Source organism: Pseudomonas sp. AD21 (assembly GCF_002878485.1).
Lineage (GTDB): Bacteria > Pseudomonadota > Gammaproteobacteria > Pseudomonadales > Pseudomonadaceae > Aquipseudomonas.
Genome location: NZ_NQYG01000037.1, coordinates 1 through 54153, shown reverse-complemented (window position 1 = coordinate 54153; position 54153 = coordinate 1). Strand labels below are relative to the sequence as shown.

The following is a 54153-nucleotide window of genomic DNA, read 5'->3' as shown; positions in this document are numbered from 1 at the left end:
GCCGCGCTTCGATCAAGTGTTCGGTCTGCGGAGCGCCGATGGCCGCAACGGATGCCTGAACTGCATTCAGGTCATATAACACTGCCATGGCTGCGGCCGGCACGCCGCTGAAGGCGTCGGGTACGGGCAGCACAGCGGGGGCCTGCGGCTCGACTTTCGGTGCCGCGATTTTGATGAAGGTGCCATCCCATTGTGCATCGACCCGGCGAATGCGCTCACTCAAGTCCGGGTGGGAAGCCATCAGGTCGAAACTTGAGGTGCCCGAACCGAAATACAGATGACTGTATTCTTCGGCGTGGGCGGCGTTGAGGGTGGCGCCCAACTCATAGCCGCCGATTTTCTTCAGGGCTCCGGCAATGCTCTGTGGGTTGCGGGTGTATTGCACCGCTGTGGCATCAGCCAGAAACTCCCGTTGCCGGCCGATCGCGGCCTTGATCAAGTTGCCGAAATACGTCCCTGCAAAACCTGCAATGCACAGAACAAAACCGATCAGTACCGTCACACCGACAAGCTGGTTGCGACTTGCCGGGGTTTTACGGACACCTTCGGTGCCGCGCAAGATCACGCTGCCCGTCAGCCCGAGTACCAGAATCCCGTGGACGATGGCCACCAGTCGGGTATTCAGGCGCATGTCACCGTTATAGATGTGGCTGAACTCATGAGCTATCACCCCTTGCAACTCTTCACGGGTCAGCAGATTGATTGCACCCTGGGTTACGCCGATGACGGCGTCCTGGGGTGTAAGTCCGGCAGCGAAGGCGTTGATGCCCAAGTCCGGCAGCAAATACACCGAGGGGACGGCGGTGCCTGAGGCGATGGCCATTTCTTCCACCACGTTAAGCAGTCGCTGTTCTTCCAGCGTCTGCGCGCTGTGATTGATCAGGCGACCGTCGAGGCGTCGTGCGATCACTTTCCCGCCGTCGGACAGCTCTGCATATTTCGACAGACTGCCCAGCAGTACGATGCTGACGATCACTCCCGAAACGGTTGCGACCAACAGCCAGTCCAGTTCCAGATCCATCAGGACTTTGCCGTCGCCATCCTCGACTGGAATTGTCATCAGCACGCAAGAGACCGCGATCAGACTGACTACGGCAAAGATCATCAAAAAGATAAGCAGCACGGTGCGGCGCTTCGCTTGGCGCTGTTGTTCAAAAAAATTCATGTCGCCATCCGTTGGCAGGGAGTCAGAACGAAACCTTTGGTGCTTCCTGAATGGCCGCACTATCCGCAAACGTCAGCGGGGATGCGTCAGCGCCGTGGCCGAACAAAGGCGCGAACAACGCTGCCGGGAAACTCTGCTTGAGGGTGTTGTAGGCCATCACCGCATCGTTGTAGGCCTGGCGAGAGAAACTGACTTTGTTCTCGGTGCTGCTCAGTTCTTCACTCAGCTGCTGCATGTTTTGCGAGGCCTTGAGATCCGGATAGGCCTCGACAGTGACATTCAGTCTGCCCATTGCACTGCTCAAAGCGCTGTCAGCCTGACCGAGTTGGGCAATGTTCTGCGCATTGCCCGGCTGCGCCTGGGCCGCCTGAAGCCCCGCCACTGCACTGTTGCGTGCGGCAATCACGGCTTCCAGGGTTTCCCGCTCATGGGCCATGTAACCTTTGGCGGTGCTCACCAGATTGGGAATCAGGTCGTAGCGACGTTTGAGTTGTACTTCGAGTTGCGCGAAGGCATTTTTGATCTGGTTGCGTCGAGCGACGAGGGCATTGAAGAGCTTGATGGCATAGAGGGCGAGAAGCCCGACAACGACCAAAACGATAACGAGGGTGCTGTTCACGGTGATGTCCTTGTTCACACGGTGGAATGAGGCGCGGCATCTTAGCGCAAAAGCACACGGTTGAGCCCGGATCCTGTGGGAGCGAGCCTGCTTGCGAAGGCGGCCTGTCTGCCCACTACAATCCCCCGGCCAGCCCAGGCAAAAAACAAGGAATGATTCCGCGACTCCGCAGTCGGAGTTCAGGTATCACATCTCTGAAGGAGGTTCACCGATGAACAGCAAAACCCTAATCGCCAGCCTGGCCCTCGTTGCCGGCATTGCCGGGATCAGCCCACTTGTTCAAGCGGCGCAAACCTCAAGCGAACCTGCCGTCCAGTCCCCGACCAGCGACCGCGAATTGAAGGTCAACGACCGTGCTCCAGACATTTATCAGCGCAGCGAAAAAGCCTTGAAAAACTGGAAACAGAAAGGCTTGAAGGCACCGGTCGAACAGGCGCAGTGGGTGCAAATCAACGACAAGTACGTGATGGTCATGATCACCAACGGCACCATCGTCGAGATGCAACCTGTCGAGCGTTAATCCCCGAACTCAAAGGCCCTGCGCATGCAGCCGTGCAGGGCTCTCACCCCCCAACCGATACTGATTATTCCCACTGCGCTTGGCCTCATACATCGCCAGATCGGCAATGTGCAGTAGCCGATCCATGGTCGGTGCATGATCGGGAAACACCGCCACCCCAAGGCTGGTGCCGATGTGGCGCAGATCGTTGCCGATGCTGATGGGCGGGGACAGTTCGATGAAGATTTTCTGGCAAATGCTGCGGGCTTCGTCCTGCAGGTTGAGGCTCGGTGCCAGGCCTTGCAGGATCACCACGAACTCATCGCCGCCGATGCGCGCGACGGTGTCGGTGGCGCGCAGGATGCGTTTGAGGCGGGTGGCGGTGGTGATCAGCACACGATCGCCGGTGGCGTGGCCGTAGTGGTCGTTGATGTTTTTGAAGCCGTTGAGGTCGACGAACACCAGCGCCACTCGGGTATTGGTTTGTCGCGCCTGATCCAGTGCTTCGGACAAGCGTTCTTCCAGCACCAGGCGATTGGGTAAACCGGTCAGCGGGTCGTAGTGGGCGAGGTGTTGGAGATAACTGGCCGAGGCTTTTTCTTCGGTGATGTCGCGCACTACCCCCATCATTTTGATGACTGCGTCGTGGTCGTTGCGCACCACGTTGCCGGTCTCGCGCAGCCAGCGAATCGTGCCGTCGGGCCAGACCACGCGGTATTCCTCATCATGGTTTTCGCCGGTCTCCAGGCAACGCAGTTCACCTTCGCGCACACGTAGGCGGTCGTCTGGATGCACGCAGGAACAGAACAGCGCATAGGACGGCGTGATCTCGCCGATCTTGAACCCGAACATGCCGTAGATCGCGTCTGACCAGTACAGCCGATCGGTGTCGACTTCCCAATCCCAGGTGCCAATCCGCGCAAAGTACTGACTGCGTTTGAAACGCTCGGCGTCGTTGTCCTGATGGATGCTTCTGCCTTCAGTGGCGCGGGTCAGCAGTTCTCGGAATTCAGCCAACTGACGGCGCAAATCGCGTTCGCGCAAAACCAGTACGACAATCACGGCAAGCATGACAATGCCAATGGCAAGGCTGACCCAGAGTTGAATCATTGGGGCTTTGCCAGCATGACGAGAGGATCCGTGAAGTAATGGCGGTTGGCTATGTTAATGCTTCGTCACTCACTTCGGATACAGCGTTGATCTGCGTTTGCGGGTTGCCAATCATCGCCAATTCTGGGAAAACGGCCGCCAGCTGAACAATAGAGTGAATGTCATGAATGATGAACTGCAGGTAATCGATCTCCAGGTGGGCGAGGGCAAGGCCGCCGTCAAAGGCGCGCTGATCACCACCCATTACACCGGTTGGCTGGAAGACGGCAGCGAGTTCGATTCTTCCCACAGCCGTGGCAAACCCTTTCAGTGCGTGATTGGCACCGGCCGGGTGATCAAGGGCTGGGATCAGGGACTCATGGGCATGCAGGTGGGCGGCAAGCGCAAGCTGCTGGTGCCGGCGCATCTGGGTTATGGCGAGCGGACAATGGGCAAGATCCCGCCGAATTCGAATCTGCTGTTCGAGATCGAGTTGCTGGAGGTTTTGACGCGGGAGGATTGAGGATCACGCCTTCGCCTCTTGGCCGGTGAACGTGTCGCGCCAGGCCAGCCAGCGGCGCTCCAGCAGCGCAAGCAATCCGTCGCTGAGTTTGCCGAGCAGGGCGAGCACGATGATTGCCGCCAGCACGATGTCCGGCCGCGAAGTTTCACGTCCGTCGCTGAGCAGATAACCCAGGCCCTTGGTCGCAGCGATCAGCTCGGCGGCCACCAGAAACATCCATGCCAGGCTCATGCCGCTGCGCAACCCGGTGAACAGGCCGGGGAGGGCGGCGGGCAACAGAATCCGCCGAACCAATTGCCAGCGGCTGAAGCCATAGATGTGCCCGACCTCCACCAGTTTGCGATCGATGTTGCGAATTGCCGCGACCACGTTGACGTACACCGGAAAGAACGCACCGATGGCGATCAGCACGATTTTCGACGTTTCATCGATGCCCAGCCACAGCAGCAACAGCGGCACCCAGGCCAGACTCGGAATCGAGCGCAGGGCGGCGAACGTCGGTTCCAGATACGCCTCGGCCTCGCGGCTCAGGCCGACCCAGGCGGCAAACACCAGCGCCAGGCTGGCGCCAATCGCAAACCCGAGCAATACGCGAATCAGGCTGGCGCCGATGTGTTTCCACAAGGCCCCTTCGGCGAGGTCGGTGAGGGTCAGGGCGATCTCGCTGGGGGCGGGCATCTGGTAGGACGGCAGCCAGCCGATGCGCACGATGAACTCGAGTGCGACCACGATCAGCAGCGGCAGGGCCAGACCTTTCAAGCGCCGTCGCCACGTTGGGTTGAAGGGGATAGGGCGCGGCCTCGACAAGCTCCGAGGCGCGGGCAGTTCGTTACTGCGAGTGGTCATACGTGGGCTCCGCTCACCGCGAATCCGCGTCGGGCACGGCGTCGCGGGAAGTCTGTTCGATTACTGGCGGGCGACGGCTTGCTGCACGCCACTGTCGAGCAACTGATCGATGACTTGATCGACATTCACTCCACGCCGTACCAATTCCTCGGAGACCAGAATCGGCGCCGCCGCCTTGGATGCCTGCACGTCGTTGGCGGTCAGCTGCGGGTTGCTCAGGTCAGTGCGCGACAGCTGCAGTTTGGCCACGTCCAGCGGCAGGCCGGACTCTTTGGCGAGCAGGGCGGCGAACTCGTCGGGGTTTTTCAACGCCCATTCCCGCGCCTGCTCGTAGGCTTTGATCACGGTGTCGATGGTCTGCGGATGTTCCTTGGCGTACTGCTCGGTGACGCTGACCACGCCATAACTGTTGAACGCCGGGTTGCGGTACAGCAGGCGCGAACCGGCCTGCACCTGGCTGGCGGCCATGTGCGGGTCAAGGCCGGCCCATGCATCGACGTCACCCTTTTCCAGCGCGGTGCGGCCGTCCGGGTGTTGCAGGTGGACCAGTTCCACGTCGTCTTTTTTCAGCCCGGCCTGTTGCAGGCTGCGCAGGGTGAACAGATAAGGATCGGTGCCTTTGGTGGCGGCGATTTTCTTGCCCTTGAGGTCGGCGACACTCTGGTACGGCGAATCCTTGCGCACCACCAATGCGGTCCATTCGGCGCGGCTGTAGACATAGACCGATTTGATCGGGCTGCCGTTGGCGCGGCTCAGCACGGCGGCGAGGCTGGCGCTGGAGGCGAAATCGACGCCGCCGCTGTTCAAATATTCCAGCGAACGGTTACTGCCCTGGCTGAGCACCCAACTGACTGTGGTCTGCGGCAGGGCTTTTTCGAGGAAGCCGAAATGCTTGAGCACCAGGCTCACGGGTGAGTAGTAGGCGTAATCCAGATGAACCTCGGCGGGCGCGGTTTCTGCAGCGTGGGCCAGCGGTTGCAGGCTCAGTGCCATGGCGCTGGCGACCAGCAGCGTTTTGAGTCGGGAAAGCGGTAAGAACGATGTCATGGGGCGCTCCGGCAAAGGCACTGTTTTTATGTCAAAAAAGATATTTTTATCGAATGCTTCCTGCATGAATGGAATATTGCAGGCTCTGTGCCATGTGCGCCGAAGCCCGTGTTTACGGGAGTTGGAGCAGATTTCACGGTGTGAAACTGTTGCCGGAACAACAGTGTGCCAAGGCACTGTTGCGCAGCGAACAGTGAGTATTCAGGGTGCTGAGCTTATGCATTAATCGAATTTAAAAGTGCTCAATCAAGAGCGTTATGGTCTATGCAAAATCCCATTGCAGGACCCGCCATGAAGCGCTTCCGATTCCTCCGCACCACATTGATTGCTGGACTGTTCGCCGCACCATTTTCCTACGCCGCTGAGCCCTTGGTTCTGCACGTCGGTGATCAGAACTACTACAACATCCGCGCCTCGATAGAAGCCTCCGGTGTATTGAAAGACGCGCCTTACCGCGTCGACTGGAAGCATTTCCAGGCTGCGGCACCATTGGCCGAGGCGTTGCAGACCGGGTCGCTGGATCTGGGCTTTCTCGGGGATTCCGGTTTCCTGTTTCTCGCCGCCAAACAGGCACCGGTGAAATTGATCGGTGTGTCGCGGCAGAACCCGGACACCATCGCGCTGCTGGTGCCGAAAGATTCACCGGTGAAAACCATCGCCGATCTGAAGGACAAGAAGGTCGCTTACTGGCCCGGGGCCTGGAGCCAACAATTGACCTTGCGGGCGCTGGAGCAGGGCGGTCTGCCGGAAAATTACGTCGACTTCGTCAAGTTGATGCCGATCGATGCGGCGGCTGCGTTGCCACAGGGCAGCATCGACGCGTTCCCGGTGTGGGAACCGTACATCTCCCAACAAATCGTATTTTCTGGCGCGCGGTCGATCCTCACCGCGAAAAACCTGATGCCGGGCCTCAGCGCCATTGCGGCGTCGGCGCCGTCAATCGACAGCAAACGCGAAGCAATCGCCGATTTTCTCCGGCGTTTGAAGCAGGCTCGGGTCTGGGTCGACAGCCATACCGACGAGTACGCTGACGTGTGGGCGAAGAAGGCCAACCTCGATCAGCAGGTGTCGCGGCACTGGTTGCGTCAGGCGCACATGACGATCGGCCCGGTGGATCAACAGGCCGCAGCCGACCTGCAAAGCACTGCGGATTTCCTGTTCAAGGTCAAGGCATTGCCGTCGCCGCTGGCCACTGCCGGGATCATCGATACCTCGTTTCAACAGGCACTGGCTGACTGAGCGAGCGCCGGAACCAAACCCTGTGTACCCTATCCAAACCTGGCTCGCGAAGTCGGGCGCAGGGATGGATCAGGGCGAGGGAGTTTTGCCAGACGACAACAGGACCGCAATGGTCAGGTGCAAGGCAAAACATGAAATACGCGTTCAACCTTCTCTGTGCAGCGGCCATCGCGCTTGGGCTGGCCGGCTGCATTGCGGCGCCCATCGAGATGACTGCGCAAACCGCAACCCGCCTCAAGGCCCAGGCCCCGGTGCGGTTTCTGCTGACGTTTGATGACGGCCCGAGCGCTTCGAGCTTCTGGAACCCGTCGGCGACGGTGCTCGACAGCCTCAAGACCAACCCGGTGCAACCGGACATCAAGGCGGTGTTCTTCGTCCAGACCCGTGCGCCCCGGGCCGGCAACAGTGAGATCGGGCGCGGCATCATGCGTCGCGAGCACGCCGAAGGACACATCCTGGGGTTCCACACCGCCACCCATTGGCACACCAATCATCGCTTGCTCGACCCACAGGAATTGGAGCAGTCATTGACCAACGGCACGGCGGATATCGCCGCGATCACCGGGGCTGCACCGGTCCTGCTGCGGCCGCCGTTCTGGAATTACGACAAACGCACGTTCGCCGCCTATCAGCAGCACGGTCTGCACGTGTTATTGACCGATCTGAGCGCCAACGACGGCAAGATCTGGGGCTTCAACGCCAGCCCCAGGCGGCGGGCGAACATGCTGCGGCAGCTATCGGAAGTCCGCGAACGGATTGCCCTCGGCGAATTTCCCACCGTGGACGGGGTGATTCCGGTGGTGGTGACCTTTCATGACCTCAACCGCTATACCGCGCGACATACCCGCGAATACCTGCAAATCCTCCTCGACAGTGCCGCAGCCACTGGCGTGAGGCTGGCGGACAAACCGTTTTACGATGATCACGCGGCGCTGGAGAAGGCAGCGCTGGCACGCACGGTTCAGCAAAGTTCGGAGCCGGTGCAGCTACCGGGAATGTGGAACTGGGTCTGGGACCATGACGCGCACTGAGACTGCGTCAGAAGTGTGATCGGGTTGGCAGTTGCCGGGACAGCAGGTCAGCGCAGGCTCATCTATGCTCAACGGGTCGACCGACTCATCGCCTGCGAGGCGTGCGCCCATGCTAGCCATTGCCGACATTTGCCGGATAGTCGAATCCGGCTTTCCGCCACTTGAGTGCGAATGCACCCAAGTGGAGCAGGGACTGTTGCGGATCAAGGTTTACGAACCAGACTCCGGACGGGTCGAGTTGTTGCTCAATGGTGTGTCGCCGGAACACCTGGTGACGATCCGCGATATTTCCAACTTCATCGGCGAATTGCGCACGGAAATGAGCGCCGGACGCCGAGCGTTCGCCGGTTGAAACCTCACAAACGCCGCTGAAATGCCTGCACGATGCGCAGCGTTGCGTCGCTGGTGGGCAGATTCTGCACGGCATCCAGCGGATGCCAGATGCATTCGGTGATCTCGTTTTGCGGGCGCAATTGCTCAAGGTCCGGCACCGAGGCCTCGTAGACATGATGCTGGGTGCTGCCGCTCTGCAACTCCATCAAGTACAACATCTGCTCGGCAGCCAGTGCGGTTTCTTCCTGCAGCTCGCGCGTTGCCGCCCCGACTTTGGTTTCTCCGGGCTCGACCTTGCCGCCGGGCAATGTCCAGCGGCATCTGGGTTTTCGCACCAGGAGAACGTGTCGATCCTGCTCGCAAATGACGGTGGCGCGTACTTTCATCTGTTACCTTTTTGCGGCATGTCACAAAAATGAAATAAAACTGCAATATTCGAGCCGGCCCACGGATTAAAGGTTCCGTCGGGGTTTTGAGCGTCGGATCGAACAGAAAGTGCCAGCACCTTGGCGCATCGCTCTCGCGACACCCGGTCGGCACACCGCTGGCAGCAGGGTGTAAGGTAAAAAGGTAAGGCTGAATCCATCGCTGGCAGAAAAGGAGGTGCCCATGAGCATTCCTGTACTGAACAAGATGCACATGAACGGCTACGACGTACTCAGCGTAAACAATGGCCCATGGCGGGTTTGTACCCAGGGCGACCGGCTTGCGTCGTTTGGTAGCAGAGAAGAGGCGCTGGCTTACGCCGCCGCGTTGCCGGGTTACAAACAACGCTCGGCGCGGGCGCGAAGTCACACCGCAAGTTGAAGTCAATGTAACGAAAGAGCCCCGGTGATTGCCGGGGCTTTTGTTGAGGGGCGGGTGTTGTCAGTGAACTTTGGTTCGGCTGATGGAGCGCGTCTTCACTTCTTTGGCATATAGCTGCAGCCGCTCTTCATCGCTTTGCAGCACCTCGCAGGACCTGAGCACGGCTTGGGCATCCGCTTCATTGCCGCTCTTGCGCAGTTGTTCGGCAATGCGTTTGAGGTCGACCGCTGACCATCTCAGATCCGATGCAACAGCCTGCAGGTCGCGCTGAAGTTCGTGTTCGTATTCATTGAGCCGCATGATCACCTCCGGAACATTCTCGGTAGAAAAGAGTAGCCGCATTTTGGGTCGATGATGCACAGCTCGTCTGCCACTGGGCTGAATGGATGTAAATATTTGTCCAAATGCCCCGTTGACGCGGTGCCACGATGGATGTGCACCCAGTTACACGGTACATTCGCTTTTTTTCAGATCAGGGAAACACCATGCGGATATGGATCGGGAGTTTGGCGTTGGCATTGCTGGCAGGTTGCTCATTGCCGGCGTCGCTGGTACCGGGTGAACCGAATCTCAGCAAGACCAGCACCAAGGCGCCTAAAGACTATGCCGCGTGCTTGTTGCCGTTGTGGCAGCAGGACATTCCGAAGACCACGCAGACTTCGATTTCCAACGGCTATCGCATCACTGCACCGAGCATCGTCACTGCTGACGAGATTCTCGACGTCATCAAATACAAGGACGGCAGCCGTGTCTCCCTGTATCAGGGACCGCCGTGGGCCAAGTCCGGGTCGTTGCGCAAATCGGTGCGTGACTGCCTGTAACGCACGGCTTCAGTGACCAAAGCCAGCTACAAAAAGGCAGAAACCGGAGCAACGGTTTCTGCTTTTTTTTGCGTTTTGCGGGGGTTGCTCAGTCTGTAGCCCCCGTCATCTGGATGCTGCCATGCGGCGGTGCTGATGGTGGCGGACAAGGGCGCGGATGCCGCCCAGCGTCAGACGCCTCTTTTATGGCCCGGACGGCAAACTGCTAGCCAAGCCCCTCGTTAAAGGGCCGAGTGCGCCGCCTCCGCTAAAGCGCCAGTACAGGGATTGACTGAACGCCGCTCATCGAGCGGCGTTTCGTTATGTTTTGCATGTGCGGGGGCACCGATCACAGCGTGTCTACCAACCAATCCCGAAACGCCTTCAGCGACGGCAACGCCTCATTACGCGGCGGATACACCAGGTAATAGCTGCGCCGACTGGTGATCGGTTTCCCCAGTTGCAGCAGCTCGCCGTTTAGCAATTCATCCTCCACCAGAATCCGCGGTACCAGCCCCACGCCGATATTGGCCCGAACCGCCTGAATCAAGTGCGAGGTCATTTCAAAGCTCGGCCCGATGCGCATGCTGCGGTGCGGCAGGCCGTGATGAGTGAACCATTCAGCCCAGGCCTGGGCATTGCTGCTGACATTGAGCAGCAGTTGTCCGGCAATCTGCTGTTCAGCGTCCAGACGTTCGGCTGCCGACAACTGCGCACTGGCGATCACCACCAGTTCTTCGGTGTGCAGCGGCAGGGCGCTCAGCCCCGGCCATTCACCACCACCCACACAGATCGCCGCGTCGATCTCGCTGGTGTCGAAGTCGATCGCTTCGATCCGCGAATGCAAGTGCACGGTCATTCCCGGGTGTGCGGTGTAGAAATCCTTGAGCCGTGGCAGTAGCCATTTCGAGCCAAACGTTGGCAGCGTCGCCAGGCGCAGGCTGTGAATGCCCGAACCAAACGCCATGGCCTGCAAGGTCGCGCTGCGGATCTGCCCGAGGGCTTCGGCCAGTTCGCGCTGATACATGCGCCCGACATCGGTCAGCACCACTTGCCGGCCTTCGCGGCTGAACAGGCGCATGCCGAGCATCTTTTCCAGAATCTGCACCTGACGGCTGACCGCGCTTTGCGTCAGCGACAGTTCGTGGGCGGCACGGGTGTAGCTTTCATGGCGTGCGGCGGCCTCGAAGGCCAGCAACAACGACATGGAAGGGGTGAGGGTTCGCGGATTCATTCGTTTTAGTCATGGATTGTGGGTCGATTTTACGCTTGTCCCGACGGCGTCAAGCAATGAACATAAGCACCATGAGATGGCGGGAGCGTGACGCAATCATTCGTTGCGCACAACTGTTCACCGCCACACGGCCCGATTTTGACCGAGATTTCCTGACCGATGATTGCCCAGCTGTCGCCCGCCACCGCATTGACCGCCGATTACCAGCAGTTCCTCAACGCCCTGAAAGCCAGCGGTTTTCGCGGTGAAATCAGTGCCGATTACGCCAGCCGCGTGGTACTCGCCACGGATAACTCGATCTACCAGCGCCTGCCGCAAGCGGCGGTGTTTCCGATGGACGCCGAGGATGTGGCGCGGGTCGCTCGACTGATCGCCGAGCCGGCTTACCAGAAAGTGGTGATCACCCCGCGTGGCGGCGGCACCGGCACCAACGGCCAGTCGCTGACCGATGGCATCGTTGTCGACCTGTCGCGGCACATGAACCGTATTCTGGAAATCAACGTCGAGCAGCGCTGGGTGCGAGTGCAGGCCGGGGTGGTCAAGGATCAGCTCAACGCCGCGCTGAAGTCCGCCGGGCTGTTCTTCGCTCCGGAGCTGTCGACCTCCAACCGTGCCACCGTCGGCGGCATGATCAACACCGACGCCAGCGGTCAGGGCAGTTGCACCTACGGCAAGACCCGTGACCACGTGCTGGAACTCGACATGATCCTGCGCGGCGGCGAGCGCCTGCACGGTGCCGCACTGGCAGAAGATGATCTGGCAGCGCTGTGCGCCCGCGAAGACCGGGTCGGCGAAGTCTACCGTTGCGCGCGGCAGATCATCGATGAGCAGGGCGAACTGATCAAACAACGCTTTCCGGATCTCAACCGCTGCCTGACCGGCTACGACCTGGCGCACCTGCGCGAGGCCGACAATCGCTTCAACCTCAACAGCGTGCTGTGCGGCGCCGAAGGCTCGCTGGGGTTTGTGGTCGAGGCCAGGCTCAACGTACTGCCGATCCCCAAACACACCATGCTGGTGAACATCCGCTACGCCGGGTTCATGGACGCATTGCGTGATGCCCGGGCGCTGATGGCGCTCAAGCCGCTGTCGATTGAAACCGTCGACTCGAAAGTATTGTTGCTGGCGATGCAGGACATCGTCTGGCACGGCGTCGCCGAATACTTCCCGCAAAGCGCTGAACGGCCGACGCTGGGGATCAACCTGGTGGAGTTCTGCGGTGATGATCCTGACGATCTGCAGCGCCGGGTCCTAGCCTTCCTCGAACACTTGAGCAGCGACGCCACGGTTGAACGCCTGGGCCATACGCTGGCGGTCGGGCAGGCGGCGGTGAACAAGGTGTATGGCATGCGCAAACGGGCGGTGGGCCTGCTCGGCAATGTCGCCGGTGAAGCGCGGCCGCAGCCGTTTGTCGAAGACACGGCGGTGCCGCCGCAGCACCTGGCCGAGTACATCGCCGAGCTGCGCGAGCTGCTCGACAGCCACGGTTTGCAGTACGGCATGTTCGGCCATGTCGATGCCGGCGTGTTGCACGTACGGCCGATTCTCGACATGAAAGACCCGCAGCAAGCGGCGCTGGTGCGCCCGGTGTCCGATGGCGTGGCAGCGCTGACCCAGCGCTACGGCGGCCTGTTGTGGGGCGAGCACGGCAAAGGCTTGCGTTCGGAATACGCGCCGGCGTTTTTCGGCGAGCTGTACCCGGCGCTGCAAGCATTGAAAGCCGCGTTCGACCCGTTCAACCAGTTCAACCCGGGCAAGATCGCCACCCCGGCCAACAGCGGCGCGACGCTGTTGAAGATCGACGAGGTGACCCTGCGTGGCGAACTGGATCGGCAGATCGACGAGAAAGTCTGGCAAAGCTACGGCGCGGCCCTGCATTGCAACGGCAACGGCGCCTGCTACAACTTCGATCCTGATGACGCCATGTGCCCGTCGTGGAAGGCCACTCGCGAGCGTGCGCAATCGCCCAAGGGCCGCGCATCGCTGATCCGCGAATGGCTACGATTGCAGGGCGAGGCGGGCGTGGATGTGCTGTCCGATGCGATCCGTCGTCCGGGTTTTTTCAGCAACTTGTGGATGCGCTGGCGCAACAGTCGCAGCCAGGGCGCTGACTTTTCCCATGAGGTCTACGACGCCATGGCCGGTTGCCTGGCGTGCAAATCCTGCGCGGGCCAGTGCCCGGTCAAGGTCAATGTGCCGGAGTTCCGTTCGCGCTTTCTCGAGCTGTATCACACTCGTTATCTGCGCCCGGCGCGGGATTATCTGATCGCGTCGTTGGAGTACAGCATCCCGTACATGGCGCGGATTCCGGCGCTGTACAACGGTTTGATGGGCGCCTCGGTTGTCCGCAAGTTGCTGGAGCGCCTCGGCGGCATGGTCGATGTGCCGCTGCTCAGTCGCTTTGATTTCCACGCGGCGTTGCGGCGCTGGAATGTGCAGCCGGCGACGGTTGCCAAACTGTCGGCGCTGACCCCGGCGCAACGCGAGCGCAGTGTGGTGCTGGTGCAGGACGCGTTCACCCGTTACTTCGAGGCGCCGCTGCTGGCGGATCTGCTGGAGCTGATTTCGCGGCTGGGCTATCAGGTGCATCTGGCGCCGTTCAGTGCCAATGGCAAGCCGCTGCATGTGCAGGGCTTCCTATCGGCGTTCAACCGCGCGGCGTTGCGCAATGCGCAGCAACTGCGTGAGCTGGCGGATGTCGGCGTGCCGTTGGTGGGGCTGGACCCGGCGATGACCCTGGTCTATCGCCAGGAATACCTGAAAGTACCCGGCCTGCAGGAATGCCCGGAAGTCGCGCTGGTTCAGGAATGGCTGCTCAAGGTGATGCCAGAGCAGACCGGTACCGACGCGGCCCAGCCATTCCGCCTGCTGGCGCACTGCACCGAAAAAACCAACGCACCGGCCGCCACGCGGCAGTGGGAACAGGTGTTCGAACGGGTCGGGTTGAAACTGGCGACGCAGGCCACCGGTTGCTGTGGCATGTCCGGCACTTATGGCCACGAGGCGCGCAATCGCGAAACCTCGGCGGTGATCTACGAGCAATCCTGGGCCAGGCAGGTTGAGGCGCCGGCCGAACGTGGTGAGGCGCTGGCCACCGGTTATTCGTGCCGCAGTCAGGTCAAGCGCCAGTCGGATCGGGCGTTGCGCCATCCGTTGCAGGTGTTGCTTGAGGTGGTACGTCGCTGAGCGGTTCATCGTCCGGAGCGTTGTCCCAGATCAACCGTGGATCGAAACTCATCGCCGAGAGCATGGTGAACACCACGACCAGGCCGAAGAACAGAATGCCCGGTCGTGGTTCGATATCGCCCAGCGCCTGGAACTTCACCAGCGCCGCGACCAGCGCGACCACCAGCACGTCGAGCATCGACCAATAGCCGATCAGCTCGACGAAACGGAACAGCTTCGAGCGCTCACGGCGCGCCCAGCCACTGTTGCGCTGCACGGTGATCAGCAGCAGCGTCAGGGCGACGAACTTGATCCCCGGCACCGCAATACTGGCGATAAAGATGATCAGGGCGATGTCCCACGCACCACCTTCCCAGAACTCCAGCACGCCGCTCATGATCGTGCTGTCGGCGCCATTGCCGAGCATCACGGTGTTCATCACCGGCAGCAGATTGGCTGGCACGTAAAACGCCAGTGCAGCGAACATGTAGGCCCAGGTGCGGGTCAGGGAGTTGGTCTTGCGCCGATGCAACGGCGCCTCGCAGCGCGGGCATTCGTGCGGCTCGTCGGTCATGTCGCAGGCCAGTCCGCAGCTGTGGCACAGGCACAGGTTGAGTTCGCTGGCGGTCGGTGGTCGCTTCATAGAATGTCCCACAAATCACGAACGTCGCGGCCGGCGATGCGGATCATCATCAGGCTCAACACGGCCAGGGCGAACAGGCCGATGCCCGGCAGCACATCGAGCAGCCCGGCCAGTTTGAACACTGCCACCATCGCCCCCAGCAGACACACTTCAAGCATGCTCCACGGACGCAGGGTTTCCAGCCAGCGCATGCACAACCTGAACCCCGGCGCGCGCCGCGAGGACAGGGCGAAACTCAGGACCCAGATCAACAGCACCAGCTGAAACGCCGGGGCGATGATGATTGAAATCGCCGCGACCATCGCCATGAACGTGATCGGCCCCTGACTCAACGCCAGCACCGAGTCCCACAGCGTCGCGCTGTTCTTCAGGCCCTTCATGCTGATGCTCATCACCGGGTAGAAGTTGGCGAACAGCCACAGCATGGCTGCGGTGAAGCTCAGGGCCAGGCGCTGCTCGATGGTCAGGCCGTTATAGCGCTGCAGCACGCCACCGCAACGCACGCAGGAGGTTTTCTGGTGTTTGCCGAGCACGACTTTTTCGTACACGCAATCGCAGTGCTCGCAGATGATCAGGTGTTCGGTCTGGGTCATGGACAACGCTCGACAGCAGGCGCAAAGGGCGGAGGGCGCTTGATCACTATAGAAGCCTGACGTGATTGGGCAAATGACGGCGCAAGCTTCATTTTTGAGAACCAGTAGCGTTTGGCTTGGGCTTCGATCGATAATGTTATAGAGTAACGCGAATTTTTCCGGGTGGCGTGCAGTTGCACCCACTCCAGCTCATCCTTTCGATGGCGAAATGTCCATGACGATTGCGTTTGCTCGCACCCCCCCGGCGCCGACCGGTCGCCTGCTGTCCATTGATGCGTCAAGAGGTCTGGTGATCCTGTTCATGCTGCTGGACCATGTGCGTGAGACGTTTCTCCTGCACCGTCAGGTCGGCGACCCGATGGACATTGCCAACACCGAGCCGGCGTTGTTTTTCAGCCGGACGCTGGCGCATCTGTGCGCGCCGGTGTTCGTGTTTCTGACCGGGCTGTCCGCGTGGCTGTTTGGCGAGAAGTACGCGGGCAAGACCGACGTGAGTGCCTTTCTATTCAAGCGCGGGCTGTTTCTGGTGGTGCTGGAATTCACCTTGGTGAACTTCGCGTGGACGTTTCAGTTGCCGCCGAGCGCGATCTATCTGCAGGTAATCTGGGCGATTGGCCTGAGCATGATCGCGTTGTCGCTGCTGGTCTGGCTGCCGCGCTGGCTATTGCTGACGCTGAGCCTGGCGATCATTGCCGGGCATAACCTGCTCGATGGGCTACATTTTGCGCCGGAGTCGGCACTGCATGTGCCGTGGGCGATCCTGCATGACCGCGGCTGGATCGAGGCCGGTGACAGCTTGCGCTTACGCACCTCGTATCCGCTGTTACCGTGGATCGGTGTGATCGGCTTGGGTTATGCGCTGGGCCCGTGGTTCGCCCGCGTGGCCGATGCGGGGATTCGTCAGCAGTGTCTGTTGCTGGGGGGTGTCGGCGGTCTGCTGGGTTTTGTGGGGCTGCGGCTGCTCAACGGTTACGGCGATAAGCCTTGGGCGTTGCACGACACGACCGTGCAAACGCTGATGTCCTTTTTCAACATCACCAAGTACCCACCATCGCTGCTGTTCATCACCCTGACGTTGAGTGTGGGACTGCTGCTGTTGCGGGTGTTTGAGCGGGTGCAGGCACGTCGCTGGATTCGCTGGCTGTGCGTTTTCGGTTCGGCGCCGATGTTTTTCTATCTGCTGCACCTGTATGTGCTGAAGGTGCTGTATCTGATCATCGTGGGGCTGTTCGGCCTTAACCACGGTAGCTATTTCGGCTTCGATTCAGTAGCGGCGATATGGCTGGTATCGGTGCTGTTGGCGCTGGCGCTGTACCCGGCGGTGCGCTGGTTTTCCGCGCTGAAATCGCGGCGTCGCGACATCGCCTGGCTGAAATATCTGTAAGCCCTAGTGGCCACTGCGCTCGCGCGCGAAGTCGATAAAAGCCTTGAGCGGTGCCGGTACATGGCGCCGGCTCGGGTAGTACAGATGCAGCCCCGGATAGTAAGGGCACCAGTCGGCCAAAACCTGAATCAGACGCCCCGACGCCAAGTGTTCGCTGACCATGTCATCGAACACATACGCCAATCCCAGGCCTTGCAGCGCGGGGCCGACCATCAGGCTGACGTCGCCCAGGGTCAGTGGTCCGCTGACCTCGATTTCCCGGGCAATGCCGTCACGTTCGAACTCCCAGCGATACAGCGTGCCACTGGGGTAGCGGTGGCGAAGGCACGGCAAGTCGTGCAGATCCTCGGGTTTTTGCGGCGCAGGATGGCGTTCAAGGAATGCCGGCGAAGCGACCACCACCGAACGCATTGCCCGGCCAATCGGCAGCGAGACCATGTCGGCCTCCAGTCGATCGCCAAAGCGCACACCCGCATCAAATCCGCCGGCGACGATATCCAGCAATGCCTCGCTTTCGACCACTTCCATTCGAATGTCCGGATACGCCTGCAAGAACTCGCTGGCAATCGGCAGTAATACCAGTTCGCACGCCTGGCGTCCGCAGGTGATGCGCAGGTTGCCCGTGGGTTTGTCGCGAAAATGATTGAGGTCTTCCAGTGCGTCGTCGATGTCGCGGAACGCCGGTTTCAACCGCGTGTACAGGCGCTCGCCGGCCTCGGTCAACGCCACGCTGCGGGTGGTGCGATTGAACAGGCGCACCCCGAGGCGATTCTCCAGTGCCTTTACCGAATGGCTCAGGGCTGAGGGTGTGAGGCCAAGTTCGACGGCGGCTTTGCTGAAATTCAAGTGTTGTGCCGTACAGAGGAATACGGAGAGGTCTGCTGCTGAGGGTGATTTCATCTGTGAATACCTTTCACAAAGTCATGAAAAATTGTTGGGATTATCACATCAGTAGCACGGCCTTAAAGTCGCAGCCTGGCAATTTTTTATAAAGGATGAGTTCATGACAACTGTCGCTCAATCGCAAGGAGCGCGTAACAAGCTGCTGATTCTCGCGGCCGTCTGCCTGTCGGCACTGGTACTTCCCTTGAGTTTCACCGGTGGCGCGGTGGCGACGCCCGCCATTGGCCGTGATCTGGGCGGCAGCCCCGTTGCCCTGACCTGGATCACCAATGCGTTTATGTTGTCGTTCGGCAGTCTGCTGATGGCGGCGGGGGCACTGGCCGATGTCTATGGGCGTAAACGCCTGTTCACCTTCGGCATGTTGCTGTTCACCGCAGCATCGATTGCCCAGAGCCTGGCACCCTCGGTGTACTGGCTGGATGGGCTGCGTGCGGTGCAGGGCGTGGCCGGTGCTGCGGCGTTGGCCAGCGGTTCAGCGTCGTTGGCGCAGGAGTTCGAAGGCCATGCGCGGACCCGTGCGTACAGCGTGCTCGGCACCACATTCGGCATCGGCCTGGCATTCGGGCCGTTGGTGGCGGGCGCGTTGATCGAGGCGCTCAACTGGCGGGCGATTTTCCTCTTCACCGCGCTGATCGGCGTGATCGCCATGGTCTTCGGCCTGCCACGCATGCGCGAAAGCCGCAACCCGGATGCCATGGGGCTGGATTGGCCGGGCACGATCACCTTCAGCGCGATGCTGGCGTTGTTCACCTTCGGCGTGATTCAGGCCCCGGAAAGCGGTTGGGGCAGTCCGCTGGTGGTCGGTCTGCTGAGTGCTTCGGCATTGTTGCTGGCGTTGTTCGTGACGATCGAAATGCGCGTCAAACACCCGATGCTCGATCTGACCCTGTTTCGTTTTCCGCGCTTCATTGGCGTACAGATGCTGCCGATCGGCACCTGCTTTTGCTACATCGTGCTGGTGGTGATGTTGCCATTGCGCTTTATCGGCGTGGAAGGCTTGAGCGAAATCGACGCCGGCCTGTTGTTGCTGGCGCTGTCGGCGCCAATGCTGGTGGTACCGATGCTGGCGGCGTCGATGACCCGTTTTGTCTCGGCGGGGATCTTGTCGGGGATTGGTTTTCTGATCGCTGCATTGGGGTTGCACGGGGTGAGCCTGTACGACGTCGGCGAGCCGAAATTGGCCTTGGTCATTGCGATGGTGTTGGTCGGGATTGGCACCGGTTTGCCTTGGGGGTTGATGGATGGTCTGTCGGTCAGCGTCGTACCGAAAGAGCGCGCGGGGATGGCGGCGGGGATCTTCAATACCGTGCGAGTGGCGGGTGAGGGCATTGCGCTGGCGGTTGTGGCCGCAGTGCTGACTTCGCTGCTGAATACCGATCTGAGGGGGGCAGTGGCAGGCAGTGTCGATGCGGCGCTGATTGCCGAGACCGCGCACCGGGTCACCACGGGGGACATGGCGCATGCGATCAACACGCTTGCGGGGCTGGCCAATGAGCGTCTGGTGCAGGGTTATGCTTCGGCGTTTCAGTACCTGCTGCACATCCTCACCGTGATCACCCTGGTCTCGGCGGCGGTGGTGCTCGCGCTGTTGAGCAAGAACCGAACGGTCACAGAGTCGCAACAGGCAACGGCTTGACGCCAGACCACAGTGGGAGCGGGCTTGCTCGCGAAGAGGGAAGGTCTATCACTGCAAAAGTGACTGATCCACCGCATTCGCGAGCAAGCTCGCTCCCACAGATTTCGGTGTCGCTCGCAAGGTCGTTGTCAGGCTCCCAACCTGTAGGCGCTGCGGAAGCTGATGTCCCGGGTTATTTGCGATCCAGCCACACCGTCTGCGCGTTGCAGAACTCGCGTACGCCGAAGTGCGACAGTTCACGGCCGAAACCGCTTTTCTTCACGCCGCCGAAGGTCACGCGCGGGTCGCTGGCGGAGTAGCCGTTGATGAACACGCCGCCGGTTTCCAGTTCGCTGGTCAGTTGCTGGGCCAGTTGCACGTTGGCGGTGTAGATCGTCGCGGTCAGGCCGAAGTCGCTGTCGTTGGCCAGGGCGATGGCGTGGGCGCAATCGCGGGCGGTGATGATCGACGCCACCGGGCCGAACAGTTCCTGTTTGAACGAGGTCATGCGGTCGGTAACGTCGGCCAGCACGGTCGGCTCATAGTAGTTACCCGGGCCTTGGGCCTTGCCGCCGCCGAGCAGCAGGGTGGCGCCTTCTTCGAGGGTGTCGCGCACTTGCTGATCGAGTTCGTCACGCAGATCGAAACGCGCCATCGGGCCGATGTAGGTGTCAGCGGACAGTGGATCGCCGACCTTCAGCTTGCGCGTGGCCTCGACGAATTTGCGGGTGAATTCCTCGACCACACCTTCTTCGATGATCAGGCGCTTGGCGGCGGCGCACACCTGGCCGGAGTTCTGGTAACGACCGATAACGGCGGCTTGAACGGCTTCATCGAGGTCAGCGTCGTTGAGCACAATGAACGGGTCGGAACCACCCAGTTCCAGTACACATTTCTTCAGCGCAGCACCCGCTTGGGCGCCGATGGCCATGCCGGCGCGGACGCTGCCAGTCAGGGTCACGGCGGCGATGCGCGGGTCAGCGATGGCGGTCGAAACGCCTTGCGGGGTGACGTTGATCACTTCAAATACGCCATCGGCGAAACCGGCGTGCTTGAAGGCATCACGCAGCAGGTAGGCGCTGCCCATCACGTTCGGCGCATGCTTGAGCACGTAGGTGTTGCCGGCAATCAGCGCCGGCACTGCACCGCGCAGCACTTGCCAGATCGGAAAGTTCCACGGCATCACCGCGAGGATCGGGCCAAGCGGACGGTACTCGATGCGTGCTTTGCCGCCTTCAACCTGGGTCGGCTCGGCGTCGAGCATGGCCGGACCATTTTCGGCGTACCACTCGCAGAGCTTGGCGCATTTTTCGATTTCACCACGGGCCTGGGCGATCGGTTTGCCCATTTCCAGAGTAATCATGGTCGCCATGGCTTCGGCGCTGTCACGCAGCGCACCGGCCAGTGCAGTCAGGGCGCGGGAGCGGTCTTGCAGCGGCTTGCGTTTCCACTTCGAGAAACCGAACGCGGCGCGGGTCAGCGCGGCGTCGAGAGCGTCAGCGGATTCAAAGGCGTAGTGACCGATCTGCTCGCCGGTGGCGGGGTTGATCGAGATGGCGTGGGTCTGGCTGGAAATCGGGCTCATGGCTGGCTCCTGCGAGTTCAGTGGATGGGCCTAGAGTAGGGTGGTGTTTGTTTTCTGGAAACTGAATAATAAAGATCGTTTCTTTCACGATTGGAGAATGACTGTGGATCTGGTGCAGCTGGAAATCTTCAAGGCCGTTGCCGAGCACGGCAGCATCAGCGCCGCCGCGGCGCAGATCCATCGCGTGCCGTCGAACCTGACCACGCGGATCAAACAGCTGGAGCAGGATCTGGGCGTCGATTTGTTCATCCGCGAGAAAAGCCGTCTGCGCTTGTCGCCGGCCGGCTGGAGCTTTCTTGAATACGCCCGGCGCATTCTCGACCTGGTGCAGGAAGCCCGGGCCACCGTGGCGGGGGAAGAGCCGCAGGGCGCATTCCCTCTGGGATCGCTGGAAAGCACGGCGGCGGTGCGTATTCCCGAACTGCTGGCGGCGTACAACCAGTTGCACCCCAAAGTCGACCTGGACCTGTCGACCGGCCCGTCCGGGACGATGATCGACGGCGTGCTCTCCGGGCGCTTGGCAGCGGCGTTCGTCGATGGCCCGGTGCTGCACCCGGCCCTCGAAGGCGTGCCGGCGTTCGAGGAAGAAATGGTCATCATCGCGCCGCTCAATCACGCCCCGGTGCAGCGCGCGGCAGATGTGAATGGCGAAAACATTTATGCGTTCCGCTCCAACTGTTCCTACCGTCACCACTTCGAAAAATGGTTCAGCACCGACGCTGCCGTGCCGGGCAAGATCTTCGAGATGGAGTCGTATCACGGCATGCTCGCTTGCGTCAGTGCCGGGGCCGGGCTGGCGCTGATGCCACGCAAGATGCTGCAGAGCATGCCCGGCAGCGCTACGGTCAGTGTCTGGCCACTGGCGGCGGATTTTCGTTATCTGACGACGTGGCTGGTGTGGCGACGGGGCACGGTGTCGCGTAGCTTGAGCATGTTTGTGCGCTTGCTGGAAGAACGTGGGGTGGTGCGCGCAGAAGAGTAATTGACACGTTGTGTCATGGTTGTATCTTTATCCGCGTTTCGCAATATAAAAAACTATACAGCGTAGCCATGAGGAACAAGGAAATGAGTGCAGCCCTAAGCGGTAAAGAAGCCGTCGGCGAGCGGTTTGTGCTGGAAACGATGCGTCACGCGCAACACCTGACCTGGCAAGCCGTCGACGCCATCGCCAAGGTGATCAAGCCCGGCATGCGTGAATCCGAAGCGCAGGAGCAGGGCAAGCAGATCCTCGCTGAACTGGGCATGGACCGCATCTGGCATCCGCTGCTGATCCGTTTTGGCGCCAACACCCTGAAGACCTTCAAGCAACGCTCCGATGGCGATCCGGTGCTGGGTGAAAACGACATTTTCCTGATCGACATGGGCGTGGTCTGGAAAGGGCACGAGGGTGATGCCGGCGCGACGTTCACCACCGGTTCCGACCCGGAAATGATCGCGTGTGCCGCAGCGGCCAAAGAGCTGTTTGAGCGGGTCGAGGCGTTCTGGCGTCAAGGCGTGTCCGGGGTCGAGCTGTACCGCTATGCCACCGATCAGGCCAGTGCCATGGGCTGGGTGCTGCATCTCGACATCAAGGGCCACCGGGTCAGCGATTTTCCTCACGCGATATACAAGGGCGGCAATCTCGGCGATTTCGACCAGGCGCCGCATGCCGGTGTGTGGATTCTGGAAATCCAGATCGCCCACCCGCAACGGCCGTTCGGTGCGTTTTATGAAGATCTGCTGATCTGATCTATGGTTGTTCGGCAGCTCTCAAGCGTGACAACAAAGCGCAGCGCTATAGTTGTTTCTACATAGCGCTTACTCCGATGATGCAGGCCGTTTTTCCTAACTCTAAAGTCAAAAAAAGGAAGCCCGTCATGAAAGTCAGCGCACGCAACGTATTCAAAGGTCAAGTCAGTCAGGTTCAAGCCGGTGCGGTCAACGCCGAAGTGGTTCTGACTCTGGCCGGGGGCGAGCAACTGGTTGCCGTCGTGACCATGGAAAGCATCAAGAATCTCGGCATTGCCGTTGGCAAAGAAGCCGTAGCGCTGGTCAAAGCGCCGTGGGTGATGCTGATGACTGAATCCAGCGACATTCGCCTGTCGGCACGCAACTGCCTGGAAGGCAAAGTGCTGAGCGTGACTGACGGCGCGGTCAATGCTGAAGTGGTGATCGAGCTGGCCGGCGGTTCGAAGGTCTATTCGATCGTCACCCGTGATGCCGTTGCCGAGCTCGGTCTGGCCAAGGGTGTCAGCGCCACGGCGGTGATCAAGGCGTCGCATATCATTCTGGGCGTGCCTGCCTGATCTGCTGTTCAGGTCGATAAAAACCTCTGATTCCACAAGCGGGAAATCAGAGGTTTTTTTTCGTCACGGCGTACCGTTTCTGCCGTAGAGCCGGAAGCCTTCGCGTCGACTCAGTCGCTCGTAGTACGTCCTGACAGCGGGATAGTCCGGATGCGCGAGCGGCGTTTCATACCAGCGATTCACCGACAGTCCGATGGGAATGTCGGCGAGAGAGAGCTGCTCGCCGCTGACATAGGCACCGGTCTTCTGCAACTGCCGGTCGAGGATTGCCATGGTGTTTGACCATTGCGCGATGCCGTTAGCCAAAGCAGCGCTGTCCTGATGATCCGGTGATTGGCGCACCAGTGAGACAAACGCATACGACCACGAGCGGTTCAGCTCCGACGCCTGCCAGTCGATCCACTGATCGACCCGCGCCCGGGCTCGCGGCTCGGCGGGGTAGAGGTCTGCGCCGCCATAGGCGCCCGCCAGATAACGAATGATCGTGTTCGATTCCCACAAGGTGAAATCGCCATCCTGAATCACCGGCACCATGGCGCAAGGGTTGAGGGCGAGAAACTCGGGCGTGTCGGTGGGTTTGAAGCCCGAGCCCCAATCCTCACGTGCGAACGGAATCTGCAGTTCGGCGCAGGTCCACAGCACTTTGCGCACGTTGATCGATGACGCCTTGCCCAGTATTCGCAGCATGGGATTCCCTGTCTCGTGGATGCCTGTCGGACCTCAACAAATACCACACTGCAATGCAGAAGGCCCGCGCACGGCGGGCCTTCTTTTGTCATCGGGACACTGTCACAGACTGCCCAGCAGTTTCCCGCCAGTCATCCGCCGACGATAGGCGCTGTCACGATTGGCCAGCCAGAAGTACAGCGGCGAGGTCACCAGCAGGCCCACCAGCCACGACAGATCCGCACCGTCGATGTGTGCCGAGATCGGGCCGACATACAGCGGCGTGTTCATGAACGGGATCTGCACCGCGATGCCGATCGCGTAGGCCAGCAGCGCCTGCGGGTTGTAGCGGCCATAGATGCCGCCGTCGACCTGGAAGATCGACTGGATGTCGTACTGGCCTTTGTGAATGGCGTAGAAGTCGATCAGGTTGATCGCGGTCCACGGCACCAGCACTACCAGCAGCACCAGCACCATGTCGACGAAGTGGCCGATGAAGTCCTTCGAAGCACCGACGGCGGCAAAGCAGCAGGCCAGCAGGACGATGATCGAGATCACCGCGCGGCTTTTGGCGGTGGGGATCCAGCGGTAGGCGAAGGTCTGCACCAGGGTGATCAGCGACAGCACCGCGCCGTACAGATTGAGGGCGTTGTGGCTGATCACGCTGAGCAGGAACAGCACCAGCATCAGTGGACCGATCGAGCCGGTGGCCATTTTTACCGCGTCCATGGTGTCCATGCCCACGGGTGTCGCCAGCACGGCGACGGCACCGAAGATGAACGCCAGACTCGAGCCCAGCGCCGAACCCAGATACGTCGTCCAGAACGTCGACGAGACTTTGACGTCGGCCGGCAAATAACGCGAATAGTCGGACACGTAAGGCGCAAACGCGATCTGCCACAGCGCGGCCAGCGACACGGTGGCGAGCCAGCCGGAGAGGTTGAAGTTGCCCCGGGTGAGGAAATCATCGGTTTGAACATGGGTGAAGATGTAACCGAAACCGACGACGATGCCGATCCCCAGCACCCAGGTGCCGATGCGGTTGAGCACGTGGATGAAGCGGTAGCCGATGATGCCGATGATCCCTGATCCAAGCGCACCGACGACGATGCCGACCGGCACCGGCACGCTATCGACCACGCCATGCAGCGACTTGCCGGCCAGCACGATGTTGGAGGCGAAGAAGCCGATGTACATGACGCCGGCAATCAGCACCACCAGCAGGGCGCCGAGCGAGCCGAACTGCGCGCGGCTCTGGATCATCTGCGGAATACCCATCTGCGGGCCTTGCGCCGAGTGCAGCGCCATCAGCACGCCGCCGACCAGGTGGCCGACCAGAATGGCGACGATGCCCCAGACCAGATTCAAGTGGAACAACTGCACGCCCAGCGCGCCGGTGACGATGGGCAACGGCGCAATGTTGCCGCCGAACCACAGCGTGAACAGATCCCTGACCTTTCCGTGGCGATCTTCGGGGGGCACGTATCCTATCGTGTGTTTTTCAATGAGCGGGGCGGACGTTGTTGCAGAGGTGGACATGACGAACTCCAAGGCAAGGATGAGTACGTGGACGTACTTCGGTAAGCGCCGACACGGACGGCGCATTTCTTGTTGAAGCGATCATGTGCAAAGGCCGGGGATAGATAAATTAGTAAGTTTGTTGTTTCAGACCTTAAAAAATATATGCCCAGGGTGACGCGTAGCTCCGGTATGTTCAGGCTTCACTCTTTTCTGGATTTACATAGTCCTGTGGTGAGGGGATTCATCCCCGATGGACCGCGAAGCGGCCCCTCTGTTGACGTTAAAAACAGGGGCTGCTGCGCACCCCATCGGGAATGAATCCCCTCGCCACAGATAAGTCCCCTCGCCACAAAAGCGTTGTCTTACTTGCAGAGGTTTTATATGGCTGCCTACAACCTGCGCCAGCTCAAATACTTCGTCACCACCGCCGATTGCGGCAGCGTCGCCGAAGCCTCGCGCAAGCTCTATATCGCCCAGCCGTCGGTGTCGACCGCGATCAAGCATCTGGAGGAAAGCTTCGGTGTGCAGCTGTTCATCCGCCATCACGCCCAGGGCGTTTCACTGACGCCCAGCGGTTCGCGTTTCTATCGCAAGGCGCTGGAGTTGCTGCGGGTGGCGCATGAGTTCGAGCAGAACGCGCTGGCCGACAACGACGTGGTCTCGGGGCAGATCGATATCGGCTGTTTCGAAACGGTGGCGCCGCTGTACCTGCCGCGCCTGATCGCCGGTTTCAAGGAGCGCTGGCCGGGGGTGGAGATCCGTATTCGCGATGGCGAACAACAGGAACTGGTGCAGGCACTGACTGCCGGCAGCATCGATGTGGCAATGCTCTTTGAACACGACCTCGACACCACCATCGACACCACGCCGCTGATGCCACCGCAGCAGCCTTACGCCTTGCTGCCAGCCGACCATCGTTTTGCGCAACAGGCGAAAGTCTCGCTGCACGATCTGGTGCTGGAACCGATGATCCTGCTCGACGTGGTGCCGAGCCGCACCTACTTCGTGAGCATCTTCGAGGAGCGCGGACTGACCCCGCACATCGTCTTCAGCTCGCCGTCGATCGAGATGGTGCGCGGCATGGTCGGGCGCGGTTTCGGCTTTTCGATTCTGGTGACCCGACCGTTCGGCGAGTACACCTACGACGGGCAGAAAGTGGTGTGTGTGCCGCTGGCGGAAACCGTGACCGGCTCGGGATTGTCGGCGGCGTGGCTGCGCCGGGTGCAACTGACCAAACCGGTGCAGTTGTTTGTTGATCATTGCCGGGAAGAGTTGGCCCGACTGCACGCATGAGTGCAGTCGAACCAGGTTTCAACAGCGGATGAACGCGAGCATCCGTTGCAGCATTTCATCACACGCCTGCAGTTGGTCAAGGCTGACGAACTCATCGGGTTTGTGGCCTTGATCCATGCTGCCGGGCCCGCAGACCACCGTGGGAATGCCCACGGCATCAAACAGGCCGCCTTCCGTGCCGAACGCCACCGTGCCGAATTCCTGTGAAGCGCAGAACGCCGCAATCAGCTCAGCCGCTTGACTCTGCGCATCGGTGGCCAGCCCCGGATACGCCGACAGGGCGCTGAAACGGATATCACTTTGGTCACTCACCGCACGCATGCGCGGCAGCACTTCGCGTTCAGCGTAGGCTTTCAACGCCTCGGCGACGAGAACCGGATCCTGCGAGGGCAGGGCGCGGATTTCGAAGTCGAAGCGGCAGTCGGCGGGGACGATGTTCAGCGCCTTGCCGCCGCTGATGACCCCGGTCTGCACCGTGCTGTAGGGCGGGTCGAAACGACGGTCGTGATGTTCGGGCGCTTTCAGTTGCTGGCCGATGCGCCCCAGCTCGCCGATCAGTTCGGCGGCGTACTCGATGGCGTTGACCCCCAGTGGCGCGTAAGCGGAATGACACGGATGACCGTGCACGTCGCAGCGCATCGCCAGTTTGCCTTTATGGCCGAGCACCGGTTTCAGTTCGGTGGGTTCACCGATGATGCACAGCAGCGGTTTGACCGGGCGCAGCTCCAGTTCGGCGAGCAGCGAGCGCACACCGAGGCAGCCGACCTCTTCGTCGTAGGACAGCGCGATGTGCACCGGCATGCGCAGCGCCGTGGCGACCAGCGCTGGCACCAAGGCCAACACGCAGGCGATGTAGCCCTTCATGTCCGCCGTGCCGCGCCCGAACAGCTTGCCGTCGTGCTCGCTGAGCTGGAACGGAGGGACGGTCCACGGCTGGCCGTCGACCGGCACCACATCGGTGTGCCCGGACAGCACAATGCCCGGCTGATCGGCCGGGCCTATAGTTGCGAACAGATTGGCCTTGCTGCGCTCGTCGTTGTAGATCAGCGCGCACGGCACGTCGAATCCGGCGAGGTAATCACCCACGAACTCGATCAACTGCAAGTTGGACTCACGGCTGGTGGTGTCGAACCCCACCAGTGTCTTGAGTAGCTCGACGCTGTTCATCGATCATCACCGGCAACGCCATAGCCCGGCGCCTTGGCAGGGTCGAGGGCGCGGTCGATGTAATCCTGCAGCTGTGGCTGATAGGCGTCCCAGAGTTTTTGCAGTTGGCCGATCGGGTCTTCGTCCGCCCAGTCGACGCGCAAATTTACGATTGGCCAGGTTTGCTCGCCAACCACCACCACGGCTGCCGAATGCACCGGACCCGCTTCGCCACCCAGAGCTTGCGCGGCGTGCAACGCCTTGAGCAAGCGGTCGGCCAGTTGGCCTTCGCCGTCTTCAAAGGCACTGACCATCGCCTCGATCACCGAGCGTCCGGCGAGCATGTTACCGGCAGCCACGCATTGTTCGCCGCTGACCGCGTTGTGCACGCCGAGGGTTTGTGCGCCGCTGAAATGTGCGGTCTGGCCGAGGTGGTTGATCGCGGTGATCTGCCGGTACTGGCTGTAGCCGTTGCGGGTCAGGACTTTGTCCAGCGCGGCGTCGGGCGCCAGGCCCTGTTCCATCAGTGCGAGGACTTCCGGGCCGAGGGACGGCAGGGTGATGTTCTGGCTCGACACCGCACCGACACCCGGCAGCAGCCACGGGCAGCGCGCGCCGACGGCGATGCTGGAGGAACTGATGGCGACACCGAACTGGCCGGTTTCGGGGCAACGGGCTGCGATTGAAAAGGTCATGGTTTGACTCCGTTCCAGGAATTTGTTGTCCTTGCGGGCCTCTTCGCGAGCAAGCCCGCTCCCACAATTGGAATGCATTCCCCTGTAGGAGTGAGCCTGCTCGCGATAGCCGCGGCTCGGTCTGTCGACTTACTCGGGAATCACCGCCACCACATCAATTTCCATCAGCCACTGCGGTTGTCCCAGTGCCGACACCACCAACCCGGTGGAAATCGGGAACACGCCTTTGAGCCACTTGCCGACTTCCTGGTACACCGGTTCGCGGTAGCGCGGGTCAATCAGGTAGGTAGTGGTCTTGACGATGTGGCTCATGTCGCTGCCGGCCTCTTCCAGCAACTGCTTGACGTTGCGCATGGCCTGTTCGGCCTGTGCACGCGGATCACCGAGGCCCACCAGGTTGCCGTCGAAATCGGTACCGACCTGACCACGGACATACACGGTGTTGCCGGCGCGCACGGCCTGGCACAGGTCGTTGTCCAGGGTCTGGTCAGGGTAGGTGTCCTTGGTGTTGAACATACGGATGCGGGTGTGGGTTGGCTTGCTCATGTACAGCTCCAGACAAGGTGTTCAGCGGCGCACCGGGCACCGCTGCGAAAGAGGAAAATCAGGCGTCGACGGTGTCGGCGGCTTTCGTGTTGTTAGTCGAATGCAGGGCGGCTTCACGCTGCTCGGCATCCTTGTAGTCGAGGTATTTGCGCTGGGTGGCGATGTGGTCGGCCACGTGTTTGGCGTCGTGCCACACGCCCCAGATGAACGATGAGCCGCGCCGCGACTGCCATGGCAGCCCGAGGAAATACACCCCCGGCTCGCTGGACACACCGCGCTGGTGCGCCGGTTTGCCCTTGTCATCAAACGCTGCGACCTGCAGCCAGGAATAATCCACGGCGAATCCGGTGGCCCAAATGATCGAGGTGATACCGGCTTCGGCCAGATCCAGATCAAGCAGCGGATTTTTCACGCACTCGGGATCCGGATAGGTCTCGCGCGCTTCAGGTTCTTGCGGCAGGTCGAGGCCGTTGCGCTCGATGTAGGCATCGGCGGCATCCAGCAGGGCGAGGTAGTTGTCATCGCCGCGCTTGAGGTTGTCGACCAGGTCCTGCTTGAAGGTCACCACGCCGTTGTTGAACGACTCGGTAACGCCGACCAGCGTCATGCCGCGATGGGCCAGACCACGGAAGTCGATGGTGCCCCCGCCATGGGCACCGCTGACTGCGATGGTCACGTGTTCGCGACCGGGTTTCATCGCCGCCTGATCCCACTCGCCGAGCACCCCCAGCCACCAGCAGAAATCACGGTTGCGATAGGCACGCGGCGGACGGTCATGGGCGCCGACCGAGAGGTACACCTGCTTGCCGGAGCGCTGCAGTTCATCGGCGATCTGCACGCCTGACGATCCGGCACCGACCACCAGCACCGCGCCGTCGGGCAGTTGCTGCGGGTTGCGATAGTCTGCGGAGTGGATCTGCAGCAGGCGCGGGTCTTGCGGCGCGATCGGCGGAATCACCGGGCGCTGGAACGGACCGGTTGCCGCCACGACGCGGCTGGCCTCGATCACCCCTTCGGAGGTCTCGACGGTGAAACCCGGACGGCCGACATGACGCACCACACTTTTGACTTCGACGCCGGTGCGGATCGGCGCATTGAATTTCTTCGCATAGGCTTCGAAGTAGTCCGCCACCCGTTCTTTATGGGCGAAGCCATCAGGGTCGACGTCATCGAATTCCAGTCCCGGAAAGCGGTCGTGCCACGCCGGACCGTTGGCAACCAACGAGTCCCAGCGCCCGGTGCGCCAGCGTTCGGCAATGCGGCTGCGCTCCAGCACCAAGTGCGGTACACCGAGTTTGCTCAGGTGTTCGCTCATCGCCACACCGGCCTGTCCGGCCCCCACGACGAGCGTGTCTGTTTTTATTATTTCAGTGGTCATTTCTACATCCTTCCTGGCAAGGCAAGTGGATTCGGATCGCTTCAGGCTTGTCCGTTTTGCTTGCGGTCAGACTAGGCAGGAGGGGGGTATCGGTAAAATATTATTAAGCTGGGATGTGAATACAAATTGCTGAAGCAGAAAGGACAAGCCCAGTAAAACCGCGGCTTGCAGGGCAGGGGGAGGGTTGTCCCGGACAGGAAAACCCGGGACAGACAGAGAAAATATCTACCGCAAGGGCGGCAAGCGCTCAGTTCAAGTGACTGGGCGCGATGCCCAACAGCCCGGTCAGCGTGTTCATGATCGCCTGCTGTCGCGCCCGATTGGCCTGGTGTTCGGCTTCGGCGGCGGCGACATTGGCGTCGCAATGCGGGCAGATCACCTCGTGCGGATAGATGTACTGCAGGCAGCTGCGACACAGGCTCAGTTGCGGGGCGATCCGGCCTTGCTCCGGCGATTGCTGGCCTTGATTGATCCACGCCAGTTTCACCACCTGGCCGCTGTCACTGACGCTGCTGACCTTCTCGCCGGTGTCGATGCGTTCGGTGATCAGGTCGAAACGCCCGACTGCAAATGACTTCTGCGCGGCTTCCTCGACCTTGACGATGCGCTCGCGCAGCCCGCGCTTTTGCAGCTCCAGCGTACGGTAATGGCAGTAGGGGTTGTTGCCGGGTTTGCCGAGCAGCGAATGCGAGGTCCAGGTGCAACCGCCGCGACAGACATCGTTGTAATAACAGCCGCGGCAGTAACCCCACATATCATCCACCGAGCGCAAACGGCCGAAATGCATGCCTTCGCTGTAATGCCAGATGTCGTGCAGGCTCATGTTGCGCACGTTGCCGCCGGAGAAACCGACGGTCGCCAGTGACGGGCAGCCCTTGACCGTGCCGTCGGCCTCCAGCGCCAGGACGGTCTGGCCGGCAGCGCAACCGGTCCAGTGCACACGTTCGTCACCGAAGCCGCGCCACAGGTGTTCATACGGGCCGTAATAACCGATGTTGTTGCCGACGTTCATCAGCAGGCCACGGTCGACGCCTTCGCGATACAGGCGCGCCAGCAACGGCATCACGTCCAGCAGTTGATAGGGTTGCAGCAGCAACTCCGGATGATCTACCGCGTTGCCCATGGCCACGGTGATCTGGATCTGCCAGTGGGTGGCGCCGAGTTCGATGATGGTGTCCATCAGCGCCGGCAAGTCCGGCAAGGTCGCCGCGCCGATCTGGGTGTTGACGCTCACCGCCAGTCCCGCGGCCTTGGCCCGGCGCAGGGTATCCACGGCCTTGTCGAACGAGCCGGGTACGTTGCGCACGGCGTCATGCAGCGGAGCGAGGCCGTCGAGGGAAATGCCCACGCCGTCGAGTCCGGCATCGACTGCCGCCTGCATCTTCGCCGGCGTCAGGTTGCGTCCGCCGGTCTGGATCGCGCAGTACATGCCGTGGTCGTGAATGGCCTTGATCAGTTGCGTCCAGTCCTTGCGCAGATAGGCTTCGCCGCCGATCAGGGTGATCTCGCGGGTGCCGAGCGCGGCCAGCGAATCGATGACGTCCAGGCATTCGCGGGTGTTGAGTTCGTCAGGCCGTCGATGCCCTGCGCGGGAGCCGCAATGCAGGCATTTCAAGTCGCAGGCCAGGGTGATCTCCCAGACCACGTGCACCGGCACGTAGCGTTTGAGATCGGTGTCGCTGAGGTAACGGGCGGGGCGCAGGTCTGACATGGGAAATCCTTGCGCACAGTCCTGTGCGCGCGACTAAGGGGTGGACCGCAGTTGAAAAAGCCCCGGGCGAGATCCGTTGCGATCCCGCCCGGGACCTGCCGGTTAGCGCGCTTCCAGTCGCGCGATTTCCGCTTTCAAATGCTCAAGGGCGCTGCGCAAGGCGCCCTCGTGCGCCACTTGCTGCTCGGCCTGTTGCACCACGGTTTTGAGCTGCGCCAGATCGCCACTGGTTTGCGCCTGTTGCACGGCCACGGCGTACAGCGGCTGCGGATGTGGCCCCGGATGCGGCTGCTCGTTGGGCGCCTGATGCACTGCAACGTGCTTCACTTCGTGCCACTGGCCCTGTTCTTCGTAGCGATAATCGACAAAGCCGCTGTCCCAGTCGCCGCCCAGAATGCCTTTGAGGTGGAACGTCTGGGCGATCTGGCTGGGCGGGCCGCTCGGGCCGCCGTCGAGGGTGAGGATGATGTGGTTCTCGACGTTGGCCGTCAGCTTGGTTTCGGAAAAACTGCCCCAGACCTGTGCCCGGTAATTGACCGTCGGCCAGGTGGCTTGAAACACACTGGCAATCCCGCTGACACGTTTGTGCGCGGTATCGACCAGCAGATCAAGGGTCAGGACTGGTGCGCCGGGCAGGGCATTGCTGATGCTGAGACGGGTGTGAAAAAGTCCAATCGACATGGTGCTACTCCCTAAAGTGAATGGCGGATCAAGTGGCCTGAATCAGCGGCTCTGCAGCCGGCTGACTTCTTTCTTCGCCGCTTCCAGTGCGCTCTGCAGTTGCGGTTGCTGGTCCAGTTGCTGCTGGGCGAGTTTGGCCAGATTCTTCATCTGCGCCAGGTCACCGCTGGCGATCGCGCTCTGAATCGGCGCGGCGTACAGCGGCAGGATCGGTGAGTGCGGGATGATCACCGGGCCCGGGTGGTACGGTGAAGGCAGCGATTCCTGCAGATGCGCCGGGGCGTTGTTGACCTCATGCCAGCGTTGACCATCGAAGTAGCGATAGTTGGCGACGCCTTCGCGCCAGTCGGTGCCGACCACCAGACGCACATTGAAGTTATTGATCGAGTTGGACCCCGGGCCGCCGTGATTGCCTTGGGCGGTAATCAGGATTTTGCTGGTCGCGGGTGACATCACGGTGAGGTAGGTGTATTCACCCCACACGTCGGAATGCACGTCGAGTGGCGGATGGGTTGCCTGGGTGATCGCGGCGGTGCCGTTGACTTTCGTATTGGGCGTCGAGACCAGCAGGTGCAGTGCCAGCGACTGCGCACCGGGCGCCCCGGTACCAATGCGATAGCTCACCGGGAACAGGCCGACATTTTCAGTTGAACCGGACATGTTGATTGCCTCCATTGCAATGTGATTGATGGCTTCAGGACTTTTCGTGCCTGGAAACTTCCTTCGCCAGTTTTTCGTACGCGTCCTTCAGGTCTGGCGCTTCAGGCTTGCTGGTGTCGCGCTGTTGCAACAACGTCTTCATGTGCTGCACATCGCCTTGCTTGATCGCGCCTTGAATGGCGACGCCGTAAGGCGGGATGTTGGCTGTTGAGCGGGACATATCGAGGTTTCCTCATCCGTGCTGCAAAACCGCCCCTTGAGGACAAGGGGCGCCTTACCTGACAGGCAGGCAGCCTCAGCCTGCAAGAACACCGGCAAGCGCTGTTCTCGGCGAGCGAGCAACCTGATCCGTCGGGATCTGATCAAAGGGTGTTTTCAGTGCGCAAAGCGTCGGCGCAGACAGGCCGGCGCTGGCGCGCGAGTCCTCAGCCGAAGCCGCCAGGCTGAACTTGGGGCGCGTCGCGCGTGGCCTGCCGCAATGGCAGATGTGGAGAATTGACCAGTACGTTGTTCATCTTTCTGTCCTTGAGAGAACACAACGAAACGCAGGGATCAGTTGCGCACTCGGCTAGAGCGCAGGAGAACCGCAAGCACAAAAACCATCCCTGATTTCTTTTCCAGTGCCGCTACGGGCGAGCGTCTGTCTGACGTTCGCGGGTCGCTGGCATATCGCCAGCCACGCAACCCTAGATCCGATTTAGCGGCCCTGCCAGAGAAAACGCCGAACGGTCGTGCGCGGGAGATTGACGGGTAGCAGGGCGTATCCGCTCAAGACCTTCAAGCCTTTGAGCGGACACGGTTACTTGTATGAATGAGAGATGCGCAAGCGGATGGATTCATTGGCAATAAGCAATACATCCGTCGAGCATATTCGAGCAGCGCTATCCTGTGGTCGACGGACTAATTGCCGTCGGCAACCTTGCGTTCGATCGCATCGGTCTTACGCTTGAGCTCCTCGGCCTCCTGCTCCCTGGCACGGATCGAGGTTGGCGTAATCACCTCGTCCACGGCTTTGGTGTCATCGTCGCTGTTTTGCAGATCGCGGCGAACCACATCGACCGGTTTGCCCGAGGCGTCGAGCGGTGGCGCGTCATGCGTGGTTGCAGGCTTGCTGTCGTCGGTGCTTTTCATTTTTCATACCTCCATTGACCTACAACGTTGGATACGACGACATGACGCGAGTTCGAGAAATTTCATCGGTGATCGGCGCGGTATTCGCTGCCGGTTTGCTGCTGGCCGCCGATGCGGCAGTCGCCGCCAGTTTCGACTGCGCCAAGGCCAAGGCGCCCGACGAAAAAGCGGTCTGCGCCAACCGCACGCTGAACGATCTGGACGTAACCATGGGCGAGCTGTTCAGCCTCGACAAACGCCTGCTGCCGATGGGCGGGCGGGACGCGCTGATCGGCGAGCAGCAGGCCTTCCTGAAAAGCCGCAAGGCCTGCGGCGCCAAGGTCGGTTGTCTGACCGATCTGTATCAGAAACGGGTCGAGGCTCTGCGCAATATCATCGAAACGCGGGTGATGACGCAGGGGCCGTTTTGACCCGTTGCATGCCCGGGGAAACGGTCAGCTCAAGCGGTCAGAGCAGATTCCACGACACCCCGACATAAACCCCAAAACCCTCACCCGGCGTAGACCGCGCCGCATCCTGGCCCTTGTCGTCATACCCCGGAGTGACCGTCGCGGCGTAGTGCTTGTTGGTCAGGTTGCGCAGGTCCAGCCAGGTCTGCCAGTCGTTTTTCGGCGCGTTGTAGCCGACGGTGGCGCCGAACAGCGCGTAGGGATCGGCGTAGTAGCTGTTGGCGTAATCCACTGCGACCTTGGACACCAGTTGCGTGTTGACCGCTGCAAAGAAGCCTTGTGGCCAGTCGTGGCGCAGTTCGCCCTGGTAGTAGTGCATCGGCAGGCCGGGCAGGCGGTTGTCGCCGAAGCGCTGGTCGTCGCGGTAATGGAAGTCGCTGAAGGTGTAGGCCTGACGCAGACTCAATTTACGCCCGTCGGCGGCTGACCACAGGGTGCTTTGCAGGCTGGCTTCAACACCCTGATGCACGGTGGGGCTGGCGTTGAGTTCGTAGGGGGTGACGGCGTTGGCGTCCGGCAGCACCGAAAGCAATTCGTGGCGCACCTGCGCGTAGTACCACGCCAGATTCCAGTGGCCGATTGCGCTGTCGCCACGGCCGCCGAGTTCGAGGGTGGTGGCGGCCTGGTTTTGCAGTTTGATCGGGTCGCTCTGGGTGCCGGTCGCCGGACCGTTGCCGGCCGGGAAGCGGATGTTCGAACTGTAGATCAGCGACCACGGATGCGGCGCTTCGACTGAACGGCTGAGGTTGCCGAACAGTTGCAGGTCCGGCGTGAGCTGGTAACGCAGGCCCAGACGCGGCGCGTAATCCCAGTCGTTCAGGCTGGTCTTGCCACCGCTTTGCGGGTAGGTGACGGCGCTCTCGCGGCGGGTGTAAATGGCGGCGAGACCGGTGGTCAGCCACAGGTCGTCGGCGATTTCCAGGTCGTTGCCGACGTGCAGGACCGTGTCCGAACCCTGATAGGTGAAGTTGCGCATGCGGGTGCCCGGCGCGTAGCCGGCGGTGTTGCCGCTGGGAATGCGCACGAATTCGCTGGCTCCGTCGTTGGGCAGGTGTTTGGTCACGCGCAGGCCAACGGTGCTACGGCTTTCCATGCCGAAAATGGTGTCGCGGCGCTTGTAGTCGAAGGTGCCGCTGACGTCGGTGTAGGCCACCTTCAGACGGTTCGGGCCTTCGCGCAGGTCCATCGGGTAGTCGTGATAAACGAGGCCGGTCTGGATGCTCGAATCGTCGTCGATGTAGTAGGTGGTCTTGTTGCCGATGAAGGTGCTGCCCGGCTGCTTGCGGCTGTCATCGCGCGATACATAGGCCGGGTTGGCCGCGCGTGGATCGTGCTCGATCGAGTGTTTGGTCACGCGCCCGGCGAGGTCGTTGTCGGTCTGCCGGTAGCGGAAGTAGAAGCGGGTTTCCAGGTTCGGGTTGAAGCGATAGCCGAAGTTGGCAATCACCCCCTGGCTGTCGCTGGCGGTGTGATCCTGATAGCCGTCGGCGTTCGAATCGGTCAGCGACACGTAGTAATCGAAGTCGCCCAGCACCTGCCCGGAACTCACCTGACGCTGCTGATAGCCGTGGCTGCCGGTGGCATAACGCACCTGCAGTTTCGGTGCGTCGTAGCCTGTGTGGCTGACGTAATCGATGGCACCGCCCAGCGCCAGTGCGCCACGATCGAAGCCGTTGGCGCCGCGCAGCACCTCCACATGGTCGAGCCACAGCGGTTCGAGCAGTTCGTAAGGCGTGCCGCCGGGGCCGGTCAGCGGCAGGCCGTCGAGCAGGGTGTACAGTCCGGAGGCGTGGGCGCCCGGGGCACGGTTGATCCCCGAGCCACGGATCGAAACCTTCACCCCTTCGTTGCCCGCCGACTGCGCGTAGACCCCCGGCTGATACGCCAGCACGTCCTGATTGCTCGCCACCCGACCCTGCAGCGGCTGGCGCATGTCGACCACATTGGTGCCGCCGGGTACCTGCGCAAGGCGTGCTTCGGCCTCGGCCATGGAGGCATCGGCGCCGCTTTGCTCTTCAGCCGAAATCAGCACCTGGTCCAACTCCATGCGCTTGGGTTCCTCGGCCATGGCCGGGCAGGCGAGGGCCAGGCCCAGCAGGGCAGTGGGCAGGGATTTGGGCGCGGGCATCGAGGAAACTCCAGACAGGAACGGGCAATGAACAGTGCGACGCAACAAGGAACGATGGAAACACATGGCAATTTTGCTTTTTTGCCCGGGAGCGGGGCGAGAGAAGCGGTGGGGAGACTCGGATGACGGCACTCAGGGCCGTTAACGCAGACGACTGGCGGCTTTCGATGGCGGCCAGTCGCCCGGGGGTGCCTGCGCGTCAGTCGATGCGCAGGCAAGGATCAGGCAATTTTCAACGCCTGGAGAATGCTCAGTGATGTCTCGGCAAATGCCTGGGCCTGTTCGGTCAGTTCGGCAAGGTTCTCTTGGGCCGTGAGCAGCGGCTGGTCACCTTTGAGCAGCACTTCGCCCTGATCACCGATGACGCTCCACGCCAGCTGTGCTCAGTCGCTCGGGTCGCTCATGCCTTGCTTGAGCGCAATCAGGAACAACTGCTGGAAAGGGCTTGACCTTGCCTGCGACAAGCGGAAAAACACCTCGGCGGCTCTTACGATTGCAACGGCACGTACACGTCCGTTTGCCATTGCTCCTGCGGCGTCTGCGGATACACGCTCAAGTAATGGAAAAACAGTGGATGATCGCGCAACTCCTCGCCGCTGGTGGGCAGCCAGTCGCGGTAGATCGGGTAGATCGTTTCGCCGATGTGATCGGGTGAACCCACGTGCCGCACCACCACACAGCGACCGCCGGGAATGACGATTTCCTTTACGCCGAACGTATTCGGCGCCACGGCTTCGTCAATCTCACCGCAAATGGCGAAGCGAAAATCCTCCGCCGGGGTAGTGTCAGGGTTGTTGTAGGGAATGCCGAAGGTGCGACTCGACGCCACGGGCGACTGCCCGCTGTGCATGCGCCACTGGATGAACTGGCTGACGCTTTGTTGAACCTCTCCCGGCGCGCCGCAGTGCTCAAGCGCAGCGACCCGTACGGTTGGGAAATCGATGATTCTGGTGTGCATGATGACGCTCCTGGAAAAGTGAGGGATGGCGAACACCGCATTCCAGGTCTGCCAGTTCGGCTGCTTCCTGAAGGCACTCGGCGTCATGCCGAAGTCGCGCCGGAACGCTCGGCTGAAGGCTTCCGGACTCTCGAAACCGGCGTCAGACGCGACGTCCAGTATCGAGTGTTCCGGTTGCGCGGCCAGCCGATGCGCTGCCCGGCGCAACCGCATCAGTTGCACGTAGCGCGACACCGGCACGCCGACGAAGGCGCTGAATTGCCGATGGAAGTGAAACACCGAAAAATTCGCCACCTGACTCAACGTGCTCACTGACAAGTCGCCTTCGAGATGGGCCTCGATGTAAGCGAGCACGGCATTGAAGCGTCGGGTGTAGGCGAAGTCGGTCGGCAGCTCGGACACTGGGTGAAAACTCCTGAGAAGTGCGGTCTGCAATAGCTTCGACGATTTCAGGTTGGGGGCGCCTAGCCGCAGTTGCTCAAAGCGTGCTGCAAAGGGTCAGGAGGTGTGCTGTTGGCGGACGACTTTCAATTCTTCTTTTCAGGTGGGAGCGCAGCCTCAATGAAAAACTTTGTTGCTTTGCCGAGGGCGAACATTGATCTGTCGAACTCATACATCTGATCTGCTCGATTGTCGCGAGGTACGACGCGGATCAGGCGCTGAACCCATTCGACATACCGCTCAACTTCCTCCGTCTTCACGCTGTCCTGCTTGTGTCGCTTGTCACTGAGATCCTGGTCGATCAGATACCTGAATGCTCGCAAACTGTGTTGGTCGGCTATCGGTTGAGATTCAGGTTGGGACAAGTGACGTCCAAACTGCTTGAAAACAGGTGCTTGGGTCTTTGGCGAAGGTATAGACACGCCATTACTCTCGACAATACCGGCAGCGATATGGCCGATTTTTCCTAGATCGTTCTGTTTCCATAGTGTTGCGACCATCAGACGTTCGAGAGGTGTTGTTGCGCACGCCAACAAATCATTTCTATCCATTCCAGCATAACCAGCCAGTGCCTCGAGATCTTCAGGCAGGAATTCCATTTTCAGCCGAGGATAGGTTTTTACTTCCAGATGGAATTTCTTTGCCAGGTCATCCTTGGAGACAAAACTGCCAAAGGGGCTGAGGCCTTTGGTTATTTCGTCGAGCCGCTTGTAGAGGCGAACCAGCGCGTTGCGAAGATTTTGCTGGTCTTTCGGGCAGTCTATTGAGGTTAATGAAAGCATCTTCCTTGAGTCTCATGAAATTGGATGTGCGAAAGCAAACGGGTGCAGGCAGATCGACGTCATTGCCTTGTTCGTTCGGCCACCGGCCAGTCTTTACCCGCATAGTGTGTCGGTGATGACGGGCGGTGACATGAGTTTGACGCATCGACACATTTAACGCCCGTGCGCCGCGTCCGCCAGTTGCCCGGCATCGACCCGCACAAACACCGAATCGCCAATCGCCGTCAGCACATCACCGGCGTACACCTCGCAGATCACCCGAGTCTTGCGCCCGACCTCGCCCTCGACCTTGGCGCGCAAGGTCAGCGGCACGCCCATCGGTGTGGGTTTGATGAATTTGATGCCGAGGTTGCCGGTCACGCAGTCGATGCGCGGCAGGCTGCCGGGTGCACGCTGTTCCTGGCGGTAGTGGTAAGCCATCGCTGTCCAGTTGGAATGGCAGTCGACCAGCATCGCCAGCAAACCGCCGTACACCAGATCCGGCCAGCCACTGTACTTGTCGTCCGGCAGGTGTTCGGCCATGACGTGCACGCCGTCCTCGTGCCAGGAACTTTTGACGTGTAACCCGTGAGGGTTGCGGCCGCCGCAGCCGTAGCAGACGCCTTCTGGGGCGGCGAGGTCTTGCAGGGGAGTTTCGAAACGAGGCATGTGTCTGGTCATCCTGAAGTGGTGAGCCCGGTCAGCGCTTCGTCGGGCGATTCGGCGCGGATCATTTCGCTCAAGGCCACCAGCAAGCGGTCGCCGGCGGTGTGGTCGTTCTGGTCGTTGACCCGTTTGAAATTGTCGATATCGATCAGCAGCAGGGCGCCGGGGTGCGTCGGGGAGGCGTCCTGCAGCAGACGCCGGGCGCGAACTTCGAGGGCGCGGCGGTTGTAGAGGGCGGCCAACGGATCACGGGCGGCCAGCCGGGCGTTCGCGGTCACGACTGCGGCGCGAGCCAGGTGTCGACGACCCGCCGATCCAGTTCTTCCCAGTAGGCCATGCCCAATACCCGCGTGGTGTTCAGCCCGCGCAGATAGCCGCGCAACTGATTGGCGGTGTCGCGCTTGAGCTGTGCATTGGTGATGTCATTGTCGAGCAACACGCTTTCGTACTGCACCAGATATTCGGCCACCCGCTCGCGAAAGTCGGGCAAGACCGCGTCGCGGATCAGGTCAAAGGTTCTCAATTGGGCTTCCTCACTGTTGTTTTAGGCATTGTGGATGAGTGTGTACCTGTCTTTATCGTGCGCAACTATCGCTAGAAGTAATAGTGACCATCACGAAACGCAAGTTCAGCTTTGTTGGCAATAGGCGGAAAATTGCCTTCATTGAACACGCAGCTCAAGGAAATTGCGCGATGAAGACACTGACCCGACTGGCGCTGATCGCCCTGCTGATGGGCGGCGTTGTGGCCACGGCACCGTCTTACGCAGACGACGCCTGTGCGTGTCATCTTCAACCGATCGCCGGCAGCGTCGCGACGTTGCAGCATTCGCAGAGCGTGGGTGTGTTGTACAGCGAAAACACCCGGGAAAACCTGCAGTACCTGACGCGTTATCACGACATGGCGCTGCACGGTGCCAAGGATGCGCTGGACTCGCAGATCCGCGCAGCCTTTGTACGTAGCTCCGATCCGGAGCTGGCCATCGACTGGTTGCTCAGCTCGTTGCAGCGCCAGTTCATGTCGGTGACCGTTTACGACGACCTCGATGCGCTGATTCAGGCGCACCCGGACATCGTGGTGAAACTCGACACCTTCAACCGCTTGCTGACCCAGCAGAACAGCCTGTTCGAAGCGCACTTCATTGCGCGTTTCTACGACGCCGACCTGCAGTACATCGGCAAGGCCGAAGGCTCCGTCGAAAAGCAGATCCCGTCGGTCTGGGTACACGACAAGGCAGCGCATGAGATTGCCGCGCAGATCGAGAAACAACGTGACCTGCAACTCAATGCCTTGAAGCAGTTCGATGCCTCGCTCAAGGCGCTGGTGGCTTCAAGCTGAACACTCAAAACATAAAGGGCAGCGGCGGCGCCGTGACGCTGAACCACTGCCAGTTGAACCGAACCTTTATTTTCAGGACTACACCGATGCGTTGTTTATTTGCCCCGACCCTGGCCGTTGCCGCGTTGCTGCTCGCCGGTTGCGCCTCCGCGCCGAACGACCCGACGCTGATCTTGCAGACCAGCAAGACCCCGGCGCAGTACGCCGATTGTGTGGTGCCGAAGCTGCAGCTCAGTGCGCTGAACCCGACTGTCTCGCAGACCCAGCGCAGCTACCGGATCGTGGTGCCGAGCAAGGTCTCCGCCGACAACGTGCTGGAAGCCTACAAGGCCGGCAGCGGCGGCAAAGTGTTCATCTACGAGCGCCATTTGCTGGCCTCCAACTTTCTGCCATCAAGCTTTGAACGCGCCGCCCAGGATTGCATCTGACCCAGGCTGCGAACTGTTTTAACCGAGCTCCTTTGGTTGGCCGCAACCAACCAATCCTTTGCCCCGCACCTCATTCGGTTGCGGGGCTTTTTTTGCCTGGATTTCTGTCTCAGGCGACGTCGATCACCACCTTGCCAAGCGCCGTGCCCTGTTGCACCGCGTCGTGCGCCTGTCGCGCCTGGCTGAGGCTGAAGCGTTCGGCATGCATCAACGGCTTGACCTTGCCTTCTTCGATCAATCGCGTGGCGTAGCCGAGAATTTCCGCGTGGTGCTTGCGCCCGACGCCGGTGAGCAGCGGCAGCAACACGAAAATCCCCGACAGCGTCGCACTGCGCAGCGAACCGGTGGCCAAATTGTGGGTGCCGAACGCCGCGCAACTGCTGACGTGACCGTAGAGCCGGATCGCCGCGAACGAATCATCCAGGCTCTTGCCGCCGACGGTGTCGTAGATCACGTCGAAACCCTTGCCATCGGTGAACTGGCTCACGTACTGCTCGACCGGCACGCTTTTATAGTCGATGGCGGTGGCGCCATAGCCTTCGACAATCGCGCGCTTGCCCGGCGACACCGTGGCGAACACATCAGCGCCCAGGGCCACGGCAATTTGCACCGCCATGTGCCCGACACCGCCCGCGCCGCCATGCACCAGCACCTTCTGACCGGTATGGACGTGCGCGCGGTCGACCAGACCTTCCCACGCCGTCAGGAACACCAGCGGCACTGCCGCCGCCTCACGAAACCCGAGATTCTTCGGCTTGAGCGCCACCAGATCAGCATCCACCGCCAGGTACTCGGCCAGCGACCCCGGCAAACCGCGTACACCACCGACCAAGCCGAACACTTCGTCGCCCACCGACAGATGGCTGACGTTGGCGCCAACGGCTTCAATCACGCCGGCCATGTCAGTTCCGAGAATCGCTGGCAGCTCCGGCATCGCGTACGGCGCATTGCCGGTGCGGATTTTATAGTCGATGGGGTTCACGCCACTGGCGACGATGCGTACCAGCACCTCATTGGCTTGCGGTACCGGGCGTTCGATCTGTGCTTCGCGAAAGGAGTTGTCGGCGTAGTCATCAAGGATCAACGCGCGAATGGTGGATTGGCTCATTACAACGCCTCGCTGTCATTTCAGGGAAAGGGGCCATGGTGAAACCTGCTGCCAGGTTTGTCGACCGGATACGCTTCGCTGTTACCCAGCGTAGTCGGCCCGTTGCGCAGCGCTATTGGAATATGGTTGTATCGCACAACTAATTTTCAGAGGTGGTCGGTCATGACGATTGCCCCAGCCTTGATTGAAGACATTCGCACGGCGTCGCGCACCATGGTGCGGGAACTGGGCTTCATGCGCGCCACGCTGGCAGCGACCGACTACTCCGCCTCGGGTGTCCACGCGTTGCTGGAAATCGAGGCAGGGGACGGTGTGAGCGCTGCGCAGTTGGCGCAAAGCCTGGGGCTGGAAAAGTCCAGTGTCAGCCGCATGGTCGGCAAACTGATCAAGGCCGGCGAGATCGAGGAACGTGCCGCCGCGGACGCTCGCGTCAAGCGCTTGCAGCTGACGCCGCGAGGCCGGCAGACCGTCGCCGCTATCCACGCCTTTGGGCAGGCGCAGGTCAGCAAGGCGTTGCAGGCGCTCAATCCCTCGCAGCAACAGAGCGTGGCGCAAGGCCTCACGACCTACGCCCACGCCCTCAAGACCATTCGCCTGGGCAGCGATCAAATACTCACACCGAACCTGCCCATCAGCACCGGCTACCGTCCGGGCCTGATTGGCCGCGTGGCGCAAATGCATGCCGATTACTACTCGCGGCATGCCGGTTTCGGCGCGGTCTTCGAAAGCCGTGTCGCCGGTGGCGTGGCAGAGTTTGTCGGGCGCCTTGATCAGCCGTGCAACCAGATTTGGGTGGCGACCCTCAACCAGCGCATCGTCGGTTCGATCGCGATCGACGGGCAGGACCTCGGCAACCAGCAAGCGCATTTGCGTTGGTTCATCCTCGACGATGGCTGTCGCGGAAGCGGTGTCGGCCGGCAACTGCTGAACGCGGCCGTAGCGTTTTGTGATCAGCAGGGCTTTGACGCCATTGCGCTCTGGACTTTCAAGGGCCTCGACGCCGCGCGCCGACTGTATGAAGCGTCCGGCTTCGAGCTAACCAGGGAAGAGCAGGGCAGCCAGTGGGGCACGCTTGTCACGGAACAGCAGTTCACTCGCAACCGGACGCGTCCGGCCGATTTACCCTGAAGGCTGATTCAGCGCCACCACGTAAGCGCTGAACATGTCCGCCAGCTCGTCGGCGAATGCGGTGATTTCCAGATCGGCGCGAGGGCTGGCGGAAAAATCCTTGCCCACCGAACTGAGCGTGGTCTGGATCAGCTCGCACGCCGCCGTGCGAGTTGGCTCACTGGCATTTGGCAGCAATTGCAGCATGAATGCGGTGAAAATCTGCCGTCCTGCCGCGCGTACTTCGTGAGCTTCGGGGGCATCGCGATACAGCGGCGCGGCGTCGTTCAGCGCACCGCGCATCTGCGCTTCTTCGCATTCCGAACGGATGAACGCCTGCACCAAGGTGCGCAGGCGCACCAGTGGCGGTTGTTCGCGGTTTTGCAGAATGCGTTGCAGCATCTGCGTGGTGTGCAGCCATTCATCACTCTGCAAACGGAACAGAATCGCCGCTTTGTTGGGGAAGTACTGATACAGCGAACCGATGCTTACGCCAGCCTTTTCCGCGACCCGTGCGGTGGTAAATCGGGTGGCGCCATGCTCGGTCAAAACCTGAACAGCCGCCTGCAGAATCGCCGCGACCAGATCAGTCGAGCGTGCCTGCTGCGGCTGTTTGCGCGAGGAAATACGGGCGGTTTGGCGATTGTTCATGGGCGGCTCGGGCCTCGGGGAAAACGCGAATAGCGGATCGGGTGAATCACTCGCATCATTTAAATGCGACGAATTACTCGCATCTTAATCGCCCATTGACGGAAAGCAATCATGACAACCCTGACTTCTGAGCCATTGGCCAGCCTGATCGAACGCCTATACAGCCAAGCCAGCGCCGCCACCAGCCCGCTGCTGGAAACGGTGTCTGGCGCGGAACGTGAACGCCTGATGCACAGCAAGACCGAGTACCTGAAACTCTATGCAATGCTCAAGGACCTGTGGCTGCCAGTCTCCCGCGACACCGGCAAGCTGTTGTACATGCTGGCGCGCAATGCCAGGGCCAAGGCGATTGTCGAGTTCGGTACCTCGTTCGGCTTGTCCACTCTGCACCTGGCGGCCGCGCTGCGTGACAACGGTGGCGGCGTGCTGATCGGCAGTGAATTCGAACCGGCAAAAATCGCCCTGGCGCGTCATCACTTCATCGAGGGCGGCGTCAGTGATCTGGTGCAGATCCGCGAAGGCGATGCACTCGTGACGCTCGCCAGCGACCTGCCGCCGTCAGTCGACCTGCTCCTGCTCGATGGCGCCAAGGCGTTGTATGGCGAGGTGTTGCACCTGGTGGAAAAACACCTGAAACCGGGCGCATTGGTGGTGGCGGATAACACCAACTATTGCCCGGATTATCTGGCTTACGTGCGTGCGCCGCAGAACGGTTACCTGTCGGTGCCGTTTGCCGATGACATCGAGCTGTCGATGCGACTGGGCTGAGATTTGGTTCTGCGCGGTAGAGAACCGCTACAAACGCATGCCCATTTCAACGGCGCGGGGTTCAAATCCGAACTCCGCATACATCCGCGCGGCGCGCGTATTGAATGGCCAGACAGTCAAACGCAGATCCTGGGCATCCTGTTCGATCGCCCAGTTTTTCACGAGATCCATCAGCCCGCGCCCTATGCCTTTGCCCGAAAACTGTTCGGCGACACACACCGAGCCGATGCGCACAACATTCTGCGGCTGCATCAACGGCCCTGAACTTGCGGACAGGCTGGCAGTGATGAACGCCACTGCTTGATCGCCGGCGCTGGCGATGAAAACAACATGTCCCGGCTTCTCAAAGAGACCTGACCAGTGAGGGCGATCGCGAGAAAACAGCTCGGTGGCAGGTGCATAGATATCGGGACGGGCAGCGTGGTGCACCTCGTTGAGCAATTGGCCCAACGCACACATGCTCAAGGCGTCATCGACCGTCGCGATTCGGTAAGTGATGGTTTCGTCCATGGGGTGCACCGCTCCTTGATTGCAGGGAAGTTTCTCAGGTTGGTGGTCTTTGTCTCAGGGTTGGGGGGATATTCCAACGGCGGGCCAAGCACAAAGTGGACGCTCGATCCGCAGTCGCTCAACAGGTGTTTCAGCGACCTTGCAGATGCTGAATTGTGCACACAAGACAGTCCGCGCATCGGCATGTTAAGTTTCAAAGAAATCAAGCAGTTGAATAGAAAGAGATCGATCGATATGTTGACCCTGCTTAAGGGAGAGAACAAAGGCTTGCAGGTCAAACCTCGCTGGCCGTCCTCTGAAGTGTTAATCGAAAACAATGTATTCGATAAGCTGATGGAGGCCCAGTCAAGGCTTCCTCCGACAATCCAGCTATTACTCGTCCGTGGATATGAAAGTAAAAGCAGTCATCTTGGTGCTTTCAGGGATCTATCAAGATGGCTGGGCATCAAGTTGTTTTGTGCCTGTTACCCAGGTCGTAAAGATGAAATAAACGAAATATTTGGCTCTAATGGGCATGATGTTGATGGGACCCATGTCGATATTTCAATCATCTTGAACGGGAAGAGACTGCGCTTTCTACCGCTGGGGGTTTTTACCTCACCAAGTCTTCAACACAAGAGGGCGGCGGAACACCTCTCTGTTGTTGAAAACGTCAAAAGTGTCTTGGAACAGTGCGGTTTCGTGATCCATAAAAACCCAACAGAAAGCATGCAGATTCATTGCGACTTCAAAGGGTGAACAGCCGATGAAATGATGGAGCCATATCTGCCTGCAGCAAAAATGTATATGGCGGACAAAGCACCCGCTGCGCCCTAAACCAGTTGCTCGACCAGGTACCGACTCGGTACTTCCCCCAACAACTGCTTGAACACGGTCGCAAATGCACTTGAGCTGCTATACCCCAACGTCATGGCGACCTCGGTGACCGACTGACCCTTGCCCAGCAGGACAACTGCAGCGAGCAGACAGGCCTGTTGTCGCCACTCGATATAGCTGATCCCGGTGTGCAATCGAAAATGTCGGGTAAAGGTACGCCGGCTCATTCCTGCACGTTGGGCCATGTCGTCGATACTCACTTCCAGCGAAGGCTGACTCAGAAACTTGCGACACACCAACGCCAGACGTGGCTCCGCCGGTAGCGGCGCATTGAGCGACAGCGCGGGCATCGCGGCAATCTCGTGCAACAGCAAACTCATCAAATGACCGTCACGTCCCTGGCTTGCATAGCGCGCAGGTACATCAATGGCTTTCAACAGCAACTGCCGCAACAATGGCGACACGTCGAGCACCTGACATTGCTCCGGTAGCGCAAGTCGTTGCGCCGCCTGTTTGCGGATATAGGTGTTGTGCAGGGTGACCGGGCCACGCATTTGCATGGAGTGGGGGAGTTGCGCGGGGACCCAGATACCGCGTTGGGGCGGAACCACCCAGTTGCCGTCATCGGTGAACACGGTGATCACCCCACTGGCGGCATACGCGAACTGGCCACGCTGATGATCGTGCAGCGGGAACAGCGTGCCGTCCGCGTAATCAACGGTGGTCACGACGGCATCGCGTGGCGTGTTCTGGTAAGGATGGCGGGTAATTTCTTGCATGGCCCGATTCTAATGAAAATTGGCCTGTGACTGAAAGCAGGCCAGCGCAATTGCTTGCATATTGCTCCCCGTACGAGCATTTCCGCTCGGCGTCGGGAACGATTGACCATGCAAAAGAAGCACCTTGTACTCGCTATTCTGGTAACAGCGGTCTGGGGATTGAATTTCCCCGTGACCAAGCTCGGCCTGGCGGGTATCGATCCACTGTTGCTGACAGCATTGCGTTTCACGCTGGCTTCGCTGCCTTGGGTATTTTTCGTGGAGCGCCCACGGGTGGCCTTTCGGTGGCTGGCGGCTTACGGGCTGATCTTTGGCGTAGCGATGTGGGCGTTGATCAATCAGGGAATCGCATGGGGAGTGCCGCCCGGCACGGCATCGCTACTGATCCAGTGCAGCGCATTTTTCACCTTGGGTTGGGGGGTGATTTTTTTTGGCGAGCATCTGGGGCGCGCACAATGGCTTGGCGCGCTGTTGGCATTCGCAGGGTTGCAGGGCATCGTACTGTGCAGTCCCGGTGATGCATCGAGGGCAGGGTTGGTCCTCGTCGTCATCAGCGCGATGGCCTGGAGTGTTGGCAACGTCATCATCAAAGTGTCGCAGGTGCGTGAGATCTTCGCATTCGTGGTGTGGGCCAGCCTGTTTCCGCCCATCCCGCTGATGCTGTTGACGTGGCTGTTGCATGGCTCGGCGCCGTTCAGCGCGCTGCCTTCTCAGCTCAATGCGCTGACCCTGAGTTCTATCGCGTTTCAGGTCTACGCCGCGACACATTTCAGTTATTGGGGCTGGAACCTGCTGTTGCGTGAATACCCGATCTCGCGTGTGGCACCGTTGTCGCTGTTGATTCCGGTGTTCGGCATCTTCAGTTCGATGGTCATCCTCGGCCAATACCCAGGCCCTGCGCAGTGGGGGTTGATCTTGTTGCTGCTGGTGGCGATCACTTTGGGTTCGGGGCACTGGCAGGCTGTATGGTTACGCCGTCGTGCGCGAATCATCTGATCCCCTGGATATCAGAGCAATCATCACTCCGGTGCCGTGTCCGTCGCGTTCATCTTCTGGATCACCAGTCCGATGAACGCCGACACGGAAAGCGGCAATTGCCGACGGCTCGGGTACAGCACGTTCAGGCCAAAGTTTTCAGGTCGGTATTGGGGCAGCACTGGCACCAGCGTACCGGCCTCGACTTCAAGTGCGGCCATCACCGGTGGGAGCAGGGCGATGCCGAGGCCGGCCAGCGCGGCTTTGCGCAGCGCCTGTGCGGTATTGCCGCTGAAGCGCCCGGCCACTTGTACGTCTTCTGCGCCGTGGGGACCGACCAACCGCCAGACGGCGTGGCCGCCTGGCTGCGCGGAGACCACGCAATCGTGGCTGGCCAGATCCTGCAAGGTCCGCGGTGCACCACGCGCGGCAATGTAGGCGGGGCTGGCGACCATCCCGACATTGCCCGGGTCGACGATCTGCCGGCCGACATAGCCTGAGTCGCGCAAGGGGCCACCACGAAAGGCGACGTCGATCTGCTCGGTGATCAGGTCGGCCTTCGTATCACTGAGCACAAAGTCCAGGCGCACTCGCGGGTGCGCGGCGAGAAATTCGCTGACCCATTCCATCTGGAAAAAATCGAAGAAATCCGCAGGCGCCGCTACCCGCACCAGGCCACTGGGCTCGTTGCTGCCCGACATCAACTCCTGTCCCGCCTCGAGCAAGCCGTCCACCGCGCTGACGCAACGCTCATGAAAGTCCTGACCGGCGCTGGTGAGGGTGAGTTTGCGGGTAGAGCGTTGCAGCAGCCGCGTGCCGAGTTGTTCCTCAAGCTGCTGGATGCGCCGACTCACGGTGTTGGACGGCATGCCCCGGCGCCGCGCCGCCTCGGCAAAGCTGCCGCTGCGGACCACCTGCACAAACATGGCGATGTCATTGAGGTCGAGCATGGCGAAGATTCCTGATGCTGATGGACGAGTGCAATCCAATTATATCGGCTAATAAAGTAATCGATCTGGCTCTATTGTTGCGCTATCGGGCCGAGAGGCTCCCACTTTCCGTGAGCAATCATCATGATCCCTGCGCAATCACTGCACACCGCTGCACCTCCTGACACTGCACACGACTCCGTCTCTCACCGCGCCATCAGCTATCGCACCACCGGCAGCGGGCACGGTGCGATCGTCCGGCTGATGAGCCCCGGTGATCTGGGACACCGGGTCAAGCCATTCGTGTTCCTTGATCTGTTTGAAGGCGAGAGTTCGTTCATCAACGGCATGCCCATGCACCCGCACTCGGGCATTGCCACCATCACCCTGATCACCGAAGGCAATTTGCGTTTCGAGGATGCCGGGTCGGGCAAGGGCATGATCGATTACGGCGGTGTCGAATGGATGCGCGCGGGCGGTGGCGTCTGGCACGGCAAGGAAATGTCAGTCGGCACGTCGAAGCGGATTCAGGGGTTTCAGCTGTGGATTGCCCTGCCGCCAGAGCTGGAGAACGCCAGTGTCGACAGCCAATACCTGGAGTCGAGTGCGATGCCCGAAGCGGGGCCGGCACGGGTGATTCTGGGCTCTTACCAGGGGGTGCAAAGTCCGGTTCGCGCGCCCGCTGGCATGAATTACTTGCTGGTCACGCTGCGAGCCGGCGAGTCCTGGCGTTACGTCCCGCCGCGGGGGCATGAGTCGTTGTGGTTGAGCGTCAGTCGCGGCGCACTTTGTGCCCCGAACGTGGTGATGGCGGGCGAAATGGTGGTCTTCGAACCCGGTAGCCAGGCGGTCACCCTGCAGGCGATGCAACAGGATGCGGTGTTCGTGATTGGCTCGGCGCAGCCTCATCCCTACGAGTTGGCGCTGGGAAATTACTCGGTACACACCAACCGCCAGGCGCTGCGCGCAGAGGAAGCAAATATTGCCGAGATTGGTGCTCGATTGCGCGAGTACCTGAAGCAGCCCCAGCAATCGACCTCTGTGCCGGTTTTCAAATGAACAGCACCGTGTTTGCGGTTGAAGCCCTTTTTCAGGAACGACAATGTTAGAACATCGATTGAAGGCCGATCTTGGCGGCGGTGATTTTGGCTGGCTCAAGGCGCGGCATCATTTCAACGTCACCGCCAAAGGCAATCCTGCGCACCGTCCGCTGGGTGCATTGGTGGTCTGGAACGACGACGAGATTGCCCCGGGCACCGGGTTCCCCCTGCATGGGCACGACAGCATGGAGATCGTCAGTTACGTCCTCGAAGGTGCCGTGAGTCACCGCGACAGCGCAGGCGGGCAGGGCCGCACCGTGGCCGGCGACGTGCAGAGGTCAACTGACCTGGCCAGAACCCTCTGAACTGGCCCGCCGTGATGACGTTGCGCAGCAACTGTGGCGGGACAGCGCGGTGTTGACCGGCATGGATTGACTGACTTCAAGTCAGCTCTGTCATTGCTTGGGCTGCCAGGCGGTAGAACCCGCTGCCGCCTTGAACTTCGCCCGATTCTGCGCGGTGGCCGGTGGCTCCGAGTCGCCAAAAATTGCCTTGAGCCAGTGCCCGTCGGTAGGGTTGGGAAAGATGATGAACTTGCGCCCGAACTGCTCCTTGTCTTCGGTCATCAGGCGGGTGCGCTGTTTGACGTCAGCGACGTAGTACTTGCGCTTGAAGTCGTTGAGGTTGTCTCCCAGCATCACCACCACGTCGTAATCCTTGGCGATCTCCTGTTGACGCGGCTCCTTGTTGGAACTGTCGCGGTAAACCGTCAGGTGTTTCTCGTCGGCCACCGGCAGATTGTTTTTGCGCAGATTCGCCAAGGCGTACTCGTAGGTTTTTTCGCCCTGGTCACGGCTGGTGACGTAGAAAATCTCAACACCTTTCGATTGCGCATAGCTCAGGAAATCCACCGCGCCGGGCGTGGCAACCGGGCCATTGTCGGCCACCCACTGATCCCATGCTGCGTCGTCGAAAAACTCCTTGTCGGCATTGATCATGTAGCCCCAATAGCTGTTGCTGCTCAGCACGGTGTCATCGACATCGCTGATGATCGCCAATGGCCGATCGCCCGGCTTGTGCGCCTGCAGCGCTCGGTCCAGTTGCATTCGGGCGACGTTGAAACCTTGGTAATAAAGCGCCTCGAACTCGGCGGCGGTCTGCTTCCAGGCGACGGCGGCGGTCAGAAGGTTTGATGGCGGGCTGGCGGCTTCTTCGGCAAAGGTGGGAGCGCCATGCAGCATCAGTAGAGAGAGGAACAGGGGGGAGATCTGGTTTGTTTTTATTTTCACGTTCGAGCCCTTAAAACGCGGATTGAGCCACTGCGGCCAATGCTGCCAGAGTGTTCTATCTCAGCCGGGATCCGGGCTCAACGCAGGTGTCGCGTTTGTGGATCAATCGGGCGTAATTTCTGTCATTTATCTGTCATAAAGCCCGGAGTGGCGCGCTACGACTCAGCGCTGCTCTTCAGGCATCACGATATTTGACTCGATTTTCTTGCCGATGCTGATGCGCGGTTCGGTCGAATAGCCCAGTGCTTCATAAAAGGCTTTGACACTTTCATTGGTGCTGACGATTTGCAGATGGATCTTCATGCAGCCGCGCGCCGTCAACGCAGCCTCGGCATGACGGACCCGCTGTATCCCGACACCTTGCCTGCGATGCGACGGGTGCATCGCCACTGAATACAACCATCCACGATGACTGTCGTATCCGCGAGAACGCTGCCAATCACTTCAGGCCCGGACAAGGCCACAAAGAAAAGCCTATCAGTGGCGGCTAATACCGATCAGTTAAGCGCAGATCCTCTGTGGGAGCGGGCTTGCTCGCGAAGGGGCCGCGTGCTGATCCAATAGCTGACGCGCACCGCTGAGCGCGGTGGCTTGTTTTGGGATTACACCCGGGGTATCGCGCTGGCGTGCTCGCTCAGCCCTCTACTGGGTGGATTTTATCTGTACCGTTTGGACGTGGCCTTGAGCCGGCCAGACCTGTTCTATTTGCGTTACATGGATGACGTGTTGGTGCTGGCAGCCACACGCAACAAGCTGCGACAGGGCATCTGCGTGGTCAATCGCCTGTTTGATGAACTCGACCTGCAGAAACACCCGGACAGAACCCAACTTGGACCTATCGAGCGGGGCTTCACCTTCCTGGGAAAGCGTTACCCCGTCCAATAGTCTCCTGTGTTAACGTCGGCCTATCGAAAAAACGCCAGCTTTAGGAGCAAGCGACCAGCACCACCGGGTTAAAGGGCGGTGCCGGGCGTGGATTACCGTTTTTTCGTATCAGAGCTCTATCTCAGGTCACGCGAATGAATGCGTTTCCGGGGAGGACTAAGCGCAGGGCTTCGCGTGCCGGGTAGAGAGGTGTGCCCGGGGTTATTTGAACCCATGCGGTGCTTTCGTCGGGATCTGGGTGCGACGTTTTAGAGGGTAGGCACCACGTCTCGCGGGTGTTCGGCCACGGATAGGTGCCGGGGGGTGTGACGGGGTACCAACCGTATATGCGTTCGAAATTCGCGGGAACCGCGTTCATGCAAGTCAACACCTCGCTGTACTCGACGCCCCCCTGATCGCGGACCCAGGTGAGGGCGTCCCATCCATTCAAGTGTCCAACCCGCTGTACGATCCGGTACACGTTGGACACCGTCACATCGTAACTCGCCGACTGATTATATCGGTCGGTCACTGTCACGCGTGTCGTTCCCCTCTTCATCCCGGAAACCTTTCCATCCCCATCCACACTGGCGATACTCGGGTCTGCCGATGTGTATGTGAAGGGCCCGGTGCCTTGGCTGGGGTGACGGGTTTCAACGTTTCCTGCAACCTCCTTCGTCGGCCAGCCATAGTCCTGAATCAATTTGAGCCCATCCAGCACCATCGGCGTGGGATCGATAATCAACTCGGGGGCCTTTGCCACCGTCACGGTGTGTGGCGCTGACACCGTCTCCGAGCCATACCGGGCTTTGGCGGTCAGTCGGTGCGAACCGTCCGCCAGGTTCAGCAGCGTATGAGTCCAAACACCACTGGCGTTGACAGTGCTCCTGCCTTTGGTGGCTGGGCCATCAAAGATCTCGACCTCCAGATTCGCGGTCGCCGTACCGGTCAAAACGAGGGTGGTGTCGATGGTGGTGGCGCCGTCGGGGATGTCGTTGCCCTTGGAGTCTTTCACTGTGGTGATAACAGGTATCACCGCGATGGCCACATTAAAGGTCCTGGCGGCCGACTCTGGATTGCTGCCATACAGGGCTTTGGCGGTCAGGCTATGCGCCCCGACGCCCATGCTCTGAACCTTGTAGGTCCAGACACCACTGGCGTTGACCGTGCTTCGACCTTTGGACGTGGCGCCGTCAAAGATCTCGACCTCAAGACCCGCAGTCGCCGTGCCGGTGAGGTCGACGGCGTCGTTGACGATGGTGGAGTCGTTGGCGACTTCGTTGCCGTAGGCGTCCTTGACCGAGGTGATGACGGG

At 60.6% G+C, this 54153-nt stretch carries 61 protein-coding genes and 1 pseudogene (1 of these 62 only partly in view); 24 read left to right on the top strand and 38 right to left on the bottom strand.

Going from position 1 to position 54153, the window contains the following annotated elements:
* A protein-coding gene (locus PseAD21_RS20025; RefSeq protein WP_102357306.1) for a M48 family metallopeptidase crosses the window boundary here: on the bottom strand, positions 1-1165 show its 5' portion. The gene continues 806 nt to the left of window position 1, outside the view; 1165 of the gene's 1971 nt are visible here — the first part of the coding sequence; it begins with the start codon at positions 1163-1165; its stop codon lies off the left edge, out of view.
* A 22-nt stretch (positions 1166-1187) separates the two neighbouring features.
* The gene (locus PseAD21_RS20020; protein ID WP_102357304.1) at positions 1188-1784 is read right to left on the bottom strand and encodes a LemA family protein; all 597 of its coding nucleotides are present in this window, start codon (positions 1782-1784) and stop codon (positions 1188-1190) included.
* A gap of 211 nt (positions 1785-1995) precedes the next feature.
* Between PseAD21_RS20020 and PseAD21_RS20015 the strand changes: the two genes are divergently transcribed.
* Complete coding sequence (locus PseAD21_RS20015) at positions 1996-2304, top strand: RcnB family protein (RefSeq protein ID WP_102357303.1); 309 nt, start codon at positions 1996-1998, stop codon at positions 2302-2304.
* A 9-nt stretch (positions 2305-2313) separates the two neighbouring features.
* Here the strand turns inward: PseAD21_RS20015 and PseAD21_RS20010 are convergent, their stop codons facing one another.
* A complete protein-coding gene (locus tag PseAD21_RS20010) occupies positions 2314-3393 on the bottom strand; it encodes a sensor domain-containing diguanylate cyclase (RefSeq protein WP_102357301.1) in 1080 nt (359 codons plus the stop codon).
* Positions 3394-3556: 163 nt separating this feature from the next.
* Here PseAD21_RS20010 and PseAD21_RS20005 point away from each other — a divergent pair, with 163 nt between their 5' ends.
* Positions 3557-3895: an FKBP-type peptidyl-prolyl cis-trans isomerase gene (locus PseAD21_RS20005; RefSeq protein WP_102357299.1), complete on the top strand. Its 339-nt coding sequence runs from the start codon at positions 3557-3559 to the stop codon at positions 3893-3895.
* Between the two features lie 3 nt (positions 3896-3898).
* Here PseAD21_RS20005 and PseAD21_RS20000 read toward each other — a convergent pair whose 3' ends face one another.
* Together PseAD21_RS20000 and PseAD21_RS19995 are read right to left on the bottom strand one after the other, a co-directional pair.
* Positions 3899-4741: an ABC transporter permease gene (locus PseAD21_RS20000; RefSeq protein WP_102357298.1), complete on the bottom strand. Its 843-nt coding sequence runs from the start codon at positions 4739-4741 to the stop codon at positions 3899-3901.
* A gap of 60 nt (positions 4742-4801) precedes the next feature.
* Complete coding sequence (locus PseAD21_RS19995) at positions 4802-5788, bottom strand: aliphatic sulfonate ABC transporter substrate-binding protein (protein WP_102357296.1); 987 nt, start codon at positions 5786-5788, stop codon at positions 4802-4804.
* A gap of 291 nt (positions 5789-6079) precedes the next feature.
* On the opposite strand from PseAD21_RS19995, the gene PseAD21_RS19990 reads away from it, so the two are divergent.
* The 3 genes from PseAD21_RS19990 to PseAD21_RS19980 all read left to right on the top strand — a co-directional run bounded on the left by PseAD21_RS19990 (position 6080) and on the right by PseAD21_RS19980 (position 8410).
* Entirely contained in the window at positions 6080-7027 is a 948-nt protein-coding gene (locus PseAD21_RS19990) for an ABC transporter substrate-binding protein (RefSeq protein ID WP_102357294.1), read from the top strand.
* A 131-nt stretch (positions 7028-7158) separates the two neighbouring features.
* Positions 7159-8058: a polysaccharide deacetylase family protein gene (locus PseAD21_RS19985; protein WP_102357292.1), complete on the top strand. Its 900-nt coding sequence runs from the start codon at positions 7159-7161 to the stop codon at positions 8056-8058.
* 109 nt (positions 8059-8167) lie between these two features.
* A complete protein-coding gene (locus PseAD21_RS19980; RefSeq protein ID WP_102357291.1) occupies positions 8168-8410 on the top strand; it encodes a DUF1652 domain-containing protein in 243 nt (80 codons plus the stop codon).
* A 4-nt stretch (positions 8411-8414) separates the two neighbouring features.
* On the opposite strand, the gene PseAD21_RS19975 is transcribed toward PseAD21_RS19980, so the two are convergent.
* Positions 8415-8777 (bottom strand): NUDIX hydrolase, encoded by a 363-nt coding sequence (locus PseAD21_RS19975; protein WP_102357289.1) that lies wholly within the window; start codon positions 8775-8777, stop codon positions 8415-8417.
* Positions 8778-9000: 223 nt separating this feature from the next.
* Here PseAD21_RS19975 and PseAD21_RS19970 point away from each other — a divergent pair, with 223 nt between their 5' ends.
* On the top strand, positions 9001-9198 hold the full coding sequence (locus tag PseAD21_RS19970; protein ID WP_102357287.1) for a DUF2188 domain-containing protein: 198 nt from the start codon (positions 9001-9003) through the stop codon (positions 9196-9198).
* 60 nt (positions 9199-9258) lie between these two features.
* On the opposite strand, the gene PseAD21_RS19965 is transcribed toward PseAD21_RS19970, so the two are convergent.
* Positions 9259-9498 carry a hypothetical protein gene (locus PseAD21_RS19965; protein ID WP_095136471.1) on the bottom strand — a complete coding sequence of 80 codons (240 nt, stop codon included), beginning with the start codon at positions 9496-9498 and terminating at the stop codon, positions 9259-9261.
* A 185-nt stretch (positions 9499-9683) separates the two neighbouring features.
* On the opposite strand from PseAD21_RS19965, the gene PseAD21_RS19960 reads away from it, so the two are divergent.
* A complete protein-coding gene (locus tag PseAD21_RS19960; RefSeq protein WP_102357285.1) occupies positions 9684-10019 on the top strand; it encodes a hypothetical protein in 336 nt (111 codons plus the stop codon).
* A 328-nt stretch (positions 10020-10347) separates the two neighbouring features.
* On the opposite strand, the gene PseAD21_RS19955 is transcribed toward PseAD21_RS19960, so the two are convergent.
* Entirely contained in the window at positions 10348-11232 is an 885-nt protein-coding gene (locus PseAD21_RS19955; protein WP_102357283.1) for a LysR substrate-binding domain-containing protein, read from the bottom strand.
* Positions 11233-11391: 159 nt separating this feature from the next.
* Between PseAD21_RS19955 and PseAD21_RS19950 the strand changes: the two genes are divergently transcribed.
* A complete protein-coding gene (locus PseAD21_RS19950; RefSeq protein WP_102357281.1) occupies positions 11392-14418 on the top strand; it encodes an FAD-binding and (Fe-S)-binding domain-containing protein in 3027 nt (1008 codons plus the stop codon).
* Here PseAD21_RS19950 and PseAD21_RS19945 read toward each other — a convergent pair.
* Both PseAD21_RS19945 and PseAD21_RS19940 read right to left on the bottom strand, forming a co-directional pair.
* On the bottom strand, positions 14351-15040 hold the full coding sequence (locus PseAD21_RS19945; RefSeq protein WP_102357279.1) for a paraquat-inducible protein A: 690 nt from the start codon (positions 15038-15040) through the stop codon (positions 14351-14353). The genes PseAD21_RS19950 and PseAD21_RS19945 overlap by 68 nt on opposite strands.
* Positions 15037-15633 carry a paraquat-inducible protein A gene (locus tag PseAD21_RS19940; RefSeq protein ID WP_102357277.1) on the bottom strand — a complete coding sequence of 199 codons (597 nt, stop codon included), beginning with the start codon at positions 15631-15633 and terminating at the stop codon, positions 15037-15039. Before PseAD21_RS19940 ends, PseAD21_RS19945 begins: the two co-directional genes overlap by 4 nt.
* 214 nt (positions 15634-15847) lie before the next feature.
* Here PseAD21_RS19940 and PseAD21_RS19935 point away from each other — a divergent pair, with 214 nt between their 5' ends.
* A complete protein-coding gene (locus PseAD21_RS19935; protein ID WP_102357276.1) occupies positions 15848-17017 on the top strand; it encodes a DUF1624 domain-containing protein in 1170 nt (389 codons plus the stop codon).
* Positions 17018-17020: 3 nt separating this feature from the next.
* On the opposite strand, the gene PseAD21_RS19930 is transcribed toward PseAD21_RS19935, so the two are convergent.
* Complete coding sequence (locus tag PseAD21_RS19930; protein WP_102357274.1) at positions 17021-17917, bottom strand: LysR family transcriptional regulator; 897 nt, start codon at positions 17915-17917, stop codon at positions 17021-17023.
* Between the two features lie 103 nt (positions 17918-18020).
* Between PseAD21_RS19930 and PseAD21_RS19925 the strand changes: the two genes are divergently transcribed.
* Entirely contained in the window at positions 18021-19556 is a 1536-nt protein-coding gene (locus PseAD21_RS19925; protein ID WP_102357273.1) for an MFS transporter, read from the top strand.
* 172 nt (positions 19557-19728) lie between these two features.
* Here PseAD21_RS19925 and PseAD21_RS19920 read toward each other — a convergent pair whose 3' ends face one another.
* Positions 19729-21120 (bottom strand): aldehyde dehydrogenase family protein, encoded by a 1392-nt coding sequence (locus PseAD21_RS19920; protein ID WP_102357271.1) that lies wholly within the window; start codon positions 21118-21120, stop codon positions 19729-19731.
* Between the two features lie 103 nt (positions 21121-21223).
* Between PseAD21_RS19920 and PseAD21_RS19915 the strand changes: the two genes are divergently transcribed.
* The 3 genes from PseAD21_RS19915 to PseAD21_RS19905 all read left to right on the top strand — a co-directional run bounded on the left by PseAD21_RS19915 (position 21224) and on the right by PseAD21_RS19905 (position 23405).
* On the top strand, positions 21224-22102 hold the full coding sequence (locus PseAD21_RS19915) for a LysR family transcriptional regulator (protein WP_047598437.1): 879 nt from the start codon (positions 21224-21226) through the stop codon (positions 22100-22102).
* An 83-nt stretch (positions 22103-22185) separates the two neighbouring features.
* Entirely contained in the window at positions 22186-22848 is a 663-nt protein-coding gene (locus PseAD21_RS19910) for a M24 family metallopeptidase (RefSeq protein ID WP_102357270.1), read from the top strand.
* Between the two features lie 128 nt (positions 22849-22976).
* Positions 22977-23405 (top strand): molybdopterin-binding protein, encoded by a 429-nt coding sequence (locus tag PseAD21_RS19905; RefSeq protein WP_025111546.1) that lies wholly within the window; start codon positions 22977-22979, stop codon positions 23403-23405.
* A 63-nt stretch (positions 23406-23468) separates the two neighbouring features.
* Here the strand turns inward: PseAD21_RS19905 and PseAD21_RS19900 are convergent, their stop codons facing one another.
* A complete protein-coding gene (locus tag PseAD21_RS19900) occupies positions 23469-24092 on the bottom strand; it encodes a glutathione S-transferase family protein (RefSeq protein WP_102357268.1) in 624 nt (207 codons plus the stop codon).
* Between the two features lie 102 nt (positions 24093-24194).
* Entirely contained in the window at positions 24195-25610 is a 1416-nt protein-coding gene (locus PseAD21_RS19895) for a cytosine permease (RefSeq protein WP_102357267.1), read from the bottom strand.
* 363 nt (positions 25611-25973) lie between these two features.
* On the opposite strand from PseAD21_RS19895, the gene PseAD21_RS19890 reads away from it, so the two are divergent.
* Complete coding sequence (locus PseAD21_RS19890) at positions 25974-26885, top strand: LysR family transcriptional regulator (protein WP_102357265.1); 912 nt, start codon at positions 25974-25976, stop codon at positions 26883-26885.
* An 18-nt stretch (positions 26886-26903) separates the two neighbouring features.
* Here the strand turns inward: PseAD21_RS19890 and argE are convergent, their stop codons facing one another.
* The 9 genes from argE to PseAD21_RS19845 all read right to left on the bottom strand — a co-directional run bounded on the left by argE (position 26904) and on the right by PseAD21_RS19845 (position 34833).
* Positions 26904-28052: an acetylornithine deacetylase gene (argE, locus tag PseAD21_RS19885; protein WP_102357264.1), complete on the bottom strand. Its 1149-nt coding sequence runs from the start codon at positions 28050-28052 to the stop codon at positions 26904-26906.
* Complete coding sequence (locus PseAD21_RS19880; RefSeq protein ID WP_102357262.1) at positions 28049-28726, bottom strand: DUF1028 domain-containing protein; 678 nt, start codon at positions 28724-28726, stop codon at positions 28049-28051. Before PseAD21_RS19880 ends, argE begins: the two co-directional genes overlap by 4 nt.
* Before the next feature lie 129 nt (positions 28727-28855).
* Positions 28856-29272 (bottom strand): RidA family protein, encoded by a 417-nt coding sequence (locus PseAD21_RS19875; protein WP_102357261.1) that lies wholly within the window; start codon positions 29270-29272, stop codon positions 28856-28858.
* A gap of 58 nt (positions 29273-29330) precedes the next feature.
* Positions 29331-30650, bottom strand: a complete 1320-nt coding sequence (locus PseAD21_RS19870; protein WP_102357259.1) for an NAD(P)/FAD-dependent oxidoreductase — start codon at positions 30648-30650, stop codon at positions 29331-29333.
* Between the two features lie 247 nt (positions 30651-30897).
* Positions 30898-32361 carry a GDL motif peptide-associated radical SAM/SPASM maturase gene (locus tag PseAD21_RS19865; RefSeq protein WP_102357257.1) on the bottom strand — a complete coding sequence of 488 codons (1464 nt, stop codon included), beginning with the start codon at positions 32359-32361 and terminating at the stop codon, positions 30898-30900.
* 102 nt (positions 32362-32463) lie between these two features.
* The gene (locus PseAD21_RS19860) at positions 32464-33042 is read right to left on the bottom strand and encodes a DUF1842 domain-containing protein (RefSeq protein WP_102357256.1); all 579 of its coding nucleotides are present in this window, start codon (positions 33040-33042) and stop codon (positions 32464-32466) included.
* 42 nt (positions 33043-33084) lie between these two features.
* Positions 33085-33702: a DUF1842 domain-containing protein gene (locus PseAD21_RS19855; protein WP_102357254.1), complete on the bottom strand. Its 618-nt coding sequence runs from the start codon at positions 33700-33702 to the stop codon at positions 33085-33087.
* Positions 33703-33736: 34 nt separating this feature from the next.
* A complete protein-coding gene (locus PseAD21_RS19850) occupies positions 33737-33922 on the bottom strand; it encodes a DUF1843 domain-containing protein (RefSeq protein WP_102357252.1) in 186 nt (61 codons plus the stop codon).
* Positions 33923-34602: 680 nt separating this feature from the next.
* Positions 34603-34833: a hypothetical protein gene (locus tag PseAD21_RS19845; protein ID WP_102357251.1), complete on the bottom strand. Its 231-nt coding sequence runs from the start codon at positions 34831-34833 to the stop codon at positions 34603-34605.
* Positions 34834-34874: 41 nt separating this feature from the next.
* Between PseAD21_RS19845 and PseAD21_RS19840 the strand changes: the two genes are divergently transcribed.
* Positions 34875-35243 (top strand): lysozyme inhibitor LprI family protein, encoded by a 369-nt coding sequence (locus PseAD21_RS19840; RefSeq protein ID WP_102357249.1) that lies wholly within the window; start codon positions 34875-34877, stop codon positions 35241-35243.
* A gap of 37 nt (positions 35244-35280) precedes the next feature.
* Here the strand turns inward: PseAD21_RS19840 and PseAD21_RS19835 are convergent, their stop codons facing one another.
* From PseAD21_RS19835 to PseAD21_RS19805, 7 genes and pseudogenes are all read right to left on the bottom strand, one after another.
* A complete protein-coding gene (locus tag PseAD21_RS19835; protein WP_102357248.1) occupies positions 35281-37410 on the bottom strand; it encodes a TonB-dependent receptor domain-containing protein in 2130 nt (709 codons plus the stop codon).
* A gap of 221 nt (positions 37411-37631) precedes the next feature.
* Positions 37632-37754 carry a hypothetical protein gene (locus tag PseAD21_RS30100; protein ID WP_256588195.1) on the bottom strand — a complete coding sequence of 41 codons (123 nt, stop codon included), beginning with the start codon at positions 37752-37754 and terminating at the stop codon, positions 37632-37634.
* A 143-nt stretch (positions 37755-37897) separates the two neighbouring features.
* Positions 37898-38761 (bottom strand): GyrI-like domain-containing protein, encoded by an 864-nt coding sequence (locus PseAD21_RS19825; protein ID WP_371859074.1) that lies wholly within the window; start codon positions 38759-38761, stop codon positions 37898-37900.
* A 134-nt stretch (positions 38762-38895) separates the two neighbouring features.
* On the bottom strand, positions 38896-39591 hold the full coding sequence (locus PseAD21_RS19820) for a hypothetical protein (RefSeq protein WP_102357245.1): 696 nt from the start codon (positions 39589-39591) through the stop codon (positions 38896-38898).
* A gap of 153 nt (positions 39592-39744) precedes the next feature.
* On the bottom strand, positions 39745-40239 hold the full coding sequence (locus PseAD21_RS19815) for a PaaI family thioesterase (RefSeq protein WP_102357243.1): 495 nt from the start codon (positions 40237-40239) through the stop codon (positions 39745-39747).
* A gap of 32 nt (positions 40240-40271) precedes the next feature.
* A pseudogene (locus PseAD21_RS19810) lies at positions 40272-40502 on the bottom strand (diguanylate cyclase); the annotation flags it as partial.
* A gap of 8 nt (positions 40503-40510) precedes the next feature.
* Positions 40511-40759 carry a hypothetical protein gene (locus PseAD21_RS19805; protein WP_102357241.1) on the bottom strand — a complete coding sequence of 83 codons (249 nt, stop codon included), beginning with the start codon at positions 40757-40759 and terminating at the stop codon, positions 40511-40513.
* A gap of 170 nt (positions 40760-40929) precedes the next feature.
* On the opposite strand from PseAD21_RS19805, the gene PseAD21_RS19800 reads away from it, so the two are divergent.
* Complete coding sequence (locus tag PseAD21_RS19800; RefSeq protein WP_102357240.1) at positions 40930-41574, top strand: ATPase; 645 nt, start codon at positions 40930-40932, stop codon at positions 41572-41574.
* Positions 41575-41660: 86 nt separating this feature from the next.
* Entirely contained in the window at positions 41661-42002 is a 342-nt protein-coding gene (locus PseAD21_RS19795) for a hypothetical protein (protein WP_102357238.1), read from the top strand.
* A 109-nt stretch (positions 42003-42111) separates the two neighbouring features.
* Here the strand turns inward: PseAD21_RS19795 and PseAD21_RS19790 are convergent, their stop codons facing one another.
* A complete protein-coding gene (locus tag PseAD21_RS19790) occupies positions 42112-43110 on the bottom strand; it encodes a zinc-dependent alcohol dehydrogenase family protein (protein WP_102357236.1) in 999 nt (332 codons plus the stop codon).
* 162 nt (positions 43111-43272) lie between these two features.
* Between PseAD21_RS19790 and PseAD21_RS19785 the strand changes: the two genes are divergently transcribed.
* The gene (locus PseAD21_RS19785; protein WP_102357235.1) at positions 43273-44238 is read left to right on the top strand and encodes a helix-turn-helix domain-containing GNAT family N-acetyltransferase; all 966 of its coding nucleotides are present in this window, start codon (positions 43273-43275) and stop codon (positions 44236-44238) included.
* Here the strand turns inward: PseAD21_RS19785 and PseAD21_RS19780 are convergent.
* Complete coding sequence (locus PseAD21_RS19780) at positions 44230-44868, bottom strand: TetR family transcriptional regulator (RefSeq protein WP_102357233.1); 639 nt, start codon at positions 44866-44868, stop codon at positions 44230-44232. The genes PseAD21_RS19785 and PseAD21_RS19780 overlap by 9 nt on opposite strands.
* Positions 44869-44979: 111 nt before the next feature.
* On the opposite strand from PseAD21_RS19780, the gene PseAD21_RS19775 reads away from it, so the two are divergent.
* Entirely contained in the window at positions 44980-45636 is a 657-nt protein-coding gene (locus PseAD21_RS19775) for an O-methyltransferase (RefSeq protein ID WP_102357232.1), read from the top strand.
* 27 nt (positions 45637-45663) lie between these two features.
* Here PseAD21_RS19775 and PseAD21_RS19770 read toward each other — a convergent pair whose 3' ends face one another.
* Positions 45664-46146 carry a GNAT family N-acetyltransferase gene (locus tag PseAD21_RS19770; RefSeq protein WP_102357230.1) on the bottom strand — a complete coding sequence of 161 codons (483 nt, stop codon included), beginning with the start codon at positions 46144-46146 and terminating at the stop codon, positions 45664-45666.
* 3 nt (positions 46147-46149) lie between these two features.
* Between PseAD21_RS19770 and PseAD21_RS30095 the strand changes: the two genes are divergently transcribed.
* Positions 46150-46884 (top strand): hypothetical protein, encoded by a 735-nt coding sequence (locus tag PseAD21_RS30095; protein WP_256588193.1) that lies wholly within the window; start codon positions 46150-46152, stop codon positions 46882-46884.
* Positions 46885-46958: 74 nt separating this feature from the next.
* On the opposite strand, the gene PseAD21_RS19760 is transcribed toward PseAD21_RS30095, so the two are convergent.
* The gene (locus PseAD21_RS19760; RefSeq protein WP_102357229.1) at positions 46959-47741 is read right to left on the bottom strand and encodes a helix-turn-helix transcriptional regulator; all 783 of its coding nucleotides are present in this window, start codon (positions 47739-47741) and stop codon (positions 46959-46961) included.
* Between the two features lie 108 nt (positions 47742-47849).
* On the opposite strand from PseAD21_RS19760, the gene PseAD21_RS19755 reads away from it, so the two are divergent.
* Entirely contained in the window at positions 47850-48737 is an 888-nt protein-coding gene (locus PseAD21_RS19755; RefSeq protein WP_102357227.1) for an EamA family transporter, read from the top strand.
* A gap of 23 nt (positions 48738-48760) precedes the next feature.
* Here the strand turns inward: PseAD21_RS19755 and PseAD21_RS19750 are convergent, their stop codons facing one another.
* Positions 48761-49666 (bottom strand): LysR family transcriptional regulator, encoded by a 906-nt coding sequence (locus tag PseAD21_RS19750; protein ID WP_102357225.1) that lies wholly within the window; start codon positions 49664-49666, stop codon positions 48761-48763.
* Positions 49667-49789: 123 nt separating this feature from the next.
* Between PseAD21_RS19750 and PseAD21_RS19745 the strand changes: the two genes are divergently transcribed.
* Together PseAD21_RS19745 and PseAD21_RS19740 are read left to right on the top strand one after the other, a co-directional pair.
* Entirely contained in the window at positions 49790-50704 is a 915-nt protein-coding gene (locus PseAD21_RS19745) for a pirin family protein (RefSeq protein ID WP_102357224.1), read from the top strand.
* A gap of 43 nt (positions 50705-50747) precedes the next feature.
* A complete protein-coding gene (locus PseAD21_RS19740; protein ID WP_256588192.1) occupies positions 50748-51050 on the top strand; it encodes a pirin family protein in 303 nt (100 codons plus the stop codon).
* Between the two features lie 90 nt (positions 51051-51140).
* Here the strand turns inward: PseAD21_RS19740 and PseAD21_RS19735 are convergent, their stop codons facing one another.
* On the bottom strand, positions 51141-51926 hold the full coding sequence (locus tag PseAD21_RS19735; RefSeq protein WP_256588197.1) for a 5'-nucleotidase, lipoprotein e(P4) family: 786 nt from the start codon (positions 51924-51926) through the stop codon (positions 51141-51143).
* Positions 51927-52136: 210 nt separating this feature from the next.
* The gene (locus PseAD21_RS19730; protein ID WP_371859073.1) at positions 52137-52358 is read right to left on the bottom strand and encodes a GNAT family N-acetyltransferase; all 222 of its coding nucleotides are present in this window, start codon (positions 52356-52358) and stop codon (positions 52137-52139) included.
* A 207-nt stretch (positions 52359-52565) separates the two neighbouring features.
* Between PseAD21_RS19730 and PseAD21_RS29570 the strand changes: the two genes are divergently transcribed.
* Positions 52566-52859: a reverse transcriptase domain-containing protein gene (locus tag PseAD21_RS29570; protein ID WP_158242602.1), complete on the top strand. Its 294-nt coding sequence runs from the start codon at positions 52566-52568 to the stop codon at positions 52857-52859.
* Between the two features lie 121 nt (positions 52860-52980).
* Here the strand turns inward: PseAD21_RS29570 and PseAD21_RS19720 are convergent.
* On the bottom strand, positions 52981-54153 hold a 1173-nt coding region (locus PseAD21_RS19720; RefSeq protein WP_178082146.1), incomplete at its 5' end, for an Ig-like domain-containing protein.

What these genes read in the sequence shown, in the direction of transcription:
- PseAD21_RS20015 (WP_102357303.1), top strand. Translation starts at nt 1,996, where the DNA reads ATGAACAGCAAAACCCTAATCGCCAGCCTGGCCCTCGTTGCCGGCATT.
- PseAD21_RS20010 (WP_102357301.1), bottom strand. Translation starts at nt 3,393, where the DNA reads ATGATTCAACTCTGGGTCAGCCTTGCCATTGGCATTGTCATGCTTGCC.
- PseAD21_RS20005 (WP_102357299.1), top strand. Translation starts at nt 3,557, where the DNA reads ATGAATGATGAACTGCAGGTAATCGATCTCCAGGTGGGCGAGGGCAAG.
- PseAD21_RS20000 (WP_102357298.1), bottom strand. Translation starts at nt 4,741, where the DNA reads ATGACCACTCGCAGTAACGAACTGCCCGCGCCTCGGAGCTTGTCGAGG.
- PseAD21_RS19995 (WP_102357296.1), bottom strand. Translation starts at nt 5,788, where the DNA reads ATGACATCGTTCTTACCGCTTTCCCGACTCAAAACGCTGCTGGTCGCC.
- PseAD21_RS19990 (WP_102357294.1), top strand. Translation starts at nt 6,080, where the DNA reads ATGAAGCGCTTCCGATTCCTCCGCACCACATTGATTGCTGGACTGTTC.
- PseAD21_RS19985 (WP_102357292.1), top strand. Translation starts at nt 7,159, where the DNA reads ATGAAATACGCGTTCAACCTTCTCTGTGCAGCGGCCATCGCGCTTGGG.
- PseAD21_RS19980 (WP_102357291.1), top strand. Translation starts at nt 8,168, where the DNA reads ATGCTAGCCATTGCCGACATTTGCCGGATAGTCGAATCCGGCTTTCCG.
- PseAD21_RS19975 (WP_102357289.1), bottom strand. Translation starts at nt 8,777, where the DNA reads ATGAAAGTACGCGCCACCGTCATTTGCGAGCAGGATCGACACGTTCTC.
- PseAD21_RS19970 (WP_102357287.1), top strand. Translation starts at nt 9,001, where the DNA reads ATGAGCATTCCTGTACTGAACAAGATGCACATGAACGGCTACGACGTA.
- PseAD21_RS19965 (WP_095136471.1), bottom strand. Translation starts at nt 9,498, where the DNA reads ATGCGGCTCAATGAATACGAACACGAACTTCAGCGCGACCTGCAGGCT.
- PseAD21_RS19960 (WP_102357285.1), top strand. Translation starts at nt 9,684, where the DNA reads ATGCGGATATGGATCGGGAGTTTGGCGTTGGCATTGCTGGCAGGTTGC.
- PseAD21_RS19955 (WP_102357283.1), bottom strand. Translation starts at nt 11,232, where the DNA reads ATGAATCCGCGAACCCTCACCCCTTCCATGTCGTTGTTGCTGGCCTTC.
- PseAD21_RS19950 (WP_102357281.1), top strand. Translation starts at nt 11,392, where the DNA reads ATGATTGCCCAGCTGTCGCCCGCCACCGCATTGACCGCCGATTACCAG.
- PseAD21_RS19945 (WP_102357279.1), bottom strand. Translation starts at nt 15,040, where the DNA reads ATGAAGCGACCACCGACCGCCAGCGAACTCAACCTGTGCCTGTGCCAC.
- PseAD21_RS19940 (WP_102357277.1), bottom strand. Translation starts at nt 15,633, where the DNA reads ATGACCCAGACCGAACACCTGATCATCTGCGAGCACTGCGATTGCGTG.
- PseAD21_RS19935 (WP_102357276.1), top strand. Translation starts at nt 15,848, where the DNA reads ATGACGATTGCGTTTGCTCGCACCCCCCCGGCGCCGACCGGTCGCCTG.
- PseAD21_RS19930 (WP_102357274.1), bottom strand. Translation starts at nt 17,917, where the DNA reads ATGAAATCACCCTCAGCAGCAGACCTCTCCGTATTCCTCTGTACGGCA.
- PseAD21_RS19925 (WP_102357273.1), top strand. Translation starts at nt 18,021, where the DNA reads ATGACAACTGTCGCTCAATCGCAAGGAGCGCGTAACAAGCTGCTGATT.
- PseAD21_RS19920 (WP_102357271.1), bottom strand. Translation starts at nt 21,120, where the DNA reads ATGAGCCCGATTTCCAGCCAGACCCACGCCATCTCGATCAACCCCGCC.
- PseAD21_RS19910 (WP_102357270.1), top strand. Translation starts at nt 22,186, where the DNA reads ATGAGTGCAGCCCTAAGCGGTAAAGAAGCCGTCGGCGAGCGGTTTGTG.
- PseAD21_RS19905 (WP_025111546.1), top strand. Translation starts at nt 22,977, where the DNA reads ATGAAAGTCAGCGCACGCAACGTATTCAAAGGTCAAGTCAGTCAGGTT.
- PseAD21_RS19900 (WP_102357268.1), bottom strand. Translation starts at nt 24,092, where the DNA reads ATGCTGCGAATACTGGGCAAGGCGTCATCGATCAACGTGCGCAAAGTG.
- PseAD21_RS19895 (WP_102357267.1), bottom strand. Translation starts at nt 25,610, where the DNA reads ATGTCCACCTCTGCAACAACGTCCGCCCCGCTCATTGAAAAACACACG.
- PseAD21_RS19890 (WP_102357265.1), top strand. Translation starts at nt 25,974, where the DNA reads ATGGCTGCCTACAACCTGCGCCAGCTCAAATACTTCGTCACCACCGCC.
- argE (WP_102357264.1), bottom strand. Translation starts at nt 28,052, where the DNA reads ATGAACAGCGTCGAGCTACTCAAGACACTGGTGGGGTTCGACACCACC.
- PseAD21_RS19880 (WP_102357262.1), bottom strand. Translation starts at nt 28,726, where the DNA reads ATGACCTTTTCAATCGCAGCCCGTTGCCCCGAAACCGGCCAGTTCGGT.
- PseAD21_RS19875 (WP_102357261.1), bottom strand. Translation starts at nt 29,272, where the DNA reads ATGAGCAAGCCAACCCACACCCGCATCCGTATGTTCAACACCAAGGAC.
- PseAD21_RS19870 (WP_102357259.1), bottom strand. Translation starts at nt 30,650, where the DNA reads ATGACCACTGAAATAATAAAAACAGACACGCTCGTCGTGGGGGCCGGA.
- PseAD21_RS19865 (WP_102357257.1), bottom strand. Translation starts at nt 32,361, where the DNA reads ATGTCAGACCTGCGCCCCGCCCGTTACCTCAGCGACACCGATCTCAAA.
- PseAD21_RS19860 (WP_102357256.1), bottom strand. Translation starts at nt 33,042, where the DNA reads ATGTCGATTGGACTTTTTCACACCCGTCTCAGCATCAGCAATGCCCTG.
- PseAD21_RS19855 (WP_102357254.1), bottom strand. Translation starts at nt 33,702, where the DNA reads ATGTCCGGTTCAACTGAAAATGTCGGCCTGTTCCCGGTGAGCTATCGC.
- PseAD21_RS19850 (WP_102357252.1), bottom strand. Translation starts at nt 33,922, where the DNA reads ATGTCCCGCTCAACAGCCAACATCCCGCCTTACGGCGTCGCCATTCAA.
- PseAD21_RS19845 (WP_102357251.1), bottom strand. Translation starts at nt 34,833, where the DNA reads ATGAAAAGCACCGACGACAGCAAGCCTGCAACCACGCATGACGCGCCA.
- PseAD21_RS19840 (WP_102357249.1), top strand. Translation starts at nt 34,875, where the DNA reads ATGACGCGAGTTCGAGAAATTTCATCGGTGATCGGCGCGGTATTCGCT.
- PseAD21_RS19835 (WP_102357248.1), bottom strand. Translation starts at nt 37,410, where the DNA reads ATGCCCGCGCCCAAATCCCTGCCCACTGCCCTGCTGGGCCTGGCCCTC.
- PseAD21_RS19820 (WP_102357245.1), bottom strand. Translation starts at nt 39,591, where the DNA reads ATGCTTTCATTAACCTCAATAGACTGCCCGAAAGACCAGCAAAATCTT.
- PseAD21_RS19815 (WP_102357243.1), bottom strand. Translation starts at nt 40,239, where the DNA reads ATGCCTCGTTTCGAAACTCCCCTGCAAGACCTCGCCGCCCCAGAAGGC.
- PseAD21_RS19800 (WP_102357240.1), top strand. Translation starts at nt 40,930, where the DNA reads ATGAAGACACTGACCCGACTGGCGCTGATCGCCCTGCTGATGGGCGGC.
- PseAD21_RS19795 (WP_102357238.1), top strand. Translation starts at nt 41,661, where the DNA reads ATGCGTTGTTTATTTGCCCCGACCCTGGCCGTTGCCGCGTTGCTGCTC.
- PseAD21_RS19790 (WP_102357236.1), bottom strand. Translation starts at nt 43,110, where the DNA reads ATGAGCCAATCCACCATTCGCGCGTTGATCCTTGATGACTACGCCGAC.
- PseAD21_RS19785 (WP_102357235.1), top strand. Translation starts at nt 43,273, where the DNA reads ATGACGATTGCCCCAGCCTTGATTGAAGACATTCGCACGGCGTCGCGC.
- PseAD21_RS19780 (WP_102357233.1), bottom strand. Translation starts at nt 44,868, where the DNA reads ATGAACAATCGCCAAACCGCCCGTATTTCCTCGCGCAAACAGCCGCAG.
- PseAD21_RS19775 (WP_102357232.1), top strand. Translation starts at nt 44,980, where the DNA reads ATGACAACCCTGACTTCTGAGCCATTGGCCAGCCTGATCGAACGCCTA.
- PseAD21_RS19770 (WP_102357230.1), bottom strand. Translation starts at nt 46,146, where the DNA reads ATGGACGAAACCATCACTTACCGAATCGCGACGGTCGATGACGCCTTG.
- PseAD21_RS19760 (WP_102357229.1), bottom strand. Translation starts at nt 47,741, where the DNA reads ATGCAAGAAATTACCCGCCATCCTTACCAGAACACGCCACGCGATGCC.
- PseAD21_RS19755 (WP_102357227.1), top strand. Translation starts at nt 47,850, where the DNA reads ATGCAAAAGAAGCACCTTGTACTCGCTATTCTGGTAACAGCGGTCTGG.
- PseAD21_RS19750 (WP_102357225.1), bottom strand. Translation starts at nt 49,666, where the DNA reads ATGCTCGACCTCAATGACATCGCCATGTTTGTGCAGGTGGTCCGCAGC.
- PseAD21_RS19745 (WP_102357224.1), top strand. Translation starts at nt 49,790, where the DNA reads ATGATCCCTGCGCAATCACTGCACACCGCTGCACCTCCTGACACTGCA.
- PseAD21_RS19740 (WP_256588192.1), top strand. Translation starts at nt 50,748, where the DNA reads ATGTTAGAACATCGATTGAAGGCCGATCTTGGCGGCGGTGATTTTGGC.
- PseAD21_RS19735 (WP_256588197.1), bottom strand. Translation starts at nt 51,926, where the DNA reads ATGCTGCATGGCGCTCCCACCTTTGCCGAAGAAGCCGCCAGCCCGCCA.
- PseAD21_RS19730 (WP_371859073.1), bottom strand. Translation starts at nt 52,358, where the DNA reads ATGCACCCGTCGCATCGCAGGCAAGGTGTCGGGATACAGCGGGTCCGT.